The sequence below is a fragment of the Microbacterium sp. MMO-35 genome (genome assembly GCF_037147555.1).
Classification (GTDB): Bacteria; Actinomycetota; Actinomycetes; order Actinomycetales; family Microbacteriaceae; genus Microbacterium.
The window spans coordinates 1-54773 of the sequence record NZ_JBBCVH010000015.1 but is presented as its reverse complement, the minus strand read 5'-3'; the positions used below and the strand labels follow the sequence as shown (position 1 = coordinate 54773).

Below are 54773 nucleotides of genomic sequence, written 5' to 3'. Positions count from 1 at the left end.
ATTGAGTCGTCCCGAGGGATCGACAAGTACCGGTAGGGTCACGACGGCCCTACGCGGCGACCCGGGTTATCAGCGCCCCGAGCGGCGCTCCGGAAGGTCATGGACGAAATACGCCAGACGGACACTGCCAGCCATGAGAGTGAGGAACATGGCGAACTGGATCACCTGAAACACGGCAGTCATGACTTCGCCTTCCCGCGCGGCTTCGTGAGCGTGATCGTCACAAGCACCAGGCCGTAGAACAGCCATAGCGACGTCACGAAGGCCAGGAACGCCAGAGCTGTGAGGAGCAGATCCAGCGGAGTCATGCCCCCACCGCCTTGTTCGCGTCCCCTACGATCGGGGCAGACACCGTTGACGTTGCACTGTCACCGGAACCAACCGAAGGAGAACCATGGACAGCACGATCACCATCGACGGCGTGACCATCGCCGGTGACCTCGACACCATCAGGGAAACCTACGAGGCCATCACCAGCGCGATCCGCGAGGGAAAGACGGGTGACTACGCCGTCGGCCGACGCGAAGGCGATTACACCATCCGTACCGTCTTCTTCATCCAGCCATCCACCGCGGTCAGCACGACCCTTGCGTTCTCCCCGGTCGACGAGATTCCCGTCAGATACAAGCTGGGCGACTGAGATACGGCGCGGGCGCACGCTAATACCCTCGGCCTCAATCGCGTCGATCACTCGGCGCACAATCCACGTCAGGATGCTCATGCGGCACGCTCCGGACGCTCAGCAGGACGGGTGCGCAACCACCGCTCTCCCTCTTCCCGCATGATCAGCGGCTTCGAGTCGACGTACGAAGGTACGAGCTCACCGCGTTCGATGTGCTGACGAACCTTCTCAATCGACAGGTCGACCGCCTTCGCGAAGTTCGGGATCGAGTAGGCGAGCTTGTCGAGGACGGGAGCGGTCATGCGTGGGCCTCCTGCGTGAGAGCGATACCGAGCTTCTTTGCGATGAACGGGATGCCGGTCGGTCTGACCTTCGTCGTCTCGTACGCGAACCCGTCTCTCGATACCCCCGGGATGATCGCGAAGTGATGGGCGTACCGCTGATACGGGGCAGTACCAACCGCCATGATCACGCCGGCATCACGCAGCATCGCGTAGAGGTTGTTGCGCCCGAGTCCGAGGATCTTCGCCACCGCGTGCATCGGGTAGTAGCCGTCAGCGTCCATCCATCGGTCGAATGCCTCAACTTTGGGCGCGTCCTCGGCGGCCTTCGCTTCGAGCGCCTGCACATGCTCAACCTTCGCGGCAAGCTCCCGGAGGGCATCGGCGTACGACTGGGGAAGCGCGTGCTCGACCTCGACGGGTCGGAACTGGCCCGTGCGGCGGATCTGCGGAAGCACCTCGTGCGTGACCCACCGCTTGAAAGCCCTGGCCTCCGGCTTGTCACTGCGGAGGATGAGAGAGTACAAGCCCGCCTCGTTCACGACCGTCCGGTTCGGGTTACCCCGATTACCGTCGGGCAAAGCGACGGTAATCCGCTCATCGGCATCGAGGCGAGTGAATGCGTCTCGCTGGTTCACGATGCCAAGGACGTCAGTGATGTCCTTACCTACGAACCAAGGTTCGCCGTCGATGACGACAGTGCGAACTTTCGCCCCCGCGTAGTTGAAGATCTCGACGGCGCTCATGCGGCCACCTCCGGGAACATGTCATGCGGGGTGAAACCACGAAGGCCGCCGGCCACCAGAAGCTCACGCACCGACACGTCCCCGCTGGGACGAATCGGAGCGTCAGCTTCACGGTGGCCGGCGGCCTGTGAAGTCTGGGAGCCCTCCTGGGGGCCTCTTCTCTGGTTCATATAAGAACCGTACCAGACTCGATTAGGACTGGCAAGCACATATGAGACTCTGTGGGTCTATCTAGGCCCACCGCGGGCCTATAGGCTGGCAGTCATGCCACGACCAACCAAGAAGATCAGTAGCTTCGACGTGTGCCTAGGCGCTGTCGTCCGTTCCAAGCGGGCAAAGCTCGGGATGACCCAGGAGGCACTTTCGTCTAGCACGGGCATTCCCATGTCGAACCTGAAGCGCCGCGAAGACGGGCGAAATGAGATCACCGTCTCAGAGCTTTACCGCATCGCGGCAGCGGTGAAGGTTCCAGCCGTAAGTCTGGTCGAAGAAGCTCTGGACGACTACGGCGGTATGGACAAGCTGATCGACGAGCACGTGTCGAAGCCCGCTAACAATGTGGTCGAGCTGAATGTCCGTGGTTCCCGGGATATTGACCTGACGAAGGTTCCGCTGCATAACATACCGTTGGCAGCAAGTACGGACAACACGCCGATCGACCCGAGCCGAGGAGAGGCATAGACATGAGTACCGCAGCTGACTACTGGGAAGAGACGGAAAGAACCGAGCTCGAGATCCCTGGTAGCCGGTTCGGCTACATGTTCGGCGTCGGCGGGTTCCGGGACGGTCCCTGCGCGTACGACTACGACCCGTGGGAGCACGCAGACATGCTGGACGTGCCGATCGTGTTCCGGGACGACCTGCCCGACCCCGAGATGTTCGCGGCCTACTCAATCGAGCACCAGGCGATCTTCGTTCGCCCCAACCTGCACGCCGACGTAGAGCGCTGCAACCTCGCCCATGAGATCGTCCACTTCGAGCACAACGACGAGGGGACAACTGACTTCCAGGAGGCGCGTGCTGACCGCATCTCCGCTCGCAGGCTTGTACGCCCATGGCGTCTGGAACAGTTCTATGGCCTGACCGAGGATCCGGCCGTGGTGGCGATGGAGCTGCGCGTGACGGAGAAGGTCATGCGCACCTACATGCGGATGCGACGCAACGGCTACTGGTAAGACACCAAAATCAGAAAGGCCCCGCTCGATGAGCGGGGCCTTTGCTATGCGTCATGACCGGGTTTGGCGATGAGCGCCGACATCTGTTTCATAGCGGCGGTCAGTCGTTCGTGGTTGCCCTTCGACTTGTACGCGCGCGACATGGCCCGTGTTGAGTGGCCGACGATCTCTTGGATCAGGTCTTCGGGCACACCTGCCGTGTAGAGCAGGTCGACGGCGGCGTGGCGAAGGTCATGCAGTCGCACGTTGCGGCCCGGGAACACCGTCGCAAGGAGGGCGTTCCACGCCTTCGTATCCCTGTCCGGGTCGCGCGGCCGACCGTTCTCCGTGAACAAGAGCCCGTACTCGTTCGGTTCGGAGCGTTCGATGTGACGTTCCAGGATCGACTTGAGAGGATCCACGAGTGGAACAATCCGCCACCCGGCGTTCGACTTCGGGCGAGTCCAGTACAGGCCGCCCTTGATGTGCCGGTACTCGTAGTCAGCCGGCGCGATCGGAGTCCCGTTCTTCGCGCGTCGAAGGCGCTGCAACTGCCAGGACAGGTCCAGCATCGACCCCACACGATCGAGCTCTAGACCGATTACCTCGCCGCGGCGAGCACCCGTGAGAAGCCCCGTGGCCCACCGTGCGCCGTCATCCAGCGTGGATACATACTCAAGCAGTCGCACCGACTCCTCGGTACTCAGCACGTCAAGTGTCACCGCCGCGGCGCGTGGGGCCTTCACTAGCTTCGCCGGGTTCCGGTACAGCCGACCCTCCCGCACTGCGTCTTCGAACGACGTCGACATCACGCGGTGTGCGTTGAGCATGTACGTGGAAGACTTCCCCGCCGCGCTCATCTTGGCGTACACGCGGCGGATGCTGTCCCCGTTGATCTTGTCGAGCAAGGTAGACGGACCCAACCCGGGAACGATGTGATTCTTCACGACGGACCTGTACCCGTTGAACGTGGTGGGCCGCACTTCACGCTCTATGCGCGTCAGCCAGAGAGCGAACCACTGAGATACCTTCAGCCCGTCCGTGCTGAGGTCACCGCTTTCGAGCAGTTCGTTCTCAGCCTTCACCGCCTTACGTCGTACGGCGGCGCGGTCCTTCCCCCGAATGACCTTGCGCCGCCGCACGCGCTTCCCCTCTGGCGTCCAAGTGGGAGGCAGCTCTATGACGTACGTGTAGTAGCCGCGGCTGTCCTTCTTGAGTGCGTCGTCTCGCATGCCTGTGACCTATCTTCCGTGCGCCGACCAGAGCTGCTGATTGATGACTCCGACGTGGAGTCGGTTCGGTCTTCTACGTGACTTCCTCAGCATGTCCATCCCCCTCCGGTTGGTGGCGGCGTTGGTGTCCGCCTCATTGACTCCCCTGGGTTTCAGTGGGCCATAATTGGGACATTAGCACGCTTCTTTGCTGTATCTCAAGTCATTCTAGACCCTGATCGCTCAACTGAAAATCGAAAGGTCACCGGATCGATGCCGGTCGGAGCCACAAGGGTGATCGTTACAATCACCCCAGGAACCCTCGCGTAGCTTCTACATCGCGGGGGTTTCCGCTTTTCTCCGGTGAGGGACGGTTTCTGAGCCGCCATGCACCTGCGAGCGGGCTCCCGCCCCTCAGCTCCCCCAGAACGGGCCGGTCAGGCCGGCGCCGCGGAAGTACTCCGCCGCTTCGACGGGCTCGCGGCGGCGGTAGCCGCGCTCGAGCCGGCCGGAGTACCAGTCGGAGGCGAGGCGCCACAGCGTCTCGAGGTCGAAGACCACCCCCGGGTGGAGGGCGTTCGTGCGCAGCCACTCCTCGACGCAGCGCTCGTCGCAGAAGATCCTCTGGTTCTCGCACGCGTGCACGACGTCGTCCCACACGTGCGCGATCGGCACGAGGAAGTGCGTCACCTGATCCCCCGCCGGCGGTTCCGCGGACGAGACGTTCCAGGCGTGCGCGGTCCCGCAGTTCGGGCAGGTCGTAGCCACGAGGACGGGTGAGGCGCCGGGCACGAGGTGCGGGATCGCGAACGAGTCCCAGGCGCATCCGCCCCACCACAGCACCCGGTCGCTCTTCACGGAGAAGCCGAAGTCGCGCGTCGCGAACGGATGGGCGAGCACGATGTCGCCGCCCTCGTCCAGCACGATGTGCCGGTTCGCCGCGAGGGCCCGGAAGGCGTCCGCGGCCTCCGCGGCGGTGATCCCCTCCTCCGCCGCGATCTGCGCGCTCGTCGCGACACGCCCCTCGTCAACCAGCTGCCGGTACAGCCGGACCCGCAGTCCTTCGAGATCGATCTCCATCGACGAACCCCCTTTCGAAACCCCGCATCGACACCGGGCCACGGCCGCGGGGCCACGGGCCTGCGGGGAACTCTTCACAGTATGCGCCGCTTCCCGAGGATGCGCCTCAGACCGATCCCTCGAAGTGCGCGAGCCAGCCTGCGAGCGTCGCCTCCAGCGCCCGACGCTCGGCCGCCGGCACCATCGACAGCAGCCGCTGCTCGTTCGCGACATGGTCCGCGAAGGCGTCGTCGATCAGCCGCCGACCGGCCTCCGTGAGCGCCACGACCCTGCCCCGCGCGTCTCCGGATCCGACCCGGCGGGTCACCAGCCCCGCGCCTTCGAGGCGGTCGAGCCGCTTGGACATGCCGCCGCTCGTCACCATCGTCGATGCGGCGAGGTCGCTGGGGCTCGCCTCGAACGGCTCACCGGTGCGGCGCAGGGCGGCGAGCACGTCGAAGTCGCCCTCCGAGAGTCCGTGCGCGCGGTAGACTGCGACGAGCTCCTCGGTCAGCGCCAGGGCCAGGCGGTGCAGGCGCCCGATCGTGCCGATCGGGGTCACGTCGAGGTCGGGCCGCTCCCGTCGCCACGCCTGCTGGATCCGCGCCACCTGATCGTCGATGTCCGTCACCTCTTCACTATATCTTCCAAGGAAGCTATAGTGTCTTCCATGGAAACTAATCGGAGATGGCTCCTCATCGCGACGATCGCGCCGATCGCCTGGGGGAGCACCTACTTCGTGACCCGCGAGTGGCTGCCGGACGCCCCGGTCTGGGGCGCGGCCATCCGCGCCCTGCCCGCCGGACTCGTGCTGCTGGCACTGGTCCGCCGGCTTCCCCGGGGCTCCTGGTGGTGGAAGTCCGCAGTGCTCGGCACCCTCAACGTCGGCGCGTTCTTCGTGCTCGTCTACGCCGCGGCGCAGCTGCTGCCGACAAGCATCGCCGCGACGATCATGGCGACCTCATCGGTCGCGATCGCCCTCGCGGCATGGGCGATCCTGCGCGAGCGCCCGGGGATCCTGCGCCTGCTCGGCGCGCTCGTCGGCATCGGCGGCGTCGCGCTCATGCTGCTCGGCACCACGACCTCGGTCGACCCGCGGGGCGTGATCGCCTCCATCGCCGCGATGGCCATGTCCTCGATCGGATTCATCCTCGCCAAGCGCTGGAACGGCGAGGTCGGGATCCTCCCCTCCACGGCCTGGCAGCTCGTGTTCGGCGGTCTCGCGCTCATCCCGTTCGCGGTGCTCGTCGAGGGACCGCCCCCGGTGGTCGACGGCGCGGGGCTCGCAGCCTACGGCTACCTCACCCTGGTCGCGACCGCCCTCGCCAACGTCGCGTGGTTCGCCGCCCTGAAGCACCTGCCCTCCGGCACGGTCGGCCTCATCGGCCTGCTCAACCCGGTCACGGGCGTGCTCCTCGGCGTGCTCGTGGCAGGGGAGATCCTGGCGGGACGACAGCTCGCGGGTCTCGCGCTGGTCCTGCTCGGCATCGCCGCACCCCTCGCGCTCGACGGGGTCACGGCGCGACGGAGCGTCAGCCGCGGACGACGCGGGTCGGACGATCCCGCCCGAAGGATCCTTCGAGGCGGCTCCGGGATCCGGGCTGCACGAGACGGGCGATGCTGACCAGCCCTCCGGCGGACCAGGTCCGGCGCCGGATCTGCAGGCACGGCTCCATCGGCCCGAGCTCGAGCAGGTCGCTCTCCTCCACCGTCGGGAGGACCGCCTCGACGATGTGCTCGCCGCGCGTCATCGGAGCGACGCGGGACAGATAGTCGTTGGGCGTGATCCTGGCGAAGTCCTGATCCAGGTAGTCGGGGGCGAGCAGCGGTCCGACGATGCGGTCCTCGAGCTGGATGGGGACATCGTCCTCGTAGTGAACGATGACGGAGTGGAAGACATACTCGCCCGAGAAGTCCTCGGAGAGGTGCCGCGCGACGGGGTTCGCCTCCCGCTCCAGCAGGACGACCCTGGTGCTGTGCCGGTGGCCCCGGCCCTGCACCTCCTCGGCGATGTTCATCACGTCGAACAGCGGTGAGGTGGCCTTCACCGAGGCCACGAAGCTGCCGACGCCCATGTTGCGGAAGATCACGCCGTCGGCGGCCAGCTCGCGCAGCGCGCGGTTGATGGTCATCCGGGACAGGCCGAGAGCGGCGACGAGCTGACTCTCGGACGGGAGCTGATCCCCCTCCTGCCACTCGCCGACCTCGATGCGACTCCGGATCGCGCGCTTGATCCGCTCATACGCGGGTGCGCCGTCTCCGACGGAGGCCGCGTAGGCGCCGACGAGATCCTGGATATCGACCTGCGGCACGGGAGACCTCCTTCGTCTGTCGCTTCTCCTCCGGGGACGAGCTGCTGCTCCCCCGGATTCTACTGGCGGGTTCCTGCGTCCACCTCTTGACAGAGGCCTGTATATACCGCACTATACAACTACGGTCCCGAAGGAGAGACGGTCTTCTCGCCTCCGGCCCCGGCTGCCGCCCCCGGGCGGCCGGCCCGAGCACCATCCCTGAGAAGCACCCGGCGCGGTCATCGTCGACCCGCCCCGACGAAACCCGAGAGGATCCCCTTCCCGTGAGCGAGAACGAACCCACTCCGACCACGCAGATGCTCGCCGTCGAGACGCGCACGATCGACGTCGTGCCGGACGCCGAGCGGCACGGTTCGCCGCGCAGCCAGTTCACGCTGTGGTTCGGCGCGAACATGCAGATCACCGCGATCGTCGACGGCGCCCTCGCCGTGGTCTTCGGCGCCGACGCGCTCTGGGCCATCATCGGGCTGCTGATCGGCAACCTCGCCGGCGGCGTCGTGATGGCGCTGCACGCGGCGCAGGGACCGCGCATGGGCCTGCCCCAGATGATCTCCAGCCGGGCGCAGTTCGGCGTCCGCGGCGCCGCCGTCCCCCTGGTCCTCGTGATCCTGATGTACCTCGGGTTCGCGGCCACCGGAACCGTGCTCACCGGACAGGCGATCAACCTCATCCTCGGCGTGGACGCCCCCGCCGTCGGGATCATCGTCTTCGGAGTGCTCACCGCGATCGTCGCGATCTTCGGGTACCGCCTCATCCACGTCGTCGGCCGCATCGCGACCGTCGCGGGCATCATCGGGTTCACCTACCTGCTGATCCGCCTGTTCCTCACCTACGACGTCGCCGCGCACGTCAACCTCAAGCCCTTCGAATGGGCGACGTTCCTGCTCGCGATCTCGCTCGGCGCCGGCTGGCAGCTCACGTTCGGACCGTACGTCGCCGACTACTCCCGGTACCTGCCGCGTTCGACCAGCGAGTCCACCACGTTCTGGGCGACGTTCACCGGCAGCGTGATCGGCTCGCAGTGGTCGATGACCCTCGGCGCCCTCGTCGCCGCCGTCGCGGGCGACGCGTTCCTCGGAAACCAGGTCGGATTCATCGGCGAGCTCGCCGGCCCGGCCGCGATCGCGATCGTGCTGTACCTGGTGATCGTCTGCGGAAAGCTCGCGGTCAACACCCTGAACGCGTACGGCGGATTCATGTCCACGCTGACCACGGTGACCGCCTTCCGCGGCCGGACCCGCATCTCCACCCTCGCCCGCGCGCTGTACATCGTCGGGTTCATCCTGCTGTCGATGATCGTCGCCCTGGCCGCCAGTGCCGAGTTCCTCGCCTTCTTCCGCAACTTCGTGCTGCTCCTGCTGATGGTGTTCATCCCGTGGTCGGCGATCAACCTCGTCGACTACTACCTGATCTCGAAGGAACGGATCGACATCCCGGCGCTGTACGACGCGAAGGGACGCTACGGGGCGTGGAACTGGCCCGCCCTGGCGGTCTATGCAGCCGGGGTCGTCGTGCAGATCCCGTTCCTCGCGCAGACGCTCTACACGGGACCGATCACGGAACTGCTCGGCGGTGCCGACATCTCCTGGCTCGTGGGACTCGCGGTGACCTCGGTGCTGTACTACGTCGTCGGCAAGCGCACGAACCGCCCGCCGGCGCACATGATCTATCCGACGGACGCGCAGATGGAGGACCTCCGCATCGACGAGCACCCGCGGCCGTGAGGTTCGCCGCCTCAGGGACGGGCGTGCTGCCGCGCCTCAGGACCGCGGGGAGCAGGTGCGCGGCCCGACGTCCTCGGCGCTCAGGCGGATCCCCCCGGCCGAGTTCGCGGCGTCCGCCAGCTCCGTGAGGATCCTCCTGTCCAGCTCCGGCCCCTCCGCCTCCTCGAAGACGAACCTCAGCGGGACCGCCGGGTTGAGCCAGATCGAGCTGCGTCCCGGGGACTGATCGCCGGGATGCGCCCAGGACACGGTGAGGCTCTCGCCACGGCGCAGCTTCGTCGTGATCACGACTTTCAGGTGGGCGAGCACGCGGTCCTCGATGTGGATCGGGGATTCGGATCCGCCGTAGTAGATGGTTCCCATGGGTCCGCCTATCCGGGATCTGGGGTCGGCCGCGTCGTCGGCGGCGCGAAATGGGCGATCGGGATGGGCTTGGTGCGGCGCGGCACCAGCAGGCGAAGGTCTTCGATGACGTTCGCCGGGCTCGGGTATCGGGTGGGGAGTCCGAGATCGACCATCCAGCTGACCTCGCACTCGTCGAGCGCGACCCACCAGATGCACGCGACCACGCAGCGCTCGTCGTGCGCGTCGTAGCTGTGGTCGCTGATGCTCCACTCGTTGACGGCGACCTGCCGCAGTTCGAAGCGCTCCTCCGGCGTCATGTGCCGCTTCCGTCTTCGGGGAGCTGCGGGCCGCGCACCCGGAGCCGGTCGGGCCGGAATCCGTGCTCGACGCCCCAGAGCACCGCCTCCGTGCGCGAGCGCACGCCGATGCGGCGATAGGCGGAGCGGATGTAGGTCTTGACCGAGTTGACCGACAGATGCGTGCGATCCGCGATCTCGGCGTTCGACAGGCCCTGCGTGATCAGGGCGAGGACCTCGGCCTCCCGCACCGTGAGGCCCTCCTCGCGGCCTGGCCAGTCCCCGGCGGTGACAGCCGGCTTGCCCTGGGTGTCGACCCACACCTGAGAACCACCGGCGCAGATCTCCTGCAGAGCGGTGACGAGCTGCCGCGCGGGGATGCCCTTGGACACGTATCCGCCCGCGCCGTTCTCGATCGCGGCGCGGATCAGCCCCTCGTCGAGGACCCAGGAATAGACGACCACGCGTCCGACCCGCGGATTCGCCGCCAGGTCGTGCACGTCGGAGCGGTCGCCCTGCGTGGACGCGAAGGTGTCGTAGAGGGCGACGTCGACCTGCTGGGTAACGGGCTTGTTCAGGTCCAGCTCCACGACCTGGATCACGTCGCGATAGGCGCGCAGCATCGCGGCCAGGCCGCGCACGACCACCTCGTAGTCATTCACCAGGGCGACTCGCAGCATCGGAACTCCTCCATCGGCCGGGGGGACCGGCGATCCTGCGAGAAGTGTAGGGACCACGGGCACGGGAGAGGTCATGATTCGCGCAACCCCTTCCCTGTCGTCATCTGCTCGCACGGCAGACGTTTCCGTCGTCGGGCGATGCGTCGCCGGCGCCCTGCGCCGCGTGCGACGCCGACGCGCCCTTGCTCCGCTCCCCACGCTAACCAGCGGGCGGGACTGCCGTCTTCACCCCTAGGGGTGAAATCACGCGGCCCGCCGGGTCACGCGGATGCCGCGGCCGCGCTCTCTCCGGAGACGACCGGAGACGGATCCGGAGACCTCCGTCGATGCAGTTCCTCGAGGATCAGCGCCTCCCGACGGGTCAGGTACCGGCGCGGGCCATCACGGTCGTCCGCCGTCGCCCGGCTCCCGAGCGCGTCCTCCACCCTGCCGAGCTCGATGATGAGGTCGCGGATCGTCATCTCGCTCCACGGCCGCCCGCCCGCGCGGACGAACTCCGCTCGCGGACGCGCGATCCGGCGCGGCCCCGCCGATGCGTCCCGGCGCGACTCCGCGCCGTCCTGAAGCCCGTCCATGCGTCCGCCTCCGTCCGCTCCCCCACCTTCACGGTACGGAGCGGGCGGCGCGGTGTCTTCACCCCGAAGGGTGATATCGCATCTCCGTCGGCGCGGGCGCCTCGTCTCCGCGCGGCGTGCGCTGTGCGTTTTCGCACATCGCGTTCGCCGCAAATAGTCATTGCCGCAGTGCGGTGTTCCGTTCAGGCTGGGGAGTCGACAGCCGAACAGGACGTGCAAAGGAGCACACATGGCGTACGACACAGCATCCCCCTCCGGCCTGCGCCGAGTCGTGGCCGCCTCGATGGCGGGCACGGTCGTCGAGTGGTACGAGTTCTTCCTCTACGCGTCGGCGTCGACGCTCGTGCTCGGCGCCGTCTTCTTCCCGCCCTCGGACGACCCGTTCAGCGGCATCATCGCCGCCTTCGTCACCTACGCGATCGGCTTCATCGCCCGCCCGCTCGGGGGGCTCGTGTTCGGGCACCTCGGCGACAGGTACGGGCGCAAGAAGCTCCTGCAGGCCAGCATCCTGATCATCGGCGCCGCGACCTTCCTCATCGGCTGCCTGCCCGGCTTCGCCCAGGTCGGGTATCTCGCGCCGGTCCTGCTGGTGCTGCTCCGCTTCGCCCAGGGCTTCGCGATCGGCGGGGAATGGGGCGGCGCCGTGCTGCTCGTCGCCGAGCACAGCCCCCGCGAGCGGCGCGGATTCTGGGCGAGCTGGCCGCAGGCGGCCGTCCCGGTCGGCAACCTGCTCGCCACGCTCGTGCTCTTCGCCCTGTCCGCGACGCTGCCGCAGGACGCGTTCCTCGGGTGGGGCTGGCGGATCGCGTTCTGGCTGTCCGCCGTGATCGTGCTCATCGGCTGGTACATCCGCACCAAGGTCACCGAGGCGCCGATCTTCCTGGAGATGAAGCAGGCGCAGGAGCAGGAGGCCTCGAAGAGCTTCGGTCCGCTCGAGGTCGTGCGCCGCTACCCGCGCGGCGTGCTCGTCGCGATGGGCCTGCGCGTCGCGGAGAACATCCTCTACTACGTGGTCGTCACCTTCTCGATCGTGTACCTCACCCAGTCCGTCAAGGAGGCGACGTCGGCGACGCTGCTCATCCTCGCCGGCGCCCACGTGGTGCACTTCCTCGTGATCCCGCTGTTCGGACGACTGTCCGACCGCTGGGGCCGCAAGCCCGTCTATGCGGTCGGCGCGATCCTCGGCGCCGCGTGGGGCTTCTTCGCCTTCCCGATGATGAACACCGGCAACCCCGTCGTCATCTGGGCGGCCATCGCCCTCGGCCTCGTCTTCCATGCGGCGATGTACGCGGGGCAGCCCGCGATCATGGCGGAGATGTTCCCGACGCGGATGCGGTACTCGGGCGTCAGCCTCGGCTACCAGGTCACGTCGATCTTCGCCGGCTCGCTCGCCCCGATCATCGCGACCAGCCTGCTCGCGCAGTACGGCTCGAGCGTCCCGGTCGCGATCTACGTGGCGATCGCCTGCGCGATCACGCTCATCGCTGTGGCCGCGGCCCGCGAGACGAAGGGGGCGGATCTGCGCGCGCTCGACGCGGAGGACCGGTCGCGCCTGGCCCCCACCTCCTCTTCCTCGGAGGACGCCGTCCGGCAGCGCTGACGAAACAGCCGGCGGGGCTGTCGACGCTGCGGCGGCGACAGCCCCGCCCTTCGGAACTCAGATTCCCGGCACACGGGTCCGCCCCGCGAGGAACGGGCGGTACGACGCGGAATGATCGTGCCCGCAGGCGCAGCGCTCGACGTCGCCGTGCAGGAGTTCCTTGGGCGTCTGGCCGGCCAGGCGCAAGCACTCGCGGCTCAGGTGCGCCTGGTCCGCATACCCTGCATCCACGGCCAGCCCCGCGATCCCGTCGGCGCCGACCCGCGCATGGGAAGTCGCGCCGGCCTGAGCGAGGGCGAGGAATCCCTGGAATCGCAGCGTGCGCTGCAGCACCTTGGGGCTGAGTCCGACCGCGCTCAGCGAGCGCCGCCGCAGTTGACTCTCCGACAGCCCCACGTCCGCGGCGACCGCGCCGACCTCGACGGGACGCCAGGGCATGAGCGCTTCGACTGCGGCGCGCAGCAGGGGATCGGCCGCCCTCCCCACCCGGAATCGCTGCATCAGGAACGCCTCGATCAGTCCGATCCCGCGCTCGGCGGCGCCGACCGCTGCGACGTCGTCGAGAAGGCGCTCCGCGAGGCCTCCCCAGACCTCCACGAGAGGCACGCTCCGGTCGACCAGCTCCTCGAACGGCATCGGCAGCGGCGGCGCGCCACCCGGACGGAAGCGCACCCCGAGGATCGTAGTGCGCGACGGGATGGCCTCGAGTCGATGCCGGGTGAGCGGGCCGAACACCCGCGCGCCCCCTCCCACCACCACATGGATCTCCATGCCGCCGGTGGGCAGGTGACGGTGGATGACGGGCTCGTCGCCGACGCGCTGCACCCAGACCGTGCGCACCATGCCGGCCAGCGCCGCACTCGGCTGCCGCTCGCGGTACGTGTCGGCCATCTCGCCTCAGCTCTCCTTGGGGAAGGCGGCCCGCATCTGCCGGCTGTTCAACAGCACCGCGATCACGACGATGAGGACCCCGATGAGTCCCTGCTCGATCTTCATCCAGAGCGGATAGCCCGAATCCGGCGAGACGATGATCAGGCCGATGCCGATCGGCGCGAGGATCGAGATCCATCGCATCCTCGTGAAGGCGCGACGGCTCCCGCGCGCCACCGCTCTCGTCACCACGACGAACACGAGGCTCGCCACCGCGACGACCGAGCCGCGCAGCCACACGACCCAGTTCACCTCGGCGGGGTCGACGACGGCGAGAACCGCGGCGGCGGCCAGCGCGATCAGCGACACCGCGGCGCACAGCCACCACAGCCGGCGCACGGTGTCGAGCGCCGGGCGCACCGCCGCGCGACGGTCGATGGACAGGGTCATGATCGGACTCCTTCTTCCGGGCGGGTGGCCCTCTGGTACAGGGCGACGATCTCCTCGATCGCCGTCGCGGTGGCGGCCTCGTCCGACGGCATGGTCATGGCGAACGCGTCGATGGTCGCGCGGATCGAGCGCGCCACCACAAGGGGGTCGAAGGCGCGGAACTCGCCCGCCGCCTGCCCGTGCGTCAGGAGCACGGAGAGCAGCAGTGCCGAGGTGTCCTCGCGCAGATCGTTGTCGGCGCGAGGGGCGTTGCGGATGACCTCGATCACGGCGCGGGCCGAGAGCCGGTTGTCGGCGAGGAAGCGCAGGTTGGCCCTCAGGTACGCCGTGAGCTTGCCCGCCCACGTCCGTTCGGCCTCCATGGCGGGGACCATGACGAGCGCGGCCCGCTGGACCACGTGCTCGACGAGCGCGGCCATGAGCGCCGCCTTGTCGGCGAAGTGGTACGAGATCATGCGCGTGCTGCTGAGCCCTGCCGTCTCGCGGATCCGCGCGAAGGATGCACTCGCGAAGCCCTGCTCGGCGAGCACCCGGAGCGTCGCCTCTACGATCTCGGTGCGGCGCTCCTGAGTCGTGCGATAGCTGCGCGTCGGAGTCATGTCCTCATAATTACTTAACTGAGTAAATATGGCAAGCCCCTCCGGAGCACTACCGCGGGTTCTCGCGACGCCAATCCACGTAGTGCGCCACGGCGCCGGCCACGTCGAACGCCGGAGCGAACCCCGTCTCCGCCCGCAGTCGCGCGATGTCGAGGTACGGCCCCTCGCCGGCCGGATCCGCGTCCGGCGTCAGCGCGATCCCGGATCCGGGCAGCGCGGCGTCGAGCGCGTCGATGAGCTCAGCCGCGGTGAACGGCACCCCGCTCGACACGTTGTACGCGAGATGCGCGAGCACAGGCGCGGTCATGAGCAGGGCGATCGCGCGACCGGAGTCCGGCGCGTAGCCGAAGTCGCCGCCGCGGGCCGGCAGCGGGCGAGGGCGCTCCCCACGCAGCACGGCGCTCACGGTCCCCGGCACGGGGTTGAACGGAGACTCCGGATCCATCAACGGACCCCAGGTGCTGCCGATCCGCAGCAGCACCGGCTGCACGGCGGTGCCGGCGAGCGCCGACAGCGTCAGCGGCTCGACCGCCTTCTTGAAGGCGGCGATCGGGTGCGGTGGCACCGCGAGCGGCAGGGCGAGATCCTCGGTCCACGGCCGCTCGTCGCGCCCCTCGTAGGAACTGATGCTGCCCGCCACGGCGAATCGGTCGACCCCCCAGGTCCGCGCGGCCTCGAGTGCGGTGAACAGCCCCGCGGAGTCACGCCGGAAGTACGGGATCGGATCCGCTTCGGGGATGCTGCCGGCCAGGTGCACGATGCCGCCGATGTCGTGCCGGTCGCCGAGCGCGAGGAACGCTTCACGGTCGGCCACGTCCACGGTCTCGATGGCGACACGGTCGACGAGGAACGCGGGCACGTCCGTGCGCCGATGCGCCGTGACCACCACCTCCTCGCCGCGGTCGACGAGCGCGGCCGCGGTGTGCGCGCCGATCATGCCGAGGCCTCCGGTGACGAGGATCATCGCGCGTCCTCCTGCGTCATGGTGCGTCCGGCGTTCTCGACGAGGTAGTGCAGGTGCGTGACGTCGGGCGCGGACACCACGTCGTGGATCCGCAGTGCGATGTGCCGCGGAAGTTCGTGGAAGAAGCGGCGTCCGGAGCCCAGCAGCACAGGCACCTGGTGCAGGATGAGCTCGTCGACCAGCCCGGCTTTGAGCGCTTCGGTGACCAGGACGCCGCCCATGAGCCCCACATCCTTTCCGTCGGCCAGGCGCCTGGCTTCCTCGACCGCATCGGCGAGGCCCGTGCTGACGATCGTCTGACGCTCGTTCGCCGGCGGGAACGACTCGTGCGACAGCACCACGAGCGGAGCAGTGGGGTGCGGTGCTCCTCCGGCGAAGTCGTCGGAATCGGCGTAGGTGGTGTGCCCCGCCAGGCTCGCGCCGACACGCGACGCCAGCTCGTCGAACACTCGCACGCTCGGCGCCGACAGCCGGAAGCCGGCGAACACCCTGCTCGGCACGTCTCCGCTGCCGTACCAGTCGAACAGCACACCGCCGTCGCCGAGCCCGTGCCCCGGTCGTGGATCCCGCCCCGTGATGAACCCGTCGACCGAGACCGACAGACCGCAGATGACCTTGCTCATGACCGAACCTCCGCTCGTGGATGACTCCGACGGTACGGATGGTCGCGGCTCCGGGATTGAACAGAACGCGCATCAGGAGCACCCGAGCGATCCGAGGGAGTCGCCCAGGCGCCTCACCCCCGCGTCAGGACCACTGGCCGGAGAGCGGGATCTGGATCTGCTTGATCCACTGCTTGCGGCCGAAGTCGCGCGCCTTGATCGTCACGCGGTCGAATCCGACCTCGACCTGCAGACCCTGGTTGAAGTCGCCCGGGACGACGCTCTCGCCGCCGGCGCCGTTGTCGGTCCAGCCCGTCTGGATCGCGCCCGTGTTGATGACGTTGAAGCCGTCGAGGTTGCCGGTACCAGGGACGACGCGCCGTGCGTACCAGTCCGACAGGTTCAGATCCCAGTGCGTGTGACCGGTGAACAGGAAGACGTCGGGGTGACGACCCAGCAGCCCCAGCAGCCGGTCGGTCTGCAGGTAGTCCGACATGTAGAGCTTGTTCCGCGAGCCGGACACCGTGTTCGGCAGCGGGTGGTGGCTGATCACCATGACCGGGCGATTACGCCCGCGCCAGTACCACAGGCGGTCCTCGAGCCAGGCGAACTGGGCATCACTCATCCAGACCTCGTCCCAGAGCGTGGCGTCGTGGTAGTGCATGTACTTCTCCGTGCCGATCATGAGCACCGGCACGTCTCCGAACAGCTGCTCGTTGTAGATCGTGTTGCGACCGGCGAAGGTGTAGAAGCTCTTGAACAGGGAGTCCTCGGTCGCGCCGTTCGGCCAGGTCGCCTGGGCGAGCGTGTTCGGGTCGGAGTACTTGGGCACGTAGAACTCGTGGTTGCCGATCGCCCAGGCCAGCGTCGACGGCTTCGGGTTGGCGTCGAGCACCTTGCTCACCTGCGCGTACTCGAAGTCGTAGCCGCGGGGCGTGATGTCGCCGGCGATCGCCATCCCGGCGCTGCCCGGGTTGATCTCCGCGATGTCCTGCAGGGCCCGGGCGAAGTCGTTCAGGTCGCCCTGGATGTCGCTGATGACGGTGAAGGAGGTGATGCGGCCGTTCGGGCCGCCGTTGCCCTTCCCGTTGCCGTTGTTGCCCTTGCCGTTGCCCGCGGGGACCACCGCGGCGGCCGGCACCGCGGTGAAGGCGGCGTTCGCGGCGAGGAGGGCGCCGGCCGTGGCCGTCGAGGTGATGAGCGAACGTCGAGAGATCATGGGGGTCCTTTGCTGTCGCGGAAACGCCTGTCGGATCCCGAGGCCAGCAAAGCCGGCCGAACGAGAGGTGAACAGGAGACGACGTCGCCGCTTCGGACCGCCTCCCGGGCGGAATCCCCGCGCCGAGTGTGCGCACTGGGCCGGATCCGCGGGCTCGGACGACGATCGCCATCTGTGGATAACTTCGAAGCTATCTTCGATGAATCGATAGAATCGTGGGATGAGCAGCACACTCGATCCCCTGCGGGAGGCGACCCGACGCCTCCAGCAGGCGTGGGGTGCCGCTCCGACCTCCGCCGACCTCTCGCGCCCCCAGCTGCTCGCCGTCACCGAGGCGCTGGGCCTCGTGAAGCGCATCTCCGAGGGGCTGCAGTCCGACGTCGGCAGCCGGATCTCCTACGAGTCCCGCCCCGAGCTCGGCCCGCAGTCGCTCGCCAAGCAGCAGGGCTTCCGCACCGCGTCACAGCTGATCGCCACCACGACCGGGGCCTCCACGGGCGAAGCGGCGCGGCTCGTCAAGGTCGGCGAGGCGATCGCGCCTCGGACGAACCTCCTCGGCGAACCCCGCCCCTCGCGGTTCCCGCTGGTGCAGGCCGCGATGCGCGAAGGGCGGCTGAGCGCGGCGGCCGCGAGCGCGATCATCGTGTTCCTGGAGAGGATCCGGCTCACCGTCGACGAGACCCGCACCGCCGAGGCCGAACGGGTGCTCACGGAGCGCGCACCCGGGCTTTCGCACGACGACGTCCGACGGATGATCACGCGACTCGAGGCGCACCTCGACCCGGATGGGGTCGCACCGCGCGAGGACGAACTGCGGGCGAGGGCGTCGCTGTCGATGTTCGAGCGCGAGGGGATGCTCCACATCAGCGTGACGCTGGACCCCGCGCGCGGCGCCCCGGTCAAGGCCGCCATCCAGGGCTTCGTGTCGGCGGAGTTCGCCGCGAAGCGCGACGGGCGCGATCGCTCCGCCCCCGAGGCCGACCGACGCAGCGTCGCCGCGATCCAGGCCGACGCCCTCGTGCACCTCGCGGAGCACGCCCTGACCTGCGAAAGCACCGCCTCCCTCCACGGCGCCACGGTCGTCGTGCGGATCGGACTCGACGATCTCATGAACGGCACCGGCCACGGTCTCATCGACGGCATCGACCAGCCCGTGAGCGCCACGACCGTGCGGCGCATGGCGGCGGGCGGCGGCGTCATCCCCTGGGTCTGCGGCTCGAAGGGCGAGGTGCTCGACTGGGGCCGCAAGCAGCGGTTCTTCACGGCGGCCCAGCGCACCGCCCTCGCCGAGCGGGACGGCGGATGCGCGTTCTGCGGGCTGCCGCCCGGAATGACGAAAGCCCATCACATCGAGTGGTGGGCTCGCGACCACGGCGGCACCGACCTGGAGAACGGGGTGCTGCTCTGCGAGACGTGCCATCACCTGATCCACGACAACGGCTGGGACATCCGCATCGAGGGCGCCGGCGTGAGAGCGAAGGTGTGGTTCCTTCCGCCCCCGTCGACGGACCCGCTGCGCACACCCCGGCTCGGCGGGAGAGCCCGCTCCGAGATCCTCGCCTGACCCGCGGGCACGGCGTGAGTCCCGCATCGTGCGGGGGCCGCCGGCGGGCATGATGCCATCAGACAAGACAGGCATGCTGCCATCGGGCAAGAACTGTCCCTTGTCGGTCGTGAGACGGGGTGCTACGTCGTGCGACGGCGCTGAGAGCCGTCGAGGCGGATCGGCTGTCCGTCCGTCAGGACGAGGCGCAGCGCGGTGCCCGAGGACAGCAGGGACAGGTCCTGCGACGGGTCGCCGTCCAGCGCGATCAGGTCGGCGCGGGCGCCTTCCCGGACGATGCCGACCCTGCCTTCCTCGCCGATGATCTCGGCGCCCACGACGGTCGCCGCACGGATGACGGAGAGCGGATCCTGCACCCGCCCCCGGATCCTGAACTCCTCGAGCTGGAACGCCAGGCCCTCCCCGTGCAGGTCCGTGCCGTAACCGATCCTCACCCCGGCCCGGTCGGCGAGGGCGAGCGACTCCAGCCCGCGTTCGAAGACCTCGACCACGGCGGCGCGTGCGTCCGGATCGAGATGCCGGCCGGTGTGCCCTTCGACGATCGCCCAGAAGGTGGCGAGCGTCGGCACGTAGAACGCACCGCGCTCGAGGAAGAGCGCGAGGCACTCCTCGTCGAGGAAGTTGCCGTGCTCGATCGTGCGCACGCCGAGCCGCAGCGCCCGCGCCACCGCCTCGGCCGAATAGACATGGGCGCCGACGTAGCGGTGGGCGAGGTGCGCCTCGTCCACCGCGGCCAGGATCTCGGCCTCGGAGAAGCCGAGCGAATCGATCCGCATCCGGGAGATCACCCCGCCCGAGAGCGTCAGCTTGATGTGGTCGGCGCCATCCCGGAGCTCGGCGCGCAGCGCGCGCCGCACCTCGACCTCGCCGTCGACGACCCGGGTGAGGGCGTGCCCGCCGGTGGGCGCGAAGATCGGACCGCCGACCTTGAGCATCGGCCCCGTGACCAGGCGCTCCTCGACCGCTCGGCGCAGGCCGGTGTCGGCGCCGCCCATGTCGCGCACCGTGGTGAAGCCGCGCAGCAGCATGCGGTGCAGCTCGCGAGCCGTGCGCGCGGCGTGATAGGCCGGTGTCCACGAGAGGATCTCGGCGAAGTCGCCCGACGCCTGCGTCACGTGGGCGTGGGCGTCGATCAGGCCGGGCAGCACCGTCGCCCCGGCGACGGAGAACTCCTCGGCCCCGGCGACGGTGCGCGTCGACGTGGAGATCTCGACGATGTCCCCCGCCTGCGCGACGATCGTGCGCGGGGCGGACACCTCACCGGTTTCGACGTCGAGGATCGCCGCGTCGCGGAGCACCACGGTGGCGGGGACGGGGCGGACCCGGGATCGTTCCTCAGCGGCATCGCGGATCCTCTCAGACGAAATCGACGTGCGGGATGGAGTCGAGCAGGGTCCGCGTGTACGGGTGCTCCGGGTGGTCGAAGACCTGCTCGATCGTTCCCTCCTCGACGAAACGGCCGGCCTGCATGACGACGACGTCGTCGGCCACGTGACGGATGACGGACAGGTCGTGGGAGACGAACAGATACGAGAGCCCGAGGTCCTTCTGCAGGTCGTCGAGCAGGTTGAGGATCTGCGCCTGGATCGAGACGTCGAGGGCCGACACCGGCTCGTCGAGCACGAGCACCTTCGGGTTGAGCGCGAGCGCGCGGGCGATGCCGACGCGCTGCCGCTGCCCGCCGGAGAACTCCCCCGGTCGGCGCGCCGCCATCTCGGCGCTCACGCCCACCCGGTCCAGCAGCTCATCGATCGCTCGGCGGTCGTACCGCCCCGTGATCCGCAGCGGCTCGGCCACGATCTCATGCACGGTCATCCACGGATCCAGCGCCGAGTACGGATCCTGGAACACCATCTGCATGCGTCCGCCGAACTCGCGGCGGCGGCGCGGCGGGATCCGGGTGATGTCCTGTCCGAAGGCGCGGATCGTCCCCGACGCAACCGGGCTCAGGCCGAACAGCGACCGGATCAGGGTCGACTTGCCGCAGCCCGACTCTCCGACGAGTCCCAGGGTGCGCCCGGCGGTGAGCGCGAGGCTCACTCCCCGCACCGCCTGCACGCCCCTGCCGCGACGCACCGCACCGCGTCGTCCGTAGGTGACGTGCAGATCGGCGACCTCGATCAGGGGTTCGTCGCTGCGCGAGTCCGACATCATGCCTCCGATCCGACCGGTGCGACGGGAGCGCCCAGCTCCTGGGCGAAATGACACGCGGAGCACGAGCCGTTCGCCCGCAGCTCCAGGCGCGGGCGGGCGTCGACGCAGATCGAGCGCCCGCGCGAGAGCTCGCAGCGCGGCGCGAACGCGCAACCCGATGGCCGCAGCCGCGGAGAGGGCGGATTGCCGGGGATCGCGTAGGCGCGCTCGTCGCGTTCGGCGAGCCGGCTCTTCAGCAGACCCTGCGTGTAGGGATGCGTCGGCGACAGGAAGATGTCCCGCGTGCTGCCCGATTCCACGATCCGCCCGGAGTACATGATGAGCATGCGCGAGGCGTTCTGCGCGGCGAGGCCGAGATCGTGCGTGATGAGGATGAGCGCGGACGACAGTTCGGCACGCGCCTTCTCCAGCGTGCGCATGACCTGCGCCTGCACCGTGACGTCGAGCGCGGTCGTCGGCTCGTCGGCGATCAGCAGCGCCGGATCGTTCGCCATCGCCATCGCGATGACCGCGCGCTGGCGCATGCCTCCCGACCACTCGTGCGGGTAGGCGCGCGCCCGCTTCGCCGCATCCTTCACCCCGACGGTGTCGAGCAGGTCGTGCACCCGGGCTCTCGCGACACGGCGCGGCACCCGCTGATGCAGGCGGATCGCCTCGGCGAGCTGCGAGCCGATCCGCCGCAGCGGGTTGAGCGCGGTCATCGGATCCTGGAAGATCATGCCGATGTCGCGCCCGCGGATCTCGCGCAGCTGCTGCTCGCGCAGGCCCACGATGTCCTTTCCGCGCCAGAGGATGGATCCCGCGGCGACCTCCAGGCCGTACGGGAGCAGACCCATCACCGCGAGCATCGTCAGGCTCTTCCCGGACCCGGACTCCCCCACGATGCCGACGACCTCGCCGTCGTCCACGGTGAACGACACGTCGTCGATGAGTCGGACCGTCTCCCCGTCGGGGCCCGTGGTGGTCACCACGAGTCCGTTCACCTCCAGCAGCGGAGCCTTCCGGATCATCTCTGCAGACATGTCACCGCACCTTTCGGAGGGGCTGGGTGCTCTCCGCCGTGAACCGCTGGCTGAAGAACGTCGTTCCTCCGACCACGAGGAAGATCGCGAGCCCCGGCAGGATCACCTGCCACGGCGAGAGGCGCATGTACTTCTGCCCCTCGAGGACCAGCCCGCCCCAGGTGGGGTCGGGCGGCTGGATCCCGAGGCCCAGGTAGTCGAGGCCGGCCTGCAGCAGGATCACGGATCCGATGCTCGTCACCGCGACGATGAACATCTGCGGGAGTACGTGCGGCAGGATGTGCGTGCGGATGATGCGCGCGGAGGAGGCGCCGAGCATCCGCGGCGCCATGACGAAGTCGCGGCTGCGCAACGACAGCGCCGTCGCCCGCGCGAGCCGGGCGAAGCTCATCCAGTGCGTGAAGCCCAGCACAAGGATCATCAGCAGGGCGCTCGGCCCGAAGATCGCCGAGAGCGCGATGAGCAGCAGCACGGCGGGCAGCGCGAGGCTGACGTCCGTGACGAGCGCGATGACGTTGTCGGCCCAGCCGCCGAAGAACCCGGCGAGCAGGCCGAGCACGGTGCCGACGACGAAGTTGACGAGCACGATCGCAGCGGTGATGAGGAGGGTCGTCTGTCCGCCGGCCGCCACGCGGCTGAGGAGGTCCCGTCCCACGACGTCGGTCCCCAGCGGATGCTTCGGGTCGACGAACGGTCCCAGTCGCGCATGCGCGAGGTCCTGGGTGAAGGGGTCGAAGCCGGGCCAGAGGTGCACCGCGATGATCGCGAGGATCACGAGGACCACGATGAGGCCGCCGCATGTCGAGAGCCACCGCCCCTGCCGCGCGCTGAGCCGCCGACGGCGGGGCGCCGCCGTGCCCACCTGTGCCATTGCCACTGTGTCGGTCATGCGAGTTTCACTCTCGGGTCGATGAGCGAGTAGAGGAGGTCGACGACGACGTTGACGACCACGAAGATGAGCACGACCACGAGCAGGCCGGCCTGCACGACGGCGAAGTCGCGCTGGCTCACCGCGTTGATCAGCGCGACGCCCATGCCGGGCCAGGAGAACACCTGCTCGACGATGATCGTGCCGCCGAGGAGGCCGGCGAGGTTCAGGCCGGCGACCGTGAGGATGGGGAGGAAGGCGTTGGGGAGCATCTCCGTCGCGACGACGGCCGCGTGGCTCTTGCCGCGCGCGTACGCGGTGCGGACGTACTCGGCCGTGGTCTGCTCGCTGAGCGCCGAGTCGAGCAGGCGCACGTAGAGCACGAACTGGGCCGTCGCGATCGTCGCGACCGGGAGCACGAAGGAGGGGAGGCCGGTGTATCCGAGGCTCGGCAGCCATCCCAGGCCGACGGCGAAGATCAGCACGAGCAGCACGCCGAAGAAGAAGTCAGGGACCGAGGAGCGCAGCGCCCCGCTCCAGACGAACAGGGCGCGCAGCGTGTGGCTCCCGGTGATGTGCACCAGCACCGCCGCGACGACCGCGAGCACGAGGCCGATCGCGAAGGACAGCAGCGCGAGCGTGGTGGTGGCGGGAAGCCGCTCGAGGATGATGCCGATCGCGGACTGCCCGGGGTTGCGATACGAGACCCCGAAGTCGCCGTGCAGGAGGCCGGCGAGATAGCGGCCGTACTGCACGAGGATCGGGTCGTTGAATCCGAGCTTGCCGTTGAGCTCGTCGATCTGCTGAGCGGTCGCCCCTTCGGTGAGGATGAGCGCGGCAGGCTTGCCCGACATGCGCCCGAGCACGAAGGCGATGGTGACCGCGACGAACAGGGTGACCAGGGCCTGCAGGATGCGGCGGATGACGTAGGACATGTGATCTCCAGGGGATGAGATCAGTGCGGGGCCCGCGGCACGGGCCCCGCACTGAGGTCACTTGGCCGAGCGGCCGACCTCTGCGGCACGGTAGATGCCGTCGACGGCGGGGGTCCACGAGATGGTGCTCGCGGCCGCGTAGGTGTTCGTGTTCTGCCAGAGCGGGACGTTCGACACGTTGGTGGCGTTCCACGACCAGATCTTCTTGAACACGTCGGCCCGCTTGTCGGCGTTGGCCGCCTGCTGGTCGAGGTACAGCTGCGCCATCTCGGGGCTGCGGGCGTAGTCCTCGGGGCCGCCGGCGAGGAGCTGGCTGACCACGACATCGCCGTCCATGCTGGAGGGCGACCACGCGTTCAGGTACAGGCCGGTGATCTGGTGGTTGGCCAGGCTCAGGCTGAGGCTGGACTGCTCGGCGCCGACCAGCTTGATCTTCAGGCCGGCCTTGCCCAGGTCCGCCGCGATGGCCTGAGCGACCTCGGGGTCGGTCGGGGATCCACCGGTGCTCGCGTACTGCAGCGTGATCTCCGAGCCGTCGTAGCCGGAGTCCGCGACGAGCTTCTTCGCGGCGGCGAGATCGTACTTCGGGGTCGGGAACCCGTCCACGTAGCCGGTGACGCCCTTCGCGACGGGCTGCCCGGTGGGCGAGGCGTAGCCGTTCAGCAGGCTGTCGATGATCGACTTGCGGTCGATCGCGAGCGGGATCGCCTGGCGCACCTTGAGGTTCGACAGCGCCCCGGCGGTGGTGTTCACGCCGATGAACGCGATCTGGTTCGACGCCGCCTCGACGACCTTGGCATTCGACGCGCCCGTGAAGACCGGGACCTGGCTGGCCGGGATGATCGCGGTGTCGAGCGTGCCGGACTCGACGCCCGTGACGCGGGCGTCAGGCGCACCGACGAAGGAGAACGTGATGTCCTTGATCTTCGCCTTGTCGCCCCAGTAGTCGTCGTTGCGGGTCACCTTGTAGTCGACGCCGTGGTTCCAGGAGACGAACTTGTACGGTCCGGAGCCCACGGGCGCGTCCGGGAACTTGTCCGGCCCTTCCGCCTCGTAGACCTTCTCCGGGACGATCCCGATCGTGGCGACCTGGTTGAGCCATGCGCTGAACGGGTTCTTCAGCGTGAACTGCACGGTGTGGTCGTCGGTCGCCTCGACCTTGGAGATCATGGCGATCGCGACCCGGTTGGTCGACTTGTCGCTGGCCAGGATCTTGTTGTAGGTGTAAACGATGTCGGAGACGTTCAGCGCGGATCCGTCCTGGAACGTGACGCCCTTGCGGATCGTGAACGTCCAGACGTCCTGCGTGGCGTTCGACTTCCACTCGGTCGCGAGGCCGGGCTGGATCTTGCCCGCGGAGTCGATCCGGGTGAGGCCGTCGAACACGGCGTAGTACATGTTCCACGCCGAGATCGACCGCATCATGATCGGATCGATGTTCGCCGGTTCGGTGGGCAGCGCGAGCGTCGCGGAGCCGTTGTCCGGCGCGGTCGTCGCGCCGCCTCCCGTGCTGGTCGCGGAGCCGGCGCTCCCCATGCAGCCGGACAGCAGCACCGAGCCGAGGGCGAGGGCGACGCCGAGGGCCATGAGGCGCCCGCGCCGCTGTGTCTTCATTGACATTTCGGGTTCCTTTCGTCCGCCGCGTGGTCTCGACACGTGCGCGGAGGCAAATCGGGTAGCGCAAGTAGTGTGTAATACATTACTTACGAGAGACGAGTTTGGTATACAAATTTGGGGAAGTCAAGGGTTTTGCGCCCCTCGATCCCCGCTCACGCCGCAGCGATCAGGACGCCCATCTGCGGGCGGCCGGGCACGGCGATCTCGGAGACGGCGAGCGACTCCAGATCGACGATCGCGAGACCGTCCCACGGCCCCCGGCTGGTGGATCCCCCGGTCAGGATCGCCTTGCGCCTGCCGTCGGGCGCATCCAGCCACTCCACGACGTTCTCGTGGCCCTTCTCGAGCGGAAGCACCGTCTCTTCACCGGATCCGAGGTCGCGGATCGTGAGGCTCGGCCCCTTCGTCGCGCCGCCGATCGCGCCGACTCCGACCACCAGCAGCCGTCCGTCCGTCGTCAGACCGACGCCGTGCTGGTGGGAGTCGGCGGTCATCGCCCGCGTCTCGTAGGTGCGCGTGCCGGGCGAGTACACCACGAGCCCCTGCCCCTGGTAGGGCAGGTAGAGCGTGCCGTCCTCGGCGACCGCGGCGTAGTGCGGCTTGTAGTGGGACATCAGGCCGCCCTCGGTGCCGAAGGGAGCGATCTCCGCGCTCGTCACGACGTGCTCCGGGAGGCGGATGGTGTTGAGCGTGAAGGAGTCGTGATCGATCGTGTACACCTCGTCTCCGGCCGGTGAGATCTGCACATCGAACGGTCGCAGCCCGACCTCGAAGGAGTCCGTGAAGGCCTCGGCCGCAGTGTCGAAGCGCTCCACGACCGAGTTCAGGCCGGCGCGCGTGACGGCGACGTAGACGGCGGATCCGTCCGGCGTCACGACGACGCCCGTCCCGCCCGGGCGCTCCTCGCCGTACTCGACCACCGTCGGCTGCGCGAGGTACGGCACGAGCGCGATCCGCTCGCGGACGTCGAGGTCGACGACGGCGAGCCCCACCGCGGTGCTGACGTAGGCCCGCCGCGACCCCTCGTGCACGGCGACCGCCCAGGGCGCCTCCCCCACGACGACCTCGGACTCCACCGGCGATCCGGGATCGGTGAGATCGACGAACGCGATCCTGTCGCTGTGACTCTCCGTCACCACGAACGTCGTTCCGTGGCCGGGCCTGCTGGTGCTGATCACCCTGTGTACTCGCTTCCTCCGGACGTCCCGGATCGACTCGTCACCGGCGCGTGCGCCGAGGCTCAGCCGCCCTCGCGAGTCCGATCACGCGACCTCCGCACACGCCAGCGACGGGCGTGGGCCCGTCGTTCCGAGTGGTGCCGAAATGGTATGCCATTCTCGATGTGGGATACAACCGTCGGAATCTGCTCAGGATCCGGCGATGGTCACCGTCACGTCGGCGCTGACCTGTCCCGCGGCGACCCGCACGACGACAGGACCGGCGGCGGTCGCCTGCATCGCGAGCGATGTCGCGATCCCGTCGGAGTCCGTGCTCGAGCTCTCGAAGCCACCCGGGTAGGACCCCGGCCCCGAGACGACCTCGAAGGTCGCACTGCGCGGGGCGATCGGCCGGCCGTCCTCGGTGATGCGCACGATGAGGTCGATCTCGTCGCCGAGCCTCACGGCCTCGGTGGGGGCGACCACCGCGATCCGCACGCCCTTCCCGTCCGCTGCCGCCTTCCCGCCCTGCGGCGCGCTCTGCGCCGTCCCGGCGCCGGTGCAGCCGGCGAGCAGGGCCGTCGCCACGAGAGCCGTGGACAGGACGGCACCGACCCGGATCCGGATCCGAGCCCCGCGGACGGTGCTCACGGCACGACCAGCGTGATCGCGAAGTCCTTCGAGATCCCCGTCCCCTCCGCGCTGATGCGCAGGACGAACGATCCGGCCTTCAGCGCGAAGAAGGGCAGGGCGAGCACGCCGGCGTCGAGGGGGACGATGACCCCGTCTCCGCCGGCATCCGCCAGGAGACTGGAGTCCCAGCCGGCGATCCCCGTCGCGCCGAGCATCCTCGCGGTCCAGTTCTGCGGGACGGATCCGGTGCCGGTCGCCGTCACGTAGAACGCGTCAGAGGAGCTGTCCGGATCCCCGACCGGGACCGTCATGGTCAGCGCATCGTCCGAGGCGCCCAGCAGCTCGAGGACGACCTCTCCGGATGCGGCGGCGCGCGGGGCGGCGACCGCGACCGCGATCACGGGGACCGACCAGGCTCCGGCGACGAGCATCCGGCGCCGGGTGAGCATGCGGGCGGGGTGCGGGGTCGATTCGGTCATCGTTGCGTCTCCTGTCCGAGGGGATTCGGCTGCTGCTGCGGGCGGGTCATCGGGCGGCGTCGTAGGCGGCGGTCACGGTGCGCTGCCCCGCGGGTCCGGACACCGTCACGGTGACGGACCCCGCGGGCAGGGAGGGCAGCGGCGTGGTGAACGCCGCGTCGATCCTGGCTCCGGCGGCGACCGCCGGGAAGGTCCGCGTGCCGTACTTCGTGACGACCCTGACGTCGGCGGCGGTCGAGGACGTGTTGGTCACCGTCACCGTGAGGGTGGTCTTCGTCCCGGCGATCGCCGCCTTCGCCGACACGTCCGCGCCGAGCGTCGGAGCCGGATCCACGACCGTGATCTCCGGGAGGGTCACCGAGTGGTCGCCGAGCCGGGCGCTGATCGTCGCCGTGCCCGCCGCCCCGGCCGTCGCGGTCGGCGCGAGCGCGATGCCCCCCGCGTCGGTGGTCGCGGTCGCCGTGGTCGCGGTCCCGAAGGTCGCCCCCTGCGCGGTGAACGTCACCGTCAGGCCGGCCACGGGGTTGCCGTCGGCGTCGACCGCCTTCGCCCCGACGCCGGTGAAGGCGGTGCCGCTCTGCACGGTCTTCGCCGTGCCGAGGGCGAGCAGATCGGCGACAGCCCCCGCGGTCGCGGCGGCCAGCCGCAGCCCGGAGACCGGGCCGGTCACGCCCTGGTCGGTCGCCCGGTACTCGACGAGCGCGGCCGCCGTGCCCGGCACGGCGAACGGTGCCGCATAAGGCTGCCAGGCGCCCCCGTCGACGCGGTACTCGATGCCCGCCGATCCCGCCGGGACCGTGTGCAGCGTCACCGTGCGCCCCGAAGCCGCCGCGACCACCGCGGGCAGGGAGGAGGGATCCGGTGCGGCCTTGCCGATCGTGAACGACGCCACGACGGCGCGGTGGTTGCTCGCCCAGGCGTTGCGGAGCACGGCGGTCGGCGAGGGCCAGCCGGCCACGACCGTGTTGGCCCCGAGCACCTGCAGCGCGGATCCGGCGTAGTGCACGGTGTCGATGCGGTCCTGCGGCTCGTCGGCGCCGGAGGGCGCCTTCACGACGATCGGAGACCAGGTGCTTCCCGGGTCGGCGACGGGATCGGGGTTCGCGGTGCGGTACGCGTCCGCGAGCCCGGCCTGCGCGAGGCGGGCGGGCACGGGCCAGTCCACGGCGCCGACGCCGCAGTGGGCGGCGGCGGTCGCGGCGGTCCAGTCGGCGCCCGACGGGGACTCCAGATCGGAGAGCACGACCACCGGGGTCGCGCCCGAGGTCTCCTGTCCGATCGCCGTCGCGAGCGCGTCGACCTGCGCGTACCGGATGCTGCCGCGCTCCGCGGCGACGAGCGTCGCAGGGTCGGCGACCCCGCCGAGGCAGGCCGCCTCGGGCCCGTACCCGGTGCGGTCGAGCCCCATGGTCCACACGCGGACCTTCCGTCCGAGCACGTCGACGGTCGCCCCCATGCCCGGCTGATCGCCGACCACGGTGCGCGCGCTGAGCGGGTGCGGCGAGATCAGGCCGACGCCGCCGGGACCCTCGAGCGCGTTCCAGCCGAGCGCCTTCGCGAGGGCCGTCGCGGCGGTGCCGCCGTCCTGCTGCACCCCGATCACGTCGAAGCCGTTCTCGGCGATCACGGCGAGGTTCTTGAGCATCGCGTCGTTGACGTGCCCGCCCGCGTCCCAGAGGTTCCAGGTCACCGCGTCGAAGGGCGCCGCGGCGTCGGCCGGGATCACCGGGACCTCGACCTCGATGCGGGCGGTGGTCGTGCCGTCCGTCGCCTCGACGGTGAGGGAGCCCGGGTCGGCGGGCGCCGTCGCCGGTGCGGTGCCGGTCACGACGCCCTGGGCGTCGACGTTCAGCCAGTCATCCCCCTCGACCTTCGTGTAGGAGGTCACGGATCCGCCGTTCCAGAGGCCCGCGACGGACTGCGAGACCGCTGCCCCGGCGCGCACGGAAGGCGCCCGCAGCACGCCCGACACGAAGCCGCGGGCGACGGTGGACCCATCGGTCACGACGTCGCCGGAGTGGGTCGCGGTGTAGTCGTTCTGGACCTGCGCGGCGGAGATCGCGCGGTCGTAGAAGTCGAAGGTGTCGATCGCGGCGTTCACGAAGCCGTCGCCGTCGTCGAGCAGCGACCCCTCGGCGCCGACCCGGAAGGGATAGCCGCTGACCAGGGAGAACCCGGATCCGAGGCTCGTGCTCTGCGCGGTCTGCTCGCCGTCGACATAGGTCGTCATGGTGCCCGCCGCGCGGTCGACAACGACCGCGACGTGGTGCCAGGCTCCGATGACCGAGGTGCGGCTGGCGTCGGAGAGGTAGTTCTGCGTCGTCGAGGTGCCGTTCTGCCCGAAGCACCCGCGCAGGATCCCCGGGCTGCCGGCGGTGTTGTAGAGCGTCGCGCCGCGGTTGTAGCAGTGCCGGAAGTCCTGGTTGGAGACGAGGGGCGAGTCGGAGCTCGACGAGGCCTCCTTCAGCCAGAACGCGTACGAGAAGCTTCCGGATCCGTCGGTGCGACCCGGAACGAGCGGCAGCGAGAAGAAGTTCACGCCGCGCGTGCTGCCGTCCGGGGCGTTGACGTACGCCGCCTTGCCGGACGTCCCGGCGACGTACGACGGCGTCCCCGACCAGGTCGCGTCGTTGCCGCGGCCGGAGGAGTCGGGGATCGCGGTGCCGTCGCCCGTCTCGAAGTCGTAGGAGGCGAACGGAGCGACGGCGTCGCCGGGGGCGCGCAGCCGGCTCCAGATCGCGGAGAGAGTGACCGTGGTGTCCGCGCGGACCGTGAGGTCGGCCACCGACTGCCCGTCGGCGTAGACGACCTGGCCCTTCGCGCTCAGCGCCCAGCCCTGGAACTGGTAGCCGGGGCGGACGAACGCGTTGGCCGGGAGGGCCGCGGACTTCCCGATCGTGAGGGTCTGCGCGGGCATCGCCCCGGAGGCGGCGCCGTTGCCGTCGAAGGCCACCGTGTAGGTGCCCGAGTCCGGCTTGAGCGTCGAGTAGTCGTCGGCGACCTGAGCGGCGGGGAGCACCGCGTTGTAGAACCGCAGGTCGTCGATCGCGGCGCTCACGTAGCCGTCGCTGACGTCCTTCTCGCTGCCGCTGAACCCGCCGATGTTGAACGCGAACCCGCTCTTCAGGTTCGTGGAGGCCGTCACCTCGCCCGCCGCCGAGCGCTTGGTCTCGACGCCGTCCGTGTAGACGATGATGACGTTCGCCGTGCGGTCGACGGTCACGGCGACGTGGTGCCAGGATCCGGCGATGTTCGGGGAGGCGTTGTTGAGGTAGCGCTTGGTGCCGCCGGCCGTCGTGCCCCAGCACGCCTGCAGCACGCCCTGCGTGGTCTGGTTGTAGAGCGTGAGGCCCGCGTTGTTGCAGGACGCGAAGTCCTGGTTGCTCATGAGCGTTCCGTACGACGTGCGGCTCTGCTCCGACATCCAGAACTCGTAGGAGAAGCTCCCGGATCCGTCGGTCTTGCCCGCCAGCAGCGGCAGCTTCACGTAGTTCGTGCCGAGGCCGATCGTCGCCGCGGATCCGGAGACGCCCGGGCGGTATCCCGGGGATCCGACCCAGGTCGCGTCGTTGCCGTTGCCCGAGACGTCCTTCACCGTGGATCCGCTGTCGGCGTCGAAGGCGTACGACGCGACCGGGGCGATCGCCCCCGGCACCGCCGCGCGCACGGCCGGGGCGGGCGCGGCCGGTGGCGCGGTCGTGACGGCCGGCTGCGGCGCCGGGTCGGACGACGGTGCGGTCGGCGCCGGCGACGAGGAGGCGGGCGGCGCGCTCGCGGACGGATCCGGGGCGGACGTCGCCGACGGGGCGGGTGTCGGGTCGGCGACGGCGGCCGGCGTCGCGGCCAGCGTCGAGACGACGAGGGCGGCGCCCACGACGGCGGTGAGGGCGAAGCGGCGCAGGCGCCGGCGCGGGACGGTCATGCGGGACTCCATCGGATCGGGTGCTGCGGTGTTCGGGACTCGGTGCGGTGCGCGGCGGCGACGCGGTCAGGCCGGCAGCTGTGCGACGCGACCCGCGTAGCGGTGCCGCCAGCCGGAGTTCGCGTCGGCGGTGATGACGACGTCGTAGTAGCCCTCGTCGGTGGGCCAGGTGATCTTCTCCGTGCCGCCCGGCTTCACCCAGATGCGCTGGGCGGTGCCGGCGTGGTCGTTCGGCACGAGGCTGTAGTGCACCGGCTGACGTCCGTCGTTGCGCAGCGCGATCTGCACCGTCGGCGTCGCGCCCGGGAGGAGATCGACGTCGACGCGGGGCACTCCCGCGCCGTTCTGCCCGGCCGGGACGACCGTGCCGGCGTGCGAGCGGACGAATCCGTCCGGACCGTAGACCGAGAACGCGTAGCGGCCGTCCTGCGCGGTCGCGTCCCACACGTGCGCCGCGGGCTTGGCCGCCGACACCGTGTAGGGCGTGTTCGCGAACGGGAGGTACTTGTCCGGGAAGGCCTGCAGGCTCACCGCCTTGCCGGCGGGGCCGCCCACGAGGCTCAGCTGCACGCTGACCTTCCCCGTCTTGCGGTCCTCCACGAACACGCCGTGCGGGTGGTACGACAGCGGACGGTGCTTGAGCGGGGTGCTCGACCACTTGTCGGCCGGCGGCACCTGGGTGCCGATCGTGCCGCCCGCGCGGGCGATCTGCACGAGCGCGTCGGTGTCGGGCAGGGACGGCACGTCGATCACGGGGTGCGCGAAGTCCATCGCGCTCGTGAGGTCGCCGCTGATGCCCCGGCGCCACGCCGTGATCGTGGTCGACAGCGCCGGGGTGCCGATCGCGGTCGTCCACGTCTCCAGGAACCGGATGAGCGAGGTGTGGTCGAACGTCTCGGTGCCGACCCAGCCGCCACGCGTCCACGGCGAGACGAGGATGGTCGGGATCCGGGCTCCGTAGCCGATGGGGGTGGATCCGTTGTACTCGCCCGGGGTGCCCGGCTCGGCGAACGGCGGCAGCACGTGGTCGAAGTACCCGTCGTTCTCGTCGAACGTCATGATGAGCAGCGTGCTCTTCCAGATGTCCGGGTTGCTCTGCAGCGTCTGGATCACGCGGTTCGAGAAGTGCGCGCCGTGCTCGGGGTTCGCCGAGGGGTGCTCGGACCAGCTGTACGGCGCGACGATCCAGGAGACTTGCGGCAGCGGGTACTGCGCGCCGGGCTTGCACGCGGCGATGAAGTCCTTCAGCACGCCGTTGAGGTTGGCGTCGCTGTCGTTGTTGACGACGCCGGTCGACGCGTAGGGCGCGGATCCCGCGCGCCACACCAGGCCCGTGCCGGCCGCGTTCTTCGTGGCGTCGTTGCGGTTCGCCGTGTCCTGCGCGGACGAGCCAGAGGTCGTGAAGGCGTTGAAGCCGCGGATCGGGTTGTCGGTGTAGTCGCCGACCCAGCTGGATCCGTTGTTCGTGTTGTCGACGTAGATCCGCCACGACACGCCCGCGGCCTGCAGCGCCTCGGGGTAGGTCTGCCAGGCGCGGTTGCCGTTGGACTCGCCGCCGTTGTCGACGACGCCGCCCGACGTGCCGGTCCACGCGTAGAGGCGGTTCGGCGTGGTCGGGCCCATGACCGAGCAGTGCCAGTTGTCGCAGATCGTGTAGGCGCTCGCGAGCGAGTACTGCCAGGGGATCTCCTCGCCGGAGACGTAGTGCATGGTGTTGGCACCCTTGGCCCCGACCCAGTTGTTGTAGCGTCCGCCGGCCCAGGCCGACGTGCCGCCCGAGTACGAGTGGTCCAGGCCCGTGGTCGTGCCGGCGACCGTGGTCACCCGGCTGGGCTTCACGAAGGAGGATCCCTGCGGCTGGGAGAAGACGTCCGTGCCGTTGGGGAACCGCAGCGCCTGCTTGTCGTCGAAGCCGCGCACGCCGGGGAGCGCGCCGTAGTAGTGGTCGAACGAGCGGTTCTCCTGCATGAGGATCACGACGTGCTTGATGTCGGTGATGTCGCCCGAGAAGCCCTCGGGCAGGGCATAGGCGCGCGCGCCGCCCGCGGCGAGCGCTCCGCGGCCCGCGCCGGTCGCCGCCGAGGCGGAGGAGGTCGCGGCCCCGGCGCCGATCCCCGCACCCACGGCGGCGGCGCCGCCCAGCAGGCCGAGCGCGCGCAGCATGCCGCGGCGGGTGAGCCCGGAGCGGAGGACCTCGTCGGGGACGGTCCGCGGGCGGTCGTAGGGGTCCGGGGTGAACGGGACGGGCTCGCTGGACATGGACGCTCCTCGGGACGGCGGGTGGGCGACCGGATCGGTGCCGACCTCGAGGACAGCAAGCGGAGGGGAACGGCGGGTGAACGCGGGAGGACGAACCGGTGGCATCGGGCCGGGATGCCCCGGATCCGGCCGCCGAGCGTGCACACTGGGCTGTCTCCGCCCCTCCCCGGTTCCCGGGGGTCGAGCGACAACGGCGCACCCCGCCCCTCCCCGGGGTCGTCGAGCGAGGACGGCGCAGCCGCCCGAGACGAAACGCGCCGCCCACCCCGAGCTCAGAGCGCGGTGCGGACCGTCTGCCCCGCCTCGATCTCGAACGCGATCGCCCCCGCGCGGTAGCGGTCCACGCCGAGCTCCACGAGCCGTCCCTCGCGCGTCGTCGTGGTGCGGCCCACCTGCAGCAGCGGACTCGAGCGCCGCACGCCGAGCAGCGCCGCGTCCTCGGTCGTCGCGGCGGCCGCCTCGATCCGGTGATTCGTCGAGGCGACGCGGATCCCGGCCTCGGCGAGCGCGGCCGTGGTCGAGCGCACGTCGTCCGGCATCAGGGTGACGACCTCGGCGACCCACGGCGCCCAGACCGATCGCTCGATCATGACCGGCAGCCCGTCCAGCGTGCGCAGCCGCACGAAACGGTGCAGCGGCGCGCCGAGCCGGATCCGGAACAGCTGGGCCTCACGCGCGTCGGCGGGCCCGACGGTGCGGGACGTGATCGTGCCGCCCGGCGTGCGCCCGCCCTCGCTCGCCCACTCGGTGAACGACTGCATCCGCGCGAAGCCCTGCGTCTGATGCGCGGCCTGCACGATCCAGCCGCCGCGCGGCCGCGAGACCACGAGCGACAGCCTGGCGAGCCGGGCGAGCGCCCCGCGGATCACGCTGCGGGTCGTGCCGTACTCGACGCTCAGCGCCGCCTCGCTGGGGAGGCGCGTGCCGGCGGCGAACCCGCCCTCGGCGATCCGCCGGCGCAGGTCCGCGGAGATCTGCGCGGTGCGCGAGCCCTCGCGGCCGCCCTCGGTCACGGCGCGCCTGCGGACGCGAGCGAAGAGGTCGACCGGGGCATGCCCCCATTCTCGCGCACGCGCACCGGTGGCCCGCCGCGCACAGGCACGACGGGCCACCGGTCACCGGGATCCCGCCCGGGGCGCCGGGCTCAGGCCTCCGGCCGGTTCGCGCGCAGCACCTCGAGCCGCGCTCGGTACTCGGTCTCGTCGACGTCGCCCTTGGCGAAGCGATCGGCGAGGATCTGCTCGGCCGTGCGGCTCTGCGCGGATCCCGCCCACGGCGCGGTCGCGCCCGGAGCGCCCGGCGTGCCCGGGGCGCCGTGCCAGCCCCAGGGCCCGGGGCCGCCCCAGCGACGGCGGCGCACCAGGATCGCGACGAGGAGGCCCACGATGACGAGGAACATCAGGGGGCCGATGATGAAGACGGGCCAGAAGGGGTGGAAGCCCAGGTGTCCGGGATGCGCGGCGGCGGCCGCGACGGTTGCGATCATGAGTGACCATCCTTGGATCGGTTCGGCCGCATCTCGACCGATGGATCCAGCCTCGCGATCTGCGCGCTCCGCCGAATCCGGCCCCGGGAGTGATTCGACGTGCTCCCCCGGGAGTATCGCCCCTTGATCGAGTCGTCCCCCTGAGCACGAGCCCTAGGCCGTGCTCAGGGGGCCGACTCGATCGTGGGGAGAGGGGGCTACTGCCAGCCGGGGGCGACGAGGCCGGTCTCGTAGGCGAGGACGACGAGGTGCACCCGATCCCTCGCGTGCAGCTTCGCCATGATCCGCGACACGTGCGTCTTCGCGGTGAGCGGGCTGAGGAACAGGCGTGCCGCGATCTCGTCGTTCGTGAGCCCCTGCCCGACCAGACGCAGCACCTCGCGCTCGCGCTCCGTGATGCCGTCGAGCGCGCGCTGGTCGGGCGCATCGCGCAGCCCGACGGTGAGCCGTTCGAGCAGTCGCCGGGTGACGCCCGGGGAGAGCAGCGCGTCCCCCGCGGCGACCACGCGCACGGCGCGCACGAGATCGGCCGGCTCGGTGTCCTTCACGAGGAAGCCGGCGGAGCCGGCGCGCACCGCCCGCACCACGTACTCGTCGAGCTCGAACGTCGTCACGATCACGACGTGCACGTCGGCGAGAGCCGGATCCGCGGCGATCTGCTCGGTGGCCCACAGCCCGTCGCCGTCCGGCATGCGGATGTCCATCAGCACGACGTCCACGGGCGTCTCGCGGATCCTCCGCAGCAGCTCCTGCCCGCCCGACGCCTCCGCGACGACCTCGATGCCGTCCTCCGCGTCCAGCAGCGCGCGGAACCCCGCCCGCACGAGCAGCTGATCGTCGGCCAGGGCGACCCGGATCACGAGGCCCTCCCCCACGGCAGCGTCGCGACGACGCGCGCCCCGCCGTCCGGGCCGTCGCCGACCTCCACGACGCCGCCGAGGAGCGCCGCACGCTCGCGCATGCCCAGTACGCCGCCGTGCCCCGAGGCGCCCGGATCCGCGCCGCCGAAGCCGCGCCCGTCGTCGGCCACCGTCACGACGAGCGCCGGATCCGCACCCTCCCGCCGTTCCAGGATGACGCTCACGTGGGCGGCCTGGGCGTGCCGGACCGCGTTCGTCAGCGCCTCCTGCACGATGCGATACGCCGCGAACTGGGTCGCGCGGCTCGGCGCGGTGCCGCCGAGGCGGTCGTCCAGCGCGATCTCCAGGCCCGGCGTCGTGAGTCCCGCGATGAGCCGCGGCAGCTCGGCGAGCTCGGCCTGGGGCACGAGCGGCGCCTCGCCGTCGCGGAGCACGCCGAGCACGCCCCGCACCTCCTCCAGCGCGAGCTTCGAGGTGTCCTTCACGTTCTGCAGCGCCGCGCGCGCCTGCTCGGGGTCGCGGTCGAACAGGTGCAGCCCGACGCTGGCCTGCACGTTCATCTGCGAAAGCGCATGCCCCAGCACGTCGTGCAGCTCCCGGGCGATGCGCACCCGCTCACGCTCCTCGGCGCTGCGCCGGCGCCGCTGCGCATCCGCCCGCAGCTCCGCCACCCGGGCGCCGCGGACGCGCACGAAGGCGCCGATCGCGAAGCTCGCCGCGAGCGCGGCCGTGGCCGCCACGATGAGGCCCGGATGCCAGACCCGCCCGATGCTCACGCCGATCAGGATCGCCGCCGCCCAGCCGGTGGCCACGGAGACCGCGGCCCAGATCACCGCCCCGCGGGCGACCGCGATCGCGATCGCGAACGCGAGGGCGAGGTAGGGCGGGCCGGCGACCGGCGCGGTGAGCACGTCCAGCAGTGCCAGCCCCGAGACGAGCGCGACCGTCGGACCCGGGAATCGCCGGGCCGCGAGCAGCGCGAGCGGCCCGGTGACGGCGAGGACGAGGTGCAGGACGATCCGCCAGCGCAACCCATGACCCGGGAGATGGGCCGCGATCCATGCGTTCGCCGGCACCTGGACGAGCAGGCTCAGCACCACCGGTGCGATCAGCCCCACCCGGGCCGGCGGGCCCGCCGGGATCCGCCCCGTGTCCGGGCCGAACCACGCCGTCGACGCCCTCGGCATGTCTTCGAGCGGCTGATCGGGCATCCTCCGATGCTAATCGCGCCGCCGCGGAGGCGGATCCGCCCGCGGGGTACCGCACGCGTACTCCCGGAGGAGTAGTCCGCCGCTTCAGCTCGCACCCGGGGGAGGACGAGGCGGACCGGATCCCGCGGCTACGCTCGGCGGCATGCTCCGGTCCCGCGTCCTCATCGCGCTCGGCGCCGTCGCCGCGCTGGCCCTTCTCGGCGGCGCCGCGGCGGCCGGGCTCCTCGGGCACCCGGGCGGCGCCGGGCCCCGGACCGGCTCGGCGTCGCCCTCGCCGTCACCCGTCGCGCCTGCCGCGCCCTCCGGCACCGGGACGCCCGCCCCTGTGCCGGGAGCCTCCGGCTCGGAGGAGTTCACCCTCGTCTCGGGCGGCATCGCGCGCACCTACCGCGTGCACACGCCCGCGGGGCTGCCGCCCGAGGCTCCGCTCGTGGTGATGCTGCACGGCGGCGGGGGCAGCGCGGCGGTCGCGGAGCAGTACTACGGCTGGGATCAGGAGGCCGACCGGGAGAAGTTCGTGGTCGCCTACCCCGACGGTCTCGGCCCCGTCGAACCGGCCTGGAACACCGGAGGCGGTTGCTGCGGCTACCCCGCTCGGAACGACATCGACGACGTCCGCTTCATCCAGGACATGGTCGCCGCGATCGGATCCCGGATCCCCCTCGACGACCGGCGGATCTACGCCGCCGGGATCAGCAACGGCGGAATCATGGCCTACACGCTGGCGTGCCGGACCGATCTGTTCGCCGCGATCGGCCCCGACTCGGCGACGATGCTCGGAACCTGCGAGACCCCCGCTCCGACCTCGGTGATCCACATCCACGGCCTGCAGGACACCACGATCCCTTTCGACGGCGGGACGGGCACGGGGCCGGCCGCGATCGACGGACCGCCGGTCCCCGCGGTGATCGACCAGTGGCGCGTCGTCGATCGATGCGCCCCGGCGACCTCGACGACGGCCGGGGTGGTCACCACCGCGGTCGGCACGTGCGCCGAGGGCCGGGCCGTGGAGCTGGTGACGATCGCCGACGGGGGGCACGGCTGGCCGGGCTCGCCGGTCAAGGCCGGCCGCTCCACCGCGGGCGGGAATCAGCCGTCGGAGGCGCTCGACGCGACCGGCACGATCTGGCGGTTCTTCGCCGCGCACCCGAAGCCCTGAGCCGGATGCGCGGTGGCGGGGCTCAGTTCTCCCAGGAGCGGCTGCGCTTGGTGGCGCCGCCCGGCTCGCGCATCATGTACGCGAGAGCGAGGCTGATCGCCAGGATGCCCGCGACGAAGACGGGACCCTGCCATGCGGGCAGGCCGGGGGCGATGCCCAGCAGCACGAATCCGCCGAGGAACAGAATTCCGAACACGATGTAGTGAAGGATCACCGGGCAACCTCCTGTTGAGCCTCTCGAGTCTATCGCGCCGCGTCGGGCGGCCTCGACCCGCGGTCCGGATCCGGGTCGGCGTCGCGCGTCCGCCCCGCGTCCGTCGCGAGGAATGCAGGATCCGCCGACGGATGCAGGAGCCAAGGACCGAATCCGTCCTGCAGAGGTCGCAGCATCCTGCATCCGTCGCGCACGACGTGGCGGGATCCGTGCAATGTCGGCGCCCGCGGCTAACCTCGCGCCATGAGCATCTCCTACCCCTCCGTGCCGGGCCTCGTGAACAGCCCCGGCTTCAGCCATGTCGCCGTGATCCCGCCCGGGTCCACGATGATCCACGTCGGCGGCCAGAACGGCGTCGACGAGTCCGGCGCGGTCGTCTCCGACGACGTGGCCGTGCAGTCCGCCCGCGCCCTCGACAACGCCGAGGCCGCCCTCGCCGCGGCCGGGGCGACGCTCGCCGACGTCATCGGCTGGACCGTGCTGATCCACCAGGACGCGGATCTGCGCGCCGCCTACGGCGCCGTCGGCCCGAAGCTCGCGCGGGACGGGGCTCCTCCGCTGGTCACCGCGGCGCGCGTCGCGGGGCTCGGCGTTCCCGGCGCGCTCATCGAGGTCAGCGCGATCGCGGCGCTCACCCCCTGAGCGGCCGGCCGGGCGACGGCGTCGCCGGACGTCCGCCCCGCGTTCCATGACGGATGTCATAGCCGATCCATGACATCGTTCATCGTGCGCCGTGCGCGCCGCGGAGCAGACTGGATCACATGAACGAGGCGACATCATGAGCGACACCCGGACGGCCCCCGCCGCCACCCGCACCCCCGCGACCCCTCCGGCGGCGATCGCCGCACACGGCCTGACGAAGCGCTTCCGCGGCTTCACGGCCGTCGACGGCGTGGACATCGAGGTCGCGCAGGGAGAGGTCGTGGCCTTCCTCGGCCCGAACGGCGCCGGCAAGACCACCACGATCGACATGCTGCTCGGGCTCTCCCAGCCCGATGACGGCGAGGTGACCCTGTTCGGCCTCTCCCCGCGCCAGGCGATCGGGCGCGGCCTGGTCTCCGCCGTCATGCAGACCGGCGGCCTGCTCAGCGACGTGACCGTGCGCGACACCATGAAGCTCACCGCGTCGCTGTTCGCCCACACGACCAGCATCGACGCCGCGCTGGAGCGGGCCGGAATCGCCGACATCGCCGACCGCAAGGTGCAGAAGTGCTCCGGCGGTCAGCAGCAGCGGCTGCGCTTCGCGATGGCGCTGGTGTCGGATCCGGGCCTCATCGTCCTCGACGAGCCGACCACAGGCATGGACGTGGAGGGCCGGCACTCGTTCTGGCAGGCGATCCACGCCGACGCCCAGCGCGGGCGCACGGTGCTCTTCGCGACGCACTACCTCGAAGAGGCCGACCAGTACGCCGACCGGATCATCCTGATCCGCCGGGGCCGCATCGTCGCCGACGGCACGACCGCCGAGATCAAGGCGATGGCGTCGGGCCGCACGGTCGAGGCCGAATGGGAGGACGCATCAGGATCCGGCCAGGCCGAGATCGCCGCCCTCGCCGGGGTCGACTCGGTCGAGGTGCGCGGTCCGCGCATCATCATCCGCGCCAACGACTCCGATGCGGTGGCCCGCCACCTGCTCACCCGCACCTCGGCGCACGACATCACCATCACCAGCCAGAACCTGGAGCAGGCCTTCCTCCAGCTCACCGGCGACGACACGGAAGGGGAATGACTGTGACCTCCGCCACCGAACGCCTGGACCGGATCGATCCGTCCTCCCGGCGCGTGCCGCCGATGGGCGGCTTCAGCCTCACCTTCCTCGGCGTCGAGCTCAAGCGCCTGTTCCGCAATTCCAGCGTGGTCGTCTTCACGCTGATCTTCCCGATCGCCATGCTCGTGATGATCGGGCTGCCCAACAAGAACACGTCCATCTCGAGCGTGCCGGTCAGCCAGGGCGGGATGTCCGCCGCGGTGCCGATCATGATCTCGATGGCCGTCTACGGCGCGATGGTCGCGAGCACCATGACCGGCGTCTCCGTCGCCTCCGAGCGCGCCCAGGGCTGGAGCCGCCAGCTCCGCCTGACGCCACTGAACCCCGTCGTCTACATCCTGGTCAAGGTCGTGTGCGGCATGGTCCTCGGGGCGATCGCCGTGATCGTGACGCTGATCGTCGGCGCCGTGCTCGGCATCACCGCTCCGCTCGGGAACCTGATCGCTGCCGGCGTGCTCGCCTGGCTGAGCTCGCTCATGCTGACCAGCCTCGGCCTCGCCGTCGGCTACGCCTTCCCCGCGCAGAACGCGATGCGCTACCTCGGCCCGATCCTGCCGATCCTGAGCTTCATGGGCGGCCTGTTCGTGCCGCTCGCGATCATGCCCGAGGCCGTGCAGATCGGCGCGAAGTTCACCCCGCTGTGGGGCATCGCGAACCTGTCGCAGTCGGCCGTGATCGGCGTCGCCCCCGACGGCTGGTCGGTGCCGAACCTCATCGTCTGGTTCCTCGTCTTCACGGGCCTCGCGGTGCTGATGTTCCGCCGGGACACCAAGCGCGTCTGACGTGACGGACGACGTCTGCGACGAGCAGGACGCCACGGCCTCGGCCGGGCGCCCTGCTCGTCGCGGTTTCCCGCTGCGCCTCGGCATCGGCCAGGGCGGCTTCCTGGATGCGCCCTCGCTCGACGGCGCCACAGGGTGGCCCCGGCTGCGGCTGACCCTCGGCGCCCCCGGCGCGAAGCGGTGGTACCCCGGGGCGCTCATCAGCCAGCTGTTCATCATCGGGTTCATCCTGGTGCCCCTGCTCACCCAGCTCCCGGCCCCGGCGTCCTGGCTCTGGGGCCTCGGGGTGCTGGTCTACGGTGCGCTGTTCACCGTCTCCTTCCCGGCGGCGATGGCGCTGCCGAGCCCCTGGCGGTGGGTGCCGCCCGCCGCGCTGCTGCTGCTGTCGCTCCCGTTCCTCCTCGTGCTCGGACCCGACCTCTCGGGGCTGTGGACCTACGTCGCGGTCTCCGCGGCGATGTGCTTCGGCGGCGATCGCCGCGCGCTCCTGGCCGTCGTCGGGCTGGCGGCGGCCGCGTTCGTGCTCAACCTCGTCGACGGGGCCCTCCAGCCCTCGAGCACGCCGCCGTGGACGATGCCGCTCGTCATCCTCTCCATCGGAACGCTGATGGCGGCGTTCACCCGCAACCTGCAGACGCTCGCCGAGCTGCGGCGCACGCAGAAGGAGCTCGCCACCGTCGCCGTGGAGGAGGAGCGCAACCGCGTCGCGCGCGACATGCACGACATCCTCGGCCACTCGCTGTCGGCCATCGCGCTGAAGGCCGACCTCGCCGCCACGCTCTCGGAACGGGATCCCGACGCCGCGTCGGCGGAGATCCGCGAGGTGCAGACCCTGGCCAGGGCCACGCTGAGCGACATGCGCGCCGTGGTCTCCGGGTACCGCCAGGTGCGGATCGCGAGCGAGCTCGCGTCGCTGCGCACGCTCCTGCCCGCCGCGGGGATCACCGCGCACCTGCCGACCACCACCGACGAGGTTCCGGAGCGCAACCGCGAGCTGTTCGGCTGGGCGCTGCGCGAGGCCGCGACGAACGTGATCCGCCACGCCGGAGCCGCCCACTGCTGGGTCGTGCTCGCCCCCGGACGCATCACGGTCGAGGATGACGGGGTCGGTCCCGGTGCGCACTCGCCGGCCGATCCGGGCGGCACGGGGCTGCACGGTCTCGCCGAGCGGGCCGCCGACGCCGGCGGCGCCCTGAGGATCGGCCGCTCCCGCCACGGCGGGTTCCTCCTGGAGGTCACCGCATGACGCACGGCACGAACGCTCCGGCGATCCGGATCCTGCTCGCCGACGATCAGGCTCTCGTGCGCGGAGCGCTCGCGACGCTGCTCGGCCTCGAGGACGATCTCGCGGTGATCGCGCAGGTGGGGCGCGGCGACGAGGTGCTGGCGGCCGCGCAGCAGCACCGCCCCGACATCGCCCTGCTCGACGTGGAGATGCCGGGCATCGACGGGCTCACCGCCGCCGCGCAGCTGCGGCAGGCGCTGCCCGACGTGCGGATCGTGATCGTCACGACCTTCGGCCGTGCGGGCTATCTGTCCCGCGCCCTCTCCGCCGGCGTCAGCGGCTACGTCGTCAAGGACACGCCGGCCTCCGAGCTGGCCGCGGTCGTGCGCCGGGTGATGCGCGGGGAGACGGTCATCGACGCCGCCCTCGCGACGGACGCGCTGACGGCCGGGCCGTCGCCGCTGACCCCGCGCGAGGCCGAGGTGCTCGCCGCCGCCCGGGACGGCGGGACCATCTCCGACGTGGCCCGCGCCCTGCACCTGTCCGAGGGCACGACGAGGAACCATCTGTCCTCGGCGATGCAGAAGCTCGAGGCGCGCACCCGTGCCGATGCCGCGCGGATCGCGCAGGAGCGCGGCTGGCTGCTCTGACGCTCCCGACGCCGCTTCAGGTTCCGGACCCGGGGATCCCTTACACTCGGCACCATGTCCGGAGGCTCCCCCACTTCGTCGCGCTCTGCGCGCCCTTCGCCCGCGGTGATCCGCCGACGCCGCCTGATCGTCGGGCTCATCGCCGTGCTCGCGATCGCGCTCGTCGCGGTCCTCGCGACGATCTCCGTGCGGGCGTTCTCCGGGGGCGGCCCGAAGGCCGAGGCCGCCGGCACCGCGTCCACGCCGACGCCGAAGCCGACGTCCACGCCGCTCACACCGGCCCAGCAGCTGCTGAAGACCGCCGCCGACCCCGCCACCGCGTGCGCGGTGTCGTTCGCGGGCGAAGGCATCACGCAGCCCCCGATGCTCCAGACGGAGGGCGTGCTGTACACCGGTCTGCCGATCCCGGAGCGTCCCGGCGCCGTGTTCGCCGGCTGGTACCCGACTCCGGAGACCGCCCAGACGCAGGTGCAGACCGATCGCGTGAACGGGTCGCAGCTGACCGCGTGCACCGATCATCAGCTCACGCTGCACGCCGCCTGGACCACGCCCGACCAGAACACCGCGACGGCGGCGAAGATCCCGATCCTGATGTACCACCAGTTCACGACCAAGCCCGAGGGCGAGGACAACTGGCTGCGCAACAACTACGTCTACATCGAGGACTTCAAGGCGCAGATGGACTACGTCGCGTCGCAGAAGTTCTACCTGCCGACCTGGGATGAGCTGAACGCGTTCATCGACGGCAAGCTCTTCCTGCCCCAGCACTCGCTCGTCATCACCGACGACGACGCGGATCCGACCTGGCTTCAGCTCGCCGTCCCGGTCGTCACCGAGCGGAAGCTGCTGACCACGTCGTTCGTGATCACCGGCGAGCGCAAGGACGGCTCGCCGTCGCCCTACGTGCTGCAGCGCTCGCACACGAACGACATGCACCGCGCCGGCGACAACGGCAAGGGCCGGATGGTGAACCTGTCCGCCGACGAGGTCGCGGCGGATCTGGAGGAGTCGGCGAAGGTGCTCGGCGCCAAGGAGGTCATCGCCTACCCCTACGGTCACTACAACGCGACCGCGGAGGAGGGCGTGACCAAGGCAGGGTTCCTGCTCGCCCGCACCATCGAGTTCGGCTACGTGAAGATCGGCACGAACAAGCTCGAGCTCCCGGTGGTCCGCATCAACTACGGCGACACCGTCCAGGGTCTCAAGGACAACATCGGCTGACGCCCCGAGGGGGCGGATCCGAGGGGTCGGGATCCGGGGCGGCTCGCCCGGCGGCGCCCCGAACGGGAGCCACCGGATCCAGGATCAGTCCGCGGCGGCCTCGGCCTCGAGGCGCACGCGCCGGCGCTCCTCGGCCTTGCGCTCCTGGCGCACCGACCGGCGCGGTGCGTAGACCACGAGGGAGTGGAACAGGAAGCGCACGAAGAACGCCGCGATCAGCGTGATCGCCGCCGCGAGGATGCTGGAGATGTGCCAGGTCTCGACCATGAGCGCCAGCACCGGGATCCGCACGGCCGCCTCGACGTTGTTGAACGTGAACGACTGGGCGAAGCGCACGCCGATCGCGGAGGCGTCGCCGCGCATGTCGTTGAAGACGTAGCGCTCCTGCAGGATGAAGTTGCCGATGATCGTCACCTCGGCCGCGATGATCGCCGCCCAGACGTACTCCACGCCGAGGTGGGTGAGCGCCCACATGATGACGAGGTTGGCGAGAGCGCCCACACCGCCGATGATCGCGAACAGCGACATCTTGCCGAAGCGCAACCGGGCCAGGTGCTTGAGGAACTCCATGCCCTGGACGAACGACGCCTTGGACTGCCCGTGCAGCCGCTCGCCGAACTCCATCGGCACCTCGGCGATGCGCACGTCGGAGCGCACCAGGATCTCCAGGAGGATCTTGAAGCCGTTGGGGCGCAGCGCCACCGGGTCGATGCGGCGACGGTCCACGAGGAAGTATCCCGTCATGGGATCCGAGGCGCCGGACAGCCGGATCGGGAACATCGCCTTGGTGAGCAGGGTCGCGCCGCGGGAGACGCCGACGCGCACCGCTCCGGCGAGACCGCCGTTGTCGCCGCCGCCGACGTAGCGGGAGGCGACCACGACGTCCGCATCCCCGTCCTCGAAGCGGTCGATCATGTCGGGCAGGAGCTCCGGCGGATGCTGCAGATCGCCGTCCATGACGATGCACACGTCGTAGGCGGCCGCGGAGATGCCCTCCACCACGGCGCCGCCGAGACCGCCCACGGGCTTCTCCCGGTGCAGGAGCCGCACGGGAACGGGAGCGCCGACGGCGATCCGGCGGATCACGTCAGGGGTGTCGTCCGAGCTGTCGTCCACGAACAGGATCTCGACGTCGCGGTCCGAGACGGCGGCGGAGACGCGGGAGACGAGGGCCGCGATGTTGTCGCGCTCGTTGTAGGTCGGAATGATGACCGTGGCACCGGGGATGCGCTCCCCTGCCGACATGTCGCCCATGCCCCTCCTCCGATCGCTGACTCGCCATGATCCCACGGGAAACCATGCAGAACCTGCGCGTTTCCCGTCAGCCACCCTGCCCGCTCCAGGCTAACGGGAGGTGAAGTCCCCCGTCTCGGCGATCCTCCCGGCCGAGCCGTCACCCCCGGATCCGCCGTACCCTGGACTCATGACCACCCCCGTCTCTGACACGATCACCCTGTTCGGCGCCGACTGGTGCCGTGACTGCATCCGCACGAAGAAGCAGCTCGACGAGCTCGGCATCGAGTACACCTACGTCGATCTCGTCGAGGATCCTGCGGCCGCGGACGTCGCCAAGGAGATCTCCGGCCGCACCAACATCCCGGTGGTCGTGTACCCCGACTCCTCGCACCACGTCGAGCCGTCCAACGCCGACGTCGAGGCGAAGCTGCGCGAGCTGTCCCTGATCTGACTCCCTCCGGCGCACGCGGAGCGGGCCTGATCCGGCCGCCGCGCGCGCCGATACACTGACGCGCATGAGCATCGCCGCTCGCGCCGGACGAGCCCCCACGCGCCTTCCCGCCCGCACCGTCGCCCGCTATGCCGCGGGCTCCCTGGGAACGGGCGGGTTCGCGACGCTGCCCGGCCTGGTGCTCGCCTACTTCCTCACCGACAACCTCGGCGTGGCGGCGATCCTCGCCGGCACGATCGTGACCCTCGCGAAGATCTGGGACGTCGTGATCGACCCGGTGATCGGCGCCTGGTCCGACCGCAGTCTCATCCGCACGGGCAGCCGCAAGCGCTTCATGCTCATCGGCGCCTTCACCCTGCCGGTGTTCTTCGCGCTCACCTTCGCGGTGCCGCCGGTGTTCGGCCCCGTCGCCGGCGTCATCTGCGTGCTGATCGCCTTCCTGGCGACCGCCACCGCGTTCAGCCTGTTCCAGGTGCCGTACATCGCCCTGCCCGCCGAGCTCACGTCGAGCTACGACGAACGCACCCGGCTGCTCAGCTGGCGGGTGATCGCGCTCACCGTCACGATCCTGCTCTTCGGCGGCGGCGGCCCCGAACTGCGCCGCCTCACCGGCGACCCCGTCACGGGCTACCTCGTGATGGGGATCGTCGCCGGCGTCGTGATCGGCGTCGGAATGCTCATCGCCGCGCGCACCGCGGACGACGCGGTGGCCGCCCCCGCCGCGGTCGAGCACGTCGGCATCCGCGCCCAGTACGCCGCGGGGTTCGCCGCGGTGCGCCGCTCGCAGCCGTTCCGCGCCCTGCTCGGCACCTACCTGCTGCAGGCCCTCGCCACCGGGACGATGCTCGCGGGCGCACAGTACGTGGCGACCTGGGTGATGCGCTCCGAGAGCGCGGTGACGCTCCTGTTCGTCGCCCTCGTCGCCCCGGCCGTCATCGCGACGCCGGTGTGGGAGCGGGTGTCGCGCCGGATCGGCAAGGAGCGCGCCTTCCGGATCGCCTCGCTGATGTTCCTCGTCGCTTCGGCGTCGATCGTCCTCGCCCTGTGGGCTCCCGGATCCTGGATCTACCTCTCGGTCGCCGTCGCGGGCATCGCCTATGCGGGCATGCAGGCGCTCCCGATGGCGATGCTCCCCGACGTGATCTCGCACGACGAGCGCGACAGCGGGCCGGGGCACGCGGGCACGTTCACGGGGATGTGGACCGCCTCGGAGACGGTCGGCTTCGCGCTCGGGACGACGATCGTCTCGGTCGTCCTCGCGATCACCGGCTACGTCTCGCGCACGGCCGGCGACGCATCCGCCCTCGCCCAGCCGGCGAGCGCGGTCGCCGGCATCGTCGTGATCTTCAGCATCGTGCCGGCGGCGCTGATGCTGCTGAGCCTGTTCACCCTGGCCCGGTACGGGCTGCGTCGCGGGGACATCGACGGTGAGACTCCGTCTCACGCCGAGCGCGTACCCTGAGACCAGACCGCGCCGAAGGAGATCCGATGCCCGACACCCTCGCCGACGACGTCCGCGCCCCGATCGAGGAGGACATCGCGGCCCTGCGCAAGGGATCCGCGGCCTGGTCCGCCCTGACCGTGAGCCAGCGCGTGACGCTGCTGCGCGGCGTGCGCCGCACCGTCGCGGCGACCGCGCGCACCTGGGCCCGCACCGCGGTGCGCTCGAAGCAGCTGACGGACGATCATCCGCTCCGCGGCGAGGAGTGGCTGAGCGGTCCGTATGCGACGCTCGGCGCGGTGGACGCGTACATCGAGACGCTCGACCGCATCGCGACCGGGCGCAACCCGCTGGACGGCCTCACCGTCGACCGGACGGCGAGCGGTCAGACCCGCGTGCACTCCTTCCCGCTCGAAGGCATCGACAAGCTGCTGCTCTCGGGCTTCACGGGCGAGGTGTGGCTCGCCCCCGGCGTCACGCCGGGGGACGCCCGGTCCCGCGCCGGCCTCGCCCAGCGCTCGCCCGAGGCCACGGACGGCGGCATCGGCCTCGTGCTCGGCGCCGGCAACATCACCTCGATCCCGGTGCTCGACGTGCTGTACGAGCTGCTGGCGCACGACCGCGTCGTGCTGCTCAAGGTCAACCCCACGCAGGACGCCCTGGTGCCGGTCTTCGAGAGGGCGCTCGCGCCGCTGATCGCCCCCGGCTTCCTCCGGATCGTGCGCGGCGGCGCCGACGTCGGGACGTACCTCACCGCGAACGACGCGTTCGCGCACGTGCACATCACCGGATCCGCGCCGACCTTCGACGCGATCGTGTGGGGCACGGGCGCCCAGGGCAAGCGCCGCAGGCGCGAGAACCGGCCGCGGCTGAAGAAGCCGATCACCGCCGAGCTCGGCGGGGTCTCGCCGATCATCGTCGTGCCGGGCGACTGGAGCGACGAGGACCTGCGCTTCCAGGCCGAGCACGTCGCGACGATGCGGCTGCAGAACGCCGGGCACAACTGCATCGCCGGTCAGGTCGTGCTCCTCTCCCGCGACTGGGCGCAGAAGGATCAGTTCCTCATCGAGCTGCGCCGCGCGTATGCGATCGCCCCCGAGCGGCCGATCTGGTACCCGCGCTCGGACGAGCGCATGGCTCAGGCGGAGCAGTCGTATCCCGACGCGCTCGTGCTCGCCGACCGCCTCCTGGTCGAGATCGGAGACGGCGACGACGCCACCGCACTGGAGCAGACCGAGTACTTCGCCCCGGTGCTGGGGGTGGAGCAGCTGCCCGGCACCGGACAGGCGTTCCTGGATGCCGCCGTCGCGCATGCGAACGAGAAGCTGCAGGGCACCCTCGGCGCGAACGTGCTGATCGATCCGGCCACCGAGGCATCGCTCGGCGCGGGCTTCGAGCGGGCGATCACGGCGCTGCACTACGGCTCCATCGCGATCAACACGTGGACCGCCTTCGGCTTCATCACCCCGACCGTGACCTGGGGCGCGTTCCCCGGCAACACGATCGCGGACGTCGGCAGCGGGATCGGCGTCGTGCACAACGCCCTGCTGCTCGCCGACGTGGAGCGCTCCGTGGTGCGCGGCCCGTTCCGGCCGTTCCCGCGGTCGGCGTCGATCGTGCGCGACGGCGGCCGGTTCACGATCCTGCCGAAGCCGCCGTGGTTCGCCTCGTCGCGCACGGCCGCCGAGGTCAGCGAGGGGCTGACCCGGTTCCGCGCGCAGGGCGGCGTGCTCGCACTCGTGCGCACGCTCGTCCAGGCGATGCGCGCGTAGCGCGAGGAGGCCCCGCCTCTCTCCCCATAGACGTTGAGCGAGGACGCGCGCAGCGCGACCGAGACGAAACGCGGTGACCTCGCGAGAGCGCCGCGTTTCGTCTCGCTGCGCTCGCTCAACGACCCCGGAAGAGAGAAGGAACGACAGGGTTCGCGGCTACGGCGTCGCCACCGCGAAGGTGTCGCACTTGCCGAGACCGTACTTGTAGCCGGTCGCGAACCACTTGTCCCGCTGGTCGCTGGATCCGTGCGTCCAGCTCTCCGGGTTGGTGTAGCCCGCGGACTGCTGCTGGATGTGATCGTCGCCGACCGCCGCGGCCGCGTTCAGCGCGTCCTTGATCTGCGCATCGGTCGGCGTCTTCATGTACGCGACGCCGTTCTTGTCCTTCTCCTGCGTCATGTCGGCGATGAACGCGCCCGCATAGCAGTCGGCCTGCAGCTCGGTGCGCACCCCGTTGCTCGTGGGCCCCGTGCCGTTGTTCGGGTACTTGTCCATCGTGCCGGTGATGTTCTGGATGTGATGCCCGTACTCGTGCGCCACGACGTAGACCTGGGCGAGGTCGCCGGCCTCCGCGCCGAACTGCTGCTTGAGCAGCTGGAAGAACGTGGGGTCGATGTAGACGGTCTGATCCGACGGGCAGTAGAACGGGCCGACGTCGTTGGAGGCGGTGCCGCAGGGGGTGGACGTCGAGCCCTCGACGTTGACCTGCCCCGGCTCGACGTAGCCCTTGACGTGCTTCGCCCAGTAGTCGTTGAGCACCAGCGACACGGCGGCGACACGGCAGTCGACGCTGTTGTTGGCGTCGGTGCCGGTGTTGCAGCTCTGCACCGATCCCTCGGTGGATCCGTCCCCCTGCTGCTGGCTCTGCGAGGTTCCGGTCGCGCCCCCGAGGAGGCCGGAGAGGTCGACCCCGGTGAAGGCGCTGATGAGCAGCACCACGACGGCGCCGAGCCCGACCACGCCGCCGCCGGCGATCGCGGCCGTGCGGCCGCCGCTGCGCCGCTTGACCTTGTTGTCCGAGACATCGGCATCCGGGTTGAACGTCATGAGCACAGTTTTCCACGGTCCATGGCCGGACGGCGAGGCATAGGCTCGCACTGAGCGTCGCGCCAGCGACCGAAGGGAGCCGAAAGTGACCACCACGGTGACTCTGACCGGGGCCGGCGGGCAGATCGGCTACGCGCTGCTGTTCCGGATCGCGGCGGGCGACATGCTCGGCCCGGAGGAGAAGGTGCGGCTGCGACTGCTGGAGATCCCCGCGGGAATCGCCGCCGCCGAGGGCGCCGCCCTCGAGCTGCAGGACGGCGCCTTCGGGCTGCTCGAGCACGTCGAGGTGACCGACGACCCGGCCGTGGGCTTCGACGGCGCCGACCACGCCCTGCTCGTGGGGGCGCGCCCGCGGGGCCCCGGGATGGAGCGCGGCGACCTGCTCGCCGCCAACGGATCGATCTTCGGCCCGCAGGGCGCGGCGATCGCCGCGCACGCCGCACCCGGGGTGCGCGTCACGGTCGTGGGCAACCCCGCCAACACCAACGCCCTCATCGCCGCGGCGGCCGCCGACGGCGTGCCCGCGGAGCGGTTCAGCGCGCTCACCCGCCTCGACGAGAACCGCGCGCGCGGTCAGCTCGCCGCAGCCCTGGACGCCCCGGTCGCCGACATCGCCGGGGTCACCATCTGGGGCAACCACTCCGCGACGCAGTTCCCCGACGTCGCGCACGCCACGGTCGCCGGACGCCCGGTCTGGGACGCCCTGGCCGAGCAGACCGGCGACGTGCGCGCCTGGCTCGACAGCACGTTCATCCCGCGCGTCGCGAAGCGCGGCGCCGAGATCATCCAGGTGCGGGGATCGTCCTCGGTGGCGTCGGCGGCGAACGCGACGATCGACCACGTGCGCGACGGGGCGCTCGGCACCGGCGAACGCCGCACGAGCGCCGCCGTCGTCTCGCACGGCGAGTACGGCGTCCCGGAGGGGCTGATCAGCTCCTTCCCGGTGCGCGCGGTCGACGGCGCGTGGCAGATCGTCGAGGGTCTTGACCCGGACGACTGGGCGCGGGAGCGCATCGACCGCTCGGTCGCCGAACTCGTCGAGGAGCGGGACGCCGTGCGCGCACTCGGGCTGATCTGACCCGGCGAGACCGCCGCGCTCCGTCTCGCGCCTCGCTCCGCTCGGGGCTCGTTCGACGACCGATCCCGGGGTCGTCGAGCGAGGACGCCGCAGGCGACCGAGAGACGAGACGCGGTCCTGAGCGGGCGGGCGTCAGATCGTCGCGGCGTCGATCACGAAGCGGAACCTCACGTCGCTCGCGAGCACGCGCTCGTAGGCGTCGTTGATGCCGGCCGCGTCGATGAGCTCGATCTCCGCCGCAAGCCCGTGCTCCGCACAGAAGTCGAGCATCTCCTGCGTCTCGGCGATCCCGCCGATCGCGGATCCGGCCAGCGACCTGCGGAATCCGAGCAGCTGGTTGATCGAGACCGACATCGGCTCCGGCGGGGCTCCCACGCACACGAGGGTTCCGTTTGTGTCGAGCAGGCGCAGGTAGTCGTCCAGCGGCAGCGGGGCGCTCACGGTGTTCAGGATCAGGTCGAACGCGCGTCGGTTGCCCGAGAACGTCTCCGGCTCCGAGGTGGCGAGGTAGCGGTCGGCGCCGAGCCGGATCCCCTCGTCCTTCTTGCGCAGCGACTGCGAGAGCACGGTGACCTCGGCGCCCAGCGCGTGCGCGATCTGGACGGCCATGTGGCCGAGGCCGCCGAGTCCGATGACGGCGACGCGCGAACCGGGGCCGACCTTCCAGTGGCGCAGCGGCGAGTAGGTGGTGATGCCCGCGCACAGCAGCGGTGCCGCGCGGTCGAGCGGGATGGCGTCGGGGATCCGCAGGACGAAGTCCTCGGTGACGACGACCTGGCGCGAATAGCCGCCCTGGGTGACGGTGCCGTCGCGGTCGATCGCGCCATAGGTGCCGACGGAGCCGCCGGTGCAGTACTGCTCCTCGCCGCGCAGGCAGGCGGGGCACTCACGGCAGGAGTTCACGAGGCAGCCGACGCCGACCCGGTCTCCGACGGCGAAGCGCGTGACCTCGGATCCGATCGCCGCGACCGTGCCGGCGATCTCGTGGCCGGGTGCGAGCGGATACCGCTGCGGCCCCCAGTCGCCCCGCACGGTGTGGATGTCAGAGTGGCAGATCCCGGCGTAGGCGATGTCGATCACGACGTCGTGCGGACCCGGCTCGCGCCGCTCGATCGTGGTCGGTGCGAGGGGCGCGCCCTCGCTCGGTGCGGCATAGGCGGCGACGACAGGCATGCGGACTCCTCGGGCTCCGTGGCGGACATGTGCGAGAGTACCCCGCGCCGCTGTGGGAGCGCGCCCGGTCGCGATCTGCGGGGCTCGGCACGCCGGTGTCGGCGGGAGAAGGCACAATAGTCGTGGAGGCGGATGACATGGAAGCGACCACGCACACGCAGGGCGATGCCGAAGGCACGACCGAGGCCTCCCTCGACGCCGCCCTCACCAGCCCGCTGCACCTTCCGCACGCGGCGGCCGAGTGCCCCAAGTGCTTCACCGAGCTGCAGCAGAACCGCGACTGGTGGTCGGCCAAGCCGGACGGATCCCGCCTCGTCGGCCTGGTGGTGGCGCGCGACGGCATGCCCTCCGTGGTGCAGCAGCGCGACGACCTCACCCGCTTCGGCGTACCGATCGAGGGCTTCCGCCACCCGGCGCCCGACATCCTGGAGAGCTGGACGGATCGGATCGGCCGCCTCATCGACACCCTGCGGGCGGGCGACGTGCTCGTCGTCGCCAACATCCACGCGCTCGGCCGCGATCTCGACGAGGAGGCCCGCACCGTCGCCGCCCTTCGCCGGCACGGCGTGATGGTGAAGGTGCTCAGCCACGACGCGCGCCACCTGGCCGACGCCGGGCGCTGACCGTCAGGGTCGTTCGAAGAGCGGCGGGATCTCCGCGGCGACGGCCGCACCCAGCTGGGTGTCGCTCGGGAGGATGTCGAGGCCGACTCCCGCCGGCAGAGCTCCCCCCAGCGCTGCGGCGAAAGCCCTGAGGGAAGCGGAATCACCCGTCGGGACAGCCGTGAGGGCCGACTGTCCGTCGGCGACCACCTGTGCCAGTGACACCCGGGCGATGCCCGCGCTGTCGCTCGCAGCGCGAACCGCGGTCAGGATGCGCGGATCCACGTGCCCCGGGCGCCCGAAGCTCACCGTGCCGGCCGGGATCGTTCTCTCGTTCGCCAGCATGAGTCGTTCGTTGAGCGGATTGATCACGACGTCGACTCCGGGGGCGAGCCGGCCGACGCCGCCCGCGGGGACGAGCGCGGGACTCGCACCCTCGGGTGCGCCGCTCGCCCACTCGTCGAACAGTTCACGCGACGAGAACGCCGGGAGAACTCTGCCTCCCTCGACCTCGATCGTGATCAGCCGGGTGCCGTCCTGCGCGTTCATCACCGGCAGGAGCAGACCGTAACGCCCGAGGAGATGCTCGGCCGCAGCCAGGGTCCGCACGCCCCTCTCCCCCAGCTGACGCACGGTCACCCGCGGAAGCAGCGACGGCTCGCCCTGCGCGCTCCCCTCCGCGGCGAGCATGCCGTCCAAGGCGGCCGAGACACGGTCGTCGATGTGTCCGGAGTCGACCATCTGATGGCTCAGGGCGGTGGCGAGCGAGCGAGGCGACAGGTGCCCCGCACGGACGGTCTGAAGTTCCTCCTCCAGCTGCCCGCGCAGCGACGAACTCAAGGACGCCGGGAATACACCATCCGCCGAAGCCGACTCCAGCGCCTGCAGGGCGGCGAGGAGCGCCTCCTCGTATTTCGTCGTCATGGGATCCTCCCCTGAAAACCTACCGGCAGCCTGTCGACATTCTGAACCCAGGAACTCGGCCAATCACGGGGCAAGAGGATCTGATCCGCTCCGCCCGGCAGGATCGCTCCGGACATGGTCGTCTGCGGCGCCACGGTGCCGATGTTGAGCACCTGGCCCGCCGGCACCTCGATCGTGGCCTCGAACTCACGCGAGTTCTTCCACTCGGGAAGAAGGGCGCTCTCCATCGCCGCATTGATCCGGTTGCCGGACGTCGACGTCGTCGCAAAGCCTCCGCCCTGTTCGGCGGAGTGCCCGTAGACGCGGAACAGCGTGACCGCCTCCGTCGTCTCCACCGTGCGATAGGCGCCGTCCTCGAAGGTCGCCGCGAGACTCGGCGGAAGCTCCTGTCGCGGCGCGGCTCTCACACTCCCGTCGATCGCCGTGGGGTTCGTCCGCGTGGTGTCGACCTTGCCGTCGTAGTGGTCCTTGTCCTTGACCTGGCGGATGACGTCGTCGAGATGCCCGTCCATGTTCGCCGTCAACTGGTGCAGCTTGTGATCCGCATGCGCGAA

The 54773-nt window shown here is 70.5% G+C and carries 57 protein-coding genes; 19 read left to right on the top strand and 38 right to left on the bottom strand.

Features of this window, described 5'->3' with window-relative positions:
- Nucleotides 1-179 precede the first annotated feature (179 nt).
- The gene (locus WFJ01_RS18485) at nucleotides 180-308 is read right to left on the bottom strand and encodes a hypothetical protein (RefSeq protein WP_336629957.1); all 129 of its coding nucleotides are present in this window, start codon (nucleotides 306-308) and stop codon (nucleotides 180-182) included.
- Between the two features lie 86 nt (nucleotides 309-394).
- Between WFJ01_RS18485 and WFJ01_RS18480 the strand changes: the two genes are divergently transcribed.
- Nucleotides 395-640, top strand: a complete 246-nt coding sequence (locus WFJ01_RS18480; RefSeq protein ID WP_336629956.1) for a hypothetical protein — start codon at nucleotides 395-397, stop codon at nucleotides 638-640.
- A gap of 77 nt (nucleotides 641-717) precedes the next feature.
- Here WFJ01_RS18480 and WFJ01_RS18475 read toward each other — a convergent pair whose 3' ends face one another.
- The gene (locus WFJ01_RS18475; RefSeq protein ID WP_336629955.1) at nucleotides 718-924 is read right to left on the bottom strand and encodes a hypothetical protein; all 207 of its coding nucleotides are present in this window, start codon (nucleotides 922-924) and stop codon (nucleotides 718-720) included.
- On the bottom strand, nucleotides 921-1649 hold the full coding sequence (locus tag WFJ01_RS18470) for a BRO family protein (protein WP_336629954.1): 729 nt from the start codon (nucleotides 1647-1649) through the stop codon (nucleotides 921-923). The genes WFJ01_RS18475 and WFJ01_RS18470 overlap by 4 nt, the downstream gene beginning before the upstream one ends.
- 264 nt (nucleotides 1650-1913) lie before the next feature.
- Here WFJ01_RS18470 and WFJ01_RS18465 point away from each other — a divergent pair, with 264 nt between their 5' ends.
- Both WFJ01_RS18465 and WFJ01_RS18460 read left to right on the top strand, forming a co-directional pair.
- Nucleotides 1914-2330, top strand: coding sequence for a helix-turn-helix domain-containing protein (locus WFJ01_RS18465; protein WP_336629953.1), 417 nt, complete (start codon nucleotides 1914-1916; stop codon nucleotides 2328-2330).
- A gap of 2 nt (nucleotides 2331-2332) precedes the next feature.
- On the top strand, nucleotides 2333-2824 hold the full coding sequence (locus WFJ01_RS18460) for an ImmA/IrrE family metallo-endopeptidase (protein ID WP_336629952.1): 492 nt from the start codon (nucleotides 2333-2335) through the stop codon (nucleotides 2822-2824).
- Between the two features lie 44 nt (nucleotides 2825-2868).
- Here the strand turns inward: WFJ01_RS18460 and WFJ01_RS18455 are convergent, their stop codons facing one another.
- The 3 genes from WFJ01_RS18455 to WFJ01_RS18445 form a co-directional block, all read right to left on the bottom strand.
- A complete protein-coding gene (locus tag WFJ01_RS18455) occupies nucleotides 2869-4035 on the bottom strand; it encodes a tyrosine-type recombinase/integrase (RefSeq protein ID WP_336629951.1) in 1167 nt (388 codons plus the stop codon).
- 393 nt (nucleotides 4036-4428) lie between these two features.
- Nucleotides 4429-5094, bottom strand: coding sequence for an organomercurial lyase (gene merB, locus WFJ01_RS18450; protein ID WP_336629950.1), 666 nt, complete (start codon nucleotides 5092-5094; stop codon nucleotides 4429-4431).
- A gap of 106 nt (nucleotides 5095-5200) precedes the next feature.
- Complete coding sequence (locus WFJ01_RS18445; protein WP_336629949.1) at nucleotides 5201-5704, bottom strand: MarR family winged helix-turn-helix transcriptional regulator; 504 nt, start codon at nucleotides 5702-5704, stop codon at nucleotides 5201-5203.
- Nucleotides 5705-5743: 39 nt separating this feature from the next.
- On the opposite strand from WFJ01_RS18445, the gene WFJ01_RS18440 reads away from it, so the two are divergent.
- Nucleotides 5744-6697 carry an EamA family transporter gene (locus WFJ01_RS18440; protein ID WP_336629948.1) on the top strand — a complete coding sequence of 318 codons (954 nt, stop codon included), beginning with the start codon at nucleotides 5744-5746 and terminating at the stop codon, nucleotides 6695-6697.
- Here WFJ01_RS18440 and hutC read toward each other — a convergent pair.
- Complete coding sequence (hutC, locus tag WFJ01_RS18435; RefSeq protein ID WP_292886684.1) at nucleotides 6606-7385, bottom strand: histidine utilization repressor; 780 nt, start codon at nucleotides 7383-7385, stop codon at nucleotides 6606-6608. The genes WFJ01_RS18440 and hutC overlap by 92 nt on opposite strands.
- A 263-nt stretch (nucleotides 7386-7648) precedes the next feature.
- On the opposite strand from hutC, the gene WFJ01_RS18430 reads away from it, so the two are divergent.
- On the top strand, nucleotides 7649-9109 hold the full coding sequence (locus tag WFJ01_RS18430) for a purine-cytosine permease family protein (protein ID WP_374208749.1): 1461 nt from the start codon (nucleotides 7649-7651) through the stop codon (nucleotides 9107-9109).
- 36 nt (nucleotides 9110-9145) lie between these two features.
- Here the strand turns inward: WFJ01_RS18430 and WFJ01_RS18425 are convergent, their stop codons facing one another.
- The 4 genes from WFJ01_RS18425 to WFJ01_RS18410 form a co-directional block, all read right to left on the bottom strand.
- Nucleotides 9146-9472: a DUF7882 family protein gene (locus tag WFJ01_RS18425; protein ID WP_251439263.1), complete on the bottom strand. Its 327-nt coding sequence runs from the start codon at nucleotides 9470-9472 to the stop codon at nucleotides 9146-9148.
- 8 nt (nucleotides 9473-9480) lie between these two features.
- On the bottom strand, nucleotides 9481-9771 hold the full coding sequence (locus tag WFJ01_RS18420; RefSeq protein WP_292886689.1) for a hypothetical protein: 291 nt from the start codon (nucleotides 9769-9771) through the stop codon (nucleotides 9481-9483).
- Nucleotides 9768-10430 carry a response regulator transcription factor gene (locus tag WFJ01_RS18415; protein ID WP_292886692.1) on the bottom strand — a complete coding sequence of 221 codons (663 nt, stop codon included), beginning with the start codon at nucleotides 10428-10430 and terminating at the stop codon, nucleotides 9768-9770. Before WFJ01_RS18415 ends, WFJ01_RS18420 begins: the two co-directional genes overlap by 4 nt.
- Before the next feature lie 260 nt (nucleotides 10431-10690).
- Complete coding sequence (locus WFJ01_RS18410) at nucleotides 10691-11005, bottom strand: hypothetical protein (RefSeq protein ID WP_251439268.1); 315 nt, start codon at nucleotides 11003-11005, stop codon at nucleotides 10691-10693.
- A 229-nt stretch (nucleotides 11006-11234) separates the two neighbouring features.
- Here WFJ01_RS18410 and WFJ01_RS18405 point away from each other — a divergent pair, with 229 nt between their 5' ends.
- On the top strand, nucleotides 11235-12605 hold the full coding sequence (locus WFJ01_RS18405; RefSeq protein ID WP_336629947.1) for an MFS transporter: 1371 nt from the start codon (nucleotides 11235-11237) through the stop codon (nucleotides 12603-12605).
- Between the two features lie 57 nt (nucleotides 12606-12662).
- On the opposite strand, the gene WFJ01_RS18400 is transcribed toward WFJ01_RS18405, so the two are convergent.
- The 6 genes from WFJ01_RS18400 to WFJ01_RS18375 form a co-directional block, all read right to left on the bottom strand.
- Nucleotides 12663-13496, bottom strand: coding sequence for an AraC family transcriptional regulator (locus tag WFJ01_RS18400; RefSeq protein WP_336629946.1), 834 nt, complete (start codon nucleotides 13494-13496; stop codon nucleotides 12663-12665).
- A 6-nt stretch (nucleotides 13497-13502) separates the two neighbouring features.
- Nucleotides 13503-13925: a hypothetical protein gene (locus WFJ01_RS18395; RefSeq protein ID WP_336629945.1), complete on the bottom strand. Its 423-nt coding sequence runs from the start codon at nucleotides 13923-13925 to the stop codon at nucleotides 13503-13505.
- Nucleotides 13922-14524: a TetR/AcrR family transcriptional regulator gene (locus tag WFJ01_RS18390; protein WP_336629944.1), complete on the bottom strand. Its 603-nt coding sequence runs from the start codon at nucleotides 14522-14524 to the stop codon at nucleotides 13922-13924. Before WFJ01_RS18390 ends, WFJ01_RS18395 begins: the two co-directional genes overlap by 4 nt.
- A 49-nt stretch (nucleotides 14525-14573) precedes the next feature.
- Nucleotides 14574-15488 (bottom strand): NAD-dependent epimerase/dehydratase family protein, encoded by a 915-nt coding sequence (locus tag WFJ01_RS18385; protein ID WP_336629943.1) that lies wholly within the window; start codon nucleotides 15486-15488, stop codon nucleotides 14574-14576.
- Nucleotides 15485-16111 (bottom strand): dihydrofolate reductase family protein, encoded by a 627-nt coding sequence (locus tag WFJ01_RS18380; protein ID WP_251439280.1) that lies wholly within the window; start codon nucleotides 16109-16111, stop codon nucleotides 15485-15487. Before WFJ01_RS18380 ends, WFJ01_RS18385 begins: the two co-directional genes overlap by 4 nt.
- A gap of 124 nt (nucleotides 16112-16235) precedes the next feature.
- Nucleotides 16236-17309 (bottom strand): metallophosphoesterase family protein, encoded by a 1074-nt coding sequence (locus tag WFJ01_RS18375; RefSeq protein WP_251439282.1) that lies wholly within the window; start codon nucleotides 17307-17309, stop codon nucleotides 16236-16238.
- Nucleotides 17310-17529: 220 nt separating this feature from the next.
- On the opposite strand from WFJ01_RS18375, the gene WFJ01_RS18370 reads away from it, so the two are divergent.
- Nucleotides 17530-18873 carry an HNH endonuclease gene (locus tag WFJ01_RS18370; protein WP_336629942.1) on the top strand — a complete coding sequence of 448 codons (1344 nt, stop codon included), beginning with the start codon at nucleotides 17530-17532 and terminating at the stop codon, nucleotides 18871-18873.
- 122 nt (nucleotides 18874-18995) lie between these two features.
- On the opposite strand, the gene WFJ01_RS18365 is transcribed toward WFJ01_RS18370, so the two are convergent.
- The 15 genes from WFJ01_RS18365 to WFJ01_RS18295 form a co-directional block, all read right to left on the bottom strand.
- Nucleotides 18996-20174, bottom strand: a complete 1179-nt coding sequence (locus tag WFJ01_RS18365; protein ID WP_336629941.1) for a metal-dependent hydrolase family protein — start codon at nucleotides 20172-20174, stop codon at nucleotides 18996-18998.
- Between the two features lie 55 nt (nucleotides 20175-20229).
- Nucleotides 20230-21027: an ABC transporter ATP-binding protein gene (locus tag WFJ01_RS18360; protein ID WP_336629940.1), complete on the bottom strand. Its 798-nt coding sequence runs from the start codon at nucleotides 21025-21027 to the stop codon at nucleotides 20230-20232.
- The gene (locus WFJ01_RS18355; protein ID WP_251439297.1) at nucleotides 21024-22049 is read right to left on the bottom strand and encodes an ABC transporter ATP-binding protein; all 1026 of its coding nucleotides are present in this window, start codon (nucleotides 22047-22049) and stop codon (nucleotides 21024-21026) included. The genes WFJ01_RS18360 and WFJ01_RS18355 overlap by 4 nt, the downstream gene beginning before the upstream one ends.
- A 1-nt stretch (nucleotide 22050) precedes the next feature.
- On the bottom strand, nucleotides 22051-22938 hold the full coding sequence (locus WFJ01_RS18350; RefSeq protein WP_336629939.1) for an ABC transporter permease: 888 nt from the start codon (nucleotides 22936-22938) through the stop codon (nucleotides 22051-22053).
- Entirely contained in the window at nucleotides 22935-23852 is a 918-nt protein-coding gene (locus WFJ01_RS18345) for an ABC transporter permease (protein WP_251439300.1), read from the bottom strand. The genes WFJ01_RS18350 and WFJ01_RS18345 overlap by 4 nt, the downstream gene beginning before the upstream one ends.
- Before the next feature lie 57 nt (nucleotides 23853-23909).
- Nucleotides 23910-25472: an ABC transporter substrate-binding protein gene (locus tag WFJ01_RS18340; RefSeq protein WP_292886730.1), complete on the bottom strand. Its 1563-nt coding sequence runs from the start codon at nucleotides 25470-25472 to the stop codon at nucleotides 23910-23912.
- A gap of 149 nt (nucleotides 25473-25621) precedes the next feature.
- Nucleotides 25622-26605, bottom strand: coding sequence for a YncE family protein (locus tag WFJ01_RS18335; protein ID WP_295034262.1), 984 nt, complete (start codon nucleotides 26603-26605; stop codon nucleotides 25622-25624).
- Between the two features lie 231 nt (nucleotides 26606-26836).
- Nucleotides 26837-27277 carry a hypothetical protein gene (locus tag WFJ01_RS18330; RefSeq protein ID WP_292886736.1) on the bottom strand — a complete coding sequence of 147 codons (441 nt, stop codon included), beginning with the start codon at nucleotides 27275-27277 and terminating at the stop codon, nucleotides 26837-26839.
- Nucleotides 27274-27738, bottom strand: a complete 465-nt coding sequence (locus WFJ01_RS18325) for a hypothetical protein (RefSeq protein WP_292886739.1) — start codon at nucleotides 27736-27738, stop codon at nucleotides 27274-27276. Before WFJ01_RS18325 ends, WFJ01_RS18330 begins: the two co-directional genes overlap by 4 nt.
- A gap of 46 nt (nucleotides 27739-27784) precedes the next feature.
- A complete protein-coding gene (locus tag WFJ01_RS18320; protein ID WP_336629938.1) occupies nucleotides 27785-31660 on the bottom strand; it encodes a LamG-like jellyroll fold domain-containing protein in 3876 nt (1291 codons plus the stop codon).
- A 66-nt stretch (nucleotides 31661-31726) separates the two neighbouring features.
- Nucleotides 31727-33919, bottom strand: coding sequence for an alkaline phosphatase family protein (locus WFJ01_RS18315; protein ID WP_336629937.1), 2193 nt, complete (start codon nucleotides 33917-33919; stop codon nucleotides 31727-31729).
- A gap of 272 nt (nucleotides 33920-34191) precedes the next feature.
- The gene (locus WFJ01_RS18310; protein ID WP_251439320.1) at nucleotides 34192-34932 is read right to left on the bottom strand and encodes a GntR family transcriptional regulator; all 741 of its coding nucleotides are present in this window, start codon (nucleotides 34930-34932) and stop codon (nucleotides 34192-34194) included.
- 131 nt (nucleotides 34933-35063) lie between these two features.
- Nucleotides 35064-35405, bottom strand: coding sequence for a hypothetical protein (locus WFJ01_RS18305; protein ID WP_251439321.1), 342 nt, complete (start codon nucleotides 35403-35405; stop codon nucleotides 35064-35066).
- 197 nt (nucleotides 35406-35602) lie between these two features.
- Nucleotides 35603-36265, bottom strand: coding sequence for a response regulator transcription factor (locus WFJ01_RS18300; RefSeq protein ID WP_336629936.1), 663 nt, complete (start codon nucleotides 36263-36265; stop codon nucleotides 35603-35605).
- Nucleotides 36262-37476 carry a sensor histidine kinase gene (locus tag WFJ01_RS18295; protein ID WP_336629935.1) on the bottom strand — a complete coding sequence of 405 codons (1215 nt, stop codon included), beginning with the start codon at nucleotides 37474-37476 and terminating at the stop codon, nucleotides 36262-36264. Before WFJ01_RS18295 ends, WFJ01_RS18300 begins: the two co-directional genes overlap by 4 nt.
- 142 nt (nucleotides 37477-37618) lie before the next feature.
- Here WFJ01_RS18295 and WFJ01_RS18290 point away from each other — a divergent pair, with 142 nt between their 5' ends.
- Nucleotides 37619-38635 carry an extracellular catalytic domain type 1 short-chain-length polyhydroxyalkanoate depolymerase gene (locus tag WFJ01_RS18290; protein ID WP_336629934.1) on the top strand — a complete coding sequence of 339 codons (1017 nt, stop codon included), beginning with the start codon at nucleotides 37619-37621 and terminating at the stop codon, nucleotides 38633-38635.
- 22 nt (nucleotides 38636-38657) lie between these two features.
- On the opposite strand, the gene WFJ01_RS18285 is transcribed toward WFJ01_RS18290, so the two are convergent.
- Complete coding sequence (locus WFJ01_RS18285) at nucleotides 38658-38849, bottom strand: hypothetical protein (protein WP_045249567.1); 192 nt, start codon at nucleotides 38847-38849, stop codon at nucleotides 38658-38660.
- A gap of 243 nt (nucleotides 38850-39092) precedes the next feature.
- Between WFJ01_RS18285 and WFJ01_RS18280 the strand changes: the two genes are divergently transcribed.
- From WFJ01_RS18280 to WFJ01_RS18255, 6 genes are all read left to right on the top strand, one after another.
- Nucleotides 39093-39491, top strand: a complete 399-nt coding sequence (locus tag WFJ01_RS18280) for a RidA family protein (RefSeq protein WP_251439329.1) — start codon at nucleotides 39093-39095, stop codon at nucleotides 39489-39491.
- A gap of 136 nt (nucleotides 39492-39627) precedes the next feature.
- Complete coding sequence (locus WFJ01_RS18275; RefSeq protein WP_251439331.1) at nucleotides 39628-40578, top strand: ABC transporter ATP-binding protein; 951 nt, start codon at nucleotides 39628-39630, stop codon at nucleotides 40576-40578.
- The gene (locus tag WFJ01_RS18270; protein ID WP_292886785.1) at nucleotides 40575-41399 is read left to right on the top strand and encodes an ABC transporter permease; all 825 of its coding nucleotides are present in this window, start codon (nucleotides 40575-40577) and stop codon (nucleotides 41397-41399) included. The genes WFJ01_RS18275 and WFJ01_RS18270 overlap by 4 nt, the downstream gene beginning before the upstream one ends.
- A gap of 1 nt (nucleotide 41400) precedes the next feature.
- Complete coding sequence (locus tag WFJ01_RS18265) at nucleotides 41401-42645, top strand: sensor histidine kinase (RefSeq protein ID WP_295034086.1); 1245 nt, start codon at nucleotides 41401-41403, stop codon at nucleotides 42643-42645.
- Complete coding sequence (locus WFJ01_RS18260; RefSeq protein ID WP_295034085.1) at nucleotides 42642-43274, top strand: response regulator transcription factor; 633 nt, start codon at nucleotides 42642-42644, stop codon at nucleotides 43272-43274. Before WFJ01_RS18265 ends, WFJ01_RS18260 begins: the two co-directional genes overlap by 4 nt.
- Before the next feature lie 54 nt (nucleotides 43275-43328).
- Nucleotides 43329-44495 carry a polysaccharide deacetylase family protein gene (locus WFJ01_RS18255; RefSeq protein WP_251439339.1) on the top strand — a complete coding sequence of 389 codons (1167 nt, stop codon included), beginning with the start codon at nucleotides 43329-43331 and terminating at the stop codon, nucleotides 44493-44495.
- Between the two features lie 84 nt (nucleotides 44496-44579).
- Here the strand turns inward: WFJ01_RS18255 and WFJ01_RS18250 are convergent, their stop codons facing one another.
- Entirely contained in the window at nucleotides 44580-45749 is a 1170-nt protein-coding gene (locus tag WFJ01_RS18250) for a glycosyltransferase family 2 protein (RefSeq protein ID WP_336629933.1), read from the bottom strand.
- Nucleotides 45750-45918: 169 nt separating this feature from the next.
- Here WFJ01_RS18250 and WFJ01_RS18245 point away from each other — a divergent pair, with 169 nt between their 5' ends.
- The 3 genes from WFJ01_RS18245 (at nucleotide 45919) to WFJ01_RS18235 (ending at nucleotide 49395) form a co-directional block, all read left to right on the top strand.
- A complete protein-coding gene (locus WFJ01_RS18245; RefSeq protein ID WP_292886796.1) occupies nucleotides 45919-46182 on the top strand; it encodes a glutaredoxin family protein in 264 nt (87 codons plus the stop codon).
- A 64-nt stretch (nucleotides 46183-46246) separates the two neighbouring features.
- Complete coding sequence (locus tag WFJ01_RS18240; protein WP_336629932.1) at nucleotides 46247-47644, top strand: MFS transporter; 1398 nt, start codon at nucleotides 46247-46249, stop codon at nucleotides 47642-47644.
- Between the two features lie 26 nt (nucleotides 47645-47670).
- The gene (locus tag WFJ01_RS18235; RefSeq protein ID WP_251439344.1) at nucleotides 47671-49395 is read left to right on the top strand and encodes an aldehyde dehydrogenase family protein; all 1725 of its coding nucleotides are present in this window, start codon (nucleotides 47671-47673) and stop codon (nucleotides 49393-49395) included.
- 156 nt (nucleotides 49396-49551) lie between these two features.
- Here WFJ01_RS18235 and ypfJ read toward each other — a convergent pair whose 3' ends face one another.
- Nucleotides 49552-50442, bottom strand: a complete 891-nt coding sequence (ypfJ, locus tag WFJ01_RS18230) for a KPN_02809 family neutral zinc metallopeptidase (protein ID WP_295034082.1) — start codon at nucleotides 50440-50442, stop codon at nucleotides 49552-49554.
- A gap of 85 nt (nucleotides 50443-50527) precedes the next feature.
- On the opposite strand from ypfJ, the gene WFJ01_RS18225 reads away from it, so the two are divergent.
- Nucleotides 50528-51520 (top strand): malate dehydrogenase, encoded by a 993-nt coding sequence (locus WFJ01_RS18225; protein WP_336629931.1) that lies wholly within the window; start codon nucleotides 50528-50530, stop codon nucleotides 51518-51520.
- 132 nt (nucleotides 51521-51652) lie between these two features.
- Here WFJ01_RS18225 and WFJ01_RS18220 read toward each other — a convergent pair whose 3' ends face one another.
- On the bottom strand, nucleotides 51653-52693 hold the full coding sequence (locus WFJ01_RS18220; RefSeq protein ID WP_336629930.1) for an NAD(P)-dependent alcohol dehydrogenase: 1041 nt from the start codon (nucleotides 52691-52693) through the stop codon (nucleotides 51653-51655).
- Between the two features lie 137 nt (nucleotides 52694-52830).
- On the opposite strand from WFJ01_RS18220, the gene WFJ01_RS18215 reads away from it, so the two are divergent.
- Nucleotides 52831-53316, top strand: a complete 486-nt coding sequence (locus tag WFJ01_RS18215) for a recombinase family protein (protein ID WP_292886814.1) — start codon at nucleotides 52831-52833, stop codon at nucleotides 53314-53316.
- A gap of 3 nt (nucleotides 53317-53319) precedes the next feature.
- Here the strand turns inward: WFJ01_RS18215 and WFJ01_RS18210 are convergent, their stop codons facing one another.
- Together WFJ01_RS18210 and WFJ01_RS18205 are read right to left on the bottom strand one after the other, a co-directional pair.
- Nucleotides 53320-54219, bottom strand: a complete 900-nt coding sequence (locus WFJ01_RS18210; RefSeq protein WP_336629929.1) for an SseB family protein — start codon at nucleotides 54217-54219, stop codon at nucleotides 53320-53322.
- The coding region (locus WFJ01_RS18205) for a hypothetical protein (RefSeq protein ID WP_336629928.1) at nucleotides 54216-54773 on the bottom strand (558 nt) is incomplete at its 5' end. The genes WFJ01_RS18205 and WFJ01_RS18210, both read right to left, overlap by 4 nt.

What these genes read in the sequence shown, in the direction of transcription:
- WFJ01_RS18485 (WP_336629957.1), bottom strand. Translation starts at nt 308, where the DNA reads ATGACTCCGCTGGATCTGCTCCTCACAGCTCTGGCGTTCCTGGCCTTC.
- WFJ01_RS18480 (WP_336629956.1), top strand. Translation starts at nt 395, where the DNA reads ATGGACAGCACGATCACCATCGACGGCGTGACCATCGCCGGTGACCTC.
- WFJ01_RS18475 (WP_336629955.1), bottom strand. Translation starts at nt 924, where the DNA reads ATGACCGCTCCCGTCCTCGACAAGCTCGCCTACTCGATCCCGAACTTC.
- WFJ01_RS18470 (WP_336629954.1), bottom strand. Translation starts at nt 1,649, where the DNA reads ATGAGCGCCGTCGAGATCTTCAACTACGCGGGGGCGAAAGTTCGCACT.
- WFJ01_RS18465 (WP_336629953.1), top strand. Translation starts at nt 1,914, where the DNA reads ATGCCACGACCAACCAAGAAGATCAGTAGCTTCGACGTGTGCCTAGGC.
- WFJ01_RS18460 (WP_336629952.1), top strand. Translation starts at nt 2,333, where the DNA reads ATGAGTACCGCAGCTGACTACTGGGAAGAGACGGAAAGAACCGAGCTC.
- WFJ01_RS18455 (WP_336629951.1), bottom strand. Translation starts at nt 4,035, where the DNA reads ATGCGAGACGACGCACTCAAGAAGGACAGCCGCGGCTACTACACGTAC.
- merB (WP_336629950.1), bottom strand. Translation starts at nt 5,094, where the DNA reads ATGGAGATCGATCTCGAAGGACTGCGGGTCCGGCTGTACCGGCAGCTG.
- WFJ01_RS18440 (WP_336629948.1), top strand. Translation starts at nt 5,744, where the DNA reads ATGGAAACTAATCGGAGATGGCTCCTCATCGCGACGATCGCGCCGATC.
- WFJ01_RS18425 (WP_251439263.1), bottom strand. Translation starts at nt 9,472, where the DNA reads ATGGGAACCATCTACTACGGCGGATCCGAATCCCCGATCCACATCGAG.
- WFJ01_RS18420 (WP_292886689.1), bottom strand. Translation starts at nt 9,771, where the DNA reads ATGACGCCGGAGGAGCGCTTCGAACTGCGGCAGGTCGCCGTCAACGAG.
- WFJ01_RS18415 (WP_292886692.1), bottom strand. Translation starts at nt 10,430, where the DNA reads ATGCTGCGAGTCGCCCTGGTGAATGACTACGAGGTGGTCGTGCGCGGC.
- WFJ01_RS18410 (WP_251439268.1), bottom strand. Translation starts at nt 11,005, where the DNA reads ATGGACGGGCTTCAGGACGGCGCGGAGTCGCGCCGGGACGCATCGGCG.
- WFJ01_RS18405 (WP_336629947.1), top strand. Translation starts at nt 11,235, where the DNA reads ATGGCGTACGACACAGCATCCCCCTCCGGCCTGCGCCGAGTCGTGGCC.
- WFJ01_RS18400 (WP_336629946.1), bottom strand. Translation starts at nt 13,496, where the DNA reads ATGGCCGACACGTACCGCGAGCGGCAGCCGAGTGCGGCGCTGGCCGGC.
- WFJ01_RS18395 (WP_336629945.1), bottom strand. Translation starts at nt 13,925, where the DNA reads ATGACCCTGTCCATCGACCGTCGCGCGGCGGTGCGCCCGGCGCTCGAC.
- WFJ01_RS18390 (WP_336629944.1), bottom strand. Translation starts at nt 14,524, where the DNA reads ATGACTCCGACGCGCAGCTATCGCACGACTCAGGAGCGCCGCACCGAG.
- WFJ01_RS18385 (WP_336629943.1), bottom strand. Translation starts at nt 15,488, where the DNA reads ATGATCCTCGTCACCGGAGGCCTCGGCATGATCGGCGCGCACACCGCG.
- WFJ01_RS18380 (WP_251439280.1), bottom strand. Translation starts at nt 16,111, where the DNA reads ATGAGCAAGGTCATCTGCGGTCTGTCGGTCTCGGTCGACGGGTTCATC.
- WFJ01_RS18375 (WP_251439282.1), bottom strand. Translation starts at nt 17,309, where the DNA reads ATGATCTCTCGACGTTCGCTCATCACCTCGACGGCCACGGCCGGCGCC.
- WFJ01_RS18370 (WP_336629942.1), top strand. Translation starts at nt 17,530, where the DNA reads ATGAGCAGCACACTCGATCCCCTGCGGGAGGCGACCCGACGCCTCCAG.
- WFJ01_RS18360 (WP_336629940.1), bottom strand. Translation starts at nt 21,027, where the DNA reads ATGATGTCGGACTCGCGCAGCGACGAACCCCTGATCGAGGTCGCCGAT.
- WFJ01_RS18355 (WP_251439297.1), bottom strand. Translation starts at nt 22,049, where the DNA reads ATGTCTGCAGAGATGATCCGGAAGGCTCCGCTGCTGGAGGTGAACGGA.
- WFJ01_RS18350 (WP_336629939.1), bottom strand. Translation starts at nt 22,938, where the DNA reads ATGACCGACACAGTGGCAATGGCACAGGTGGGCACGGCGGCGCCCCGC.
- WFJ01_RS18345 (WP_251439300.1), bottom strand. Translation starts at nt 23,852, where the DNA reads ATGTCCTACGTCATCCGCCGCATCCTGCAGGCCCTGGTCACCCTGTTC.
- WFJ01_RS18340 (WP_292886730.1), bottom strand. Translation starts at nt 25,472, where the DNA reads ATGTCAATGAAGACACAGCGGCGCGGGCGCCTCATGGCCCTCGGCGTC.
- WFJ01_RS18325 (WP_292886739.1), bottom strand. Translation starts at nt 27,738, where the DNA reads ATGACCGAATCGACCCCGCACCCCGCCCGCATGCTCACCCGGCGCCGG.
- WFJ01_RS18320 (WP_336629938.1), bottom strand. Translation starts at nt 31,660, where the DNA reads ATGACCGTCCCGCGCCGGCGCCTGCGCCGCTTCGCCCTCACCGCCGTC.
- WFJ01_RS18315 (WP_336629937.1), bottom strand. Translation starts at nt 33,919, where the DNA reads ATGTCCAGCGAGCCCGTCCCGTTCACCCCGGACCCCTACGACCGCCCG.
- WFJ01_RS18305 (WP_251439321.1), bottom strand. Translation starts at nt 35,405, where the DNA reads ATGATCGCAACCGTCGCGGCCGCCGCCGCGCATCCCGGACACCTGGGC.
- WFJ01_RS18295 (WP_336629935.1), bottom strand. Translation starts at nt 37,476, where the DNA reads ATGCCCGATCAGCCGCTCGAAGACATGCCGAGGGCGTCGACGGCGTGG.
- WFJ01_RS18290 (WP_336629934.1), top strand. Translation starts at nt 37,619, where the DNA reads ATGCTCCGGTCCCGCGTCCTCATCGCGCTCGGCGCCGTCGCCGCGCTG.
- WFJ01_RS18280 (WP_251439329.1), top strand. Translation starts at nt 39,093, where the DNA reads ATGAGCATCTCCTACCCCTCCGTGCCGGGCCTCGTGAACAGCCCCGGC.
- WFJ01_RS18275 (WP_251439331.1), top strand. Translation starts at nt 39,628, where the DNA reads ATGAGCGACACCCGGACGGCCCCCGCCGCCACCCGCACCCCCGCGACC.
- WFJ01_RS18270 (WP_292886785.1), top strand. Translation starts at nt 40,575, where the DNA reads ATGACTGTGACCTCCGCCACCGAACGCCTGGACCGGATCGATCCGTCC.
- WFJ01_RS18260 (WP_295034085.1), top strand. Translation starts at nt 42,642, where the DNA reads ATGACGCACGGCACGAACGCTCCGGCGATCCGGATCCTGCTCGCCGAC.
- WFJ01_RS18255 (WP_251439339.1), top strand. Translation starts at nt 43,329, where the DNA reads ATGTCCGGAGGCTCCCCCACTTCGTCGCGCTCTGCGCGCCCTTCGCCC.
- WFJ01_RS18250 (WP_336629933.1), bottom strand. Translation starts at nt 45,749, where the DNA reads ATGGGCGACATGTCGGCAGGGGAGCGCATCCCCGGTGCCACGGTCATC.
- WFJ01_RS18245 (WP_292886796.1), top strand. Translation starts at nt 45,919, where the DNA reads ATGACCACCCCCGTCTCTGACACGATCACCCTGTTCGGCGCCGACTGG.
- WFJ01_RS18240 (WP_336629932.1), top strand. Translation starts at nt 46,247, where the DNA reads ATGAGCATCGCCGCTCGCGCCGGACGAGCCCCCACGCGCCTTCCCGCC.
- WFJ01_RS18235 (WP_251439344.1), top strand. Translation starts at nt 47,671, where the DNA reads ATGCCCGACACCCTCGCCGACGACGTCCGCGCCCCGATCGAGGAGGAC.
- ypfJ (WP_295034082.1), bottom strand. Translation starts at nt 50,442, where the DNA reads ATGACGTTCAACCCGGATGCCGATGTCTCGGACAACAAGGTCAAGCGG.
- WFJ01_RS18220 (WP_336629930.1), bottom strand. Translation starts at nt 52,693, where the DNA reads ATGCCTGTCGTCGCCGCCTATGCCGCACCGAGCGAGGGCGCGCCCCTC.
- WFJ01_RS18215 (WP_292886814.1), top strand. Translation starts at nt 52,831, where the DNA reads ATGGAAGCGACCACGCACACGCAGGGCGATGCCGAAGGCACGACCGAG.
- WFJ01_RS18210 (WP_336629929.1), bottom strand. Translation starts at nt 54,219, where the DNA reads ATGACGACGAAATACGAGGAGGCGCTCCTCGCCGCCCTGCAGGCGCTG.